The sequence below is a fragment of the Mycobacterium sp. 852002-51152_SCH6134967 genome (assembly GCF_001667105.1).
GTDB classification, from domain to species: domain Bacteria; phylum Actinomycetota; class Actinomycetes; order Mycobacteriales; family Mycobacteriaceae; genus Mycobacterium; species Mycobacterium neumannii_A.
Map to the genome: position 1 here is coordinate 57,672 of NZ_LZIK01000060.1, position 53,861 is coordinate 111,532.

The 53,861-nt window shown below is 67.0% G+C and carries 61 protein-coding genes, 4 tRNA genes and 1 other RNA gene (2 of these 66 cut by a window edge); 38 read left to right on the forward strand and 28 right to left on the reverse strand.

Features of this window, described 5'->3' with window-relative positions; genetic code table 11:
• Window positions 1-432, reverse strand: partial view of a PLP-dependent aminotransferase family protein gene (locus A5790_RS17175; RefSeq protein WP_231987820.1) — the 5' end (the start) only. The gene continues 966 nt to the left of window position 1, outside the view; only the first 432 of its 1,398 coding nucleotides appear in the window; the start codon lies at window positions 430-432; its stop codon lies beyond the left edge, outside the window.
• 43 nt (window positions 433-475) lie between these two features.
• Between A5790_RS17175 and A5790_RS17180 the strand changes: the two genes are divergently transcribed.
• Both A5790_RS17180 and A5790_RS17185 read left to right on the forward strand, forming a co-directional pair.
• Entirely contained in the window at window positions 476-886 is a 411-nt protein-coding gene (locus tag A5790_RS17180; RefSeq protein ID WP_066846750.1) for a hypothetical protein, read from the forward strand.
• A complete protein-coding gene (locus A5790_RS17185) occupies window positions 886-1,797 on the forward strand; it encodes an NAD(P)-dependent oxidoreductase (RefSeq protein ID WP_066846753.1) in 912 nt (303 codons plus the stop codon). The genes A5790_RS17180 and A5790_RS17185 overlap by 1 nt, the downstream gene beginning before the upstream one ends.
• A gap of 15 nt (window positions 1,798-1,812) precedes the next feature.
• Here the strand turns inward: A5790_RS17185 and A5790_RS17190 are convergent, their stop codons facing one another.
• From A5790_RS17190 to A5790_RS17205, 4 genes are all read right to left on the reverse strand, one after another.
• Window positions 1,813-2,313 carry an isoprenylcysteine carboxyl methyltransferase family protein gene (locus tag A5790_RS17190; RefSeq protein WP_066847154.1) on the reverse strand — a complete coding sequence of 167 codons (501 nt, stop codon included), beginning with the start codon at window positions 2,311-2,313 and terminating at the stop codon, window positions 1,813-1,815.
• A gap of 12 nt (window positions 2,314-2,325) precedes the next feature.
• Window positions 2,326-3,426: a type III polyketide synthase gene (locus A5790_RS17195; RefSeq protein WP_197696815.1), complete on the reverse strand. Its 1,101-nt coding sequence runs from the start codon at window positions 3,424-3,426 to the stop codon at window positions 2,326-2,328.
• A gap of 152 nt (window positions 3,427-3,578) precedes the next feature.
• Window positions 3,579-4,394: a crotonase/enoyl-CoA hydratase family protein gene (locus tag A5790_RS17200; RefSeq protein WP_064425871.1), complete on the reverse strand. Its 816-nt coding sequence runs from the start codon at window positions 4,392-4,394 to the stop codon at window positions 3,579-3,581.
• 19 nt (window positions 4,395-4,413) lie between these two features.
• A complete protein-coding gene (locus A5790_RS17205) occupies window positions 4,414-4,848 on the reverse strand; it encodes a hypothetical protein (protein ID WP_066847167.1) in 435 nt (144 codons plus the stop codon).
• 40 nt (window positions 4,849-4,888) lie between these two features.
• Here A5790_RS17205 and A5790_RS17210 point away from each other — a divergent pair, with 40 nt between their 5' ends.
• The gene (locus A5790_RS17210) at window positions 4,889-5,467 is read left to right on the forward strand and encodes a TIGR03086 family metal-binding protein (RefSeq protein WP_066846756.1); all 579 of its coding nucleotides are present in this window, start codon (window positions 4,889-4,891) and stop codon (window positions 5,465-5,467) included.
• A gap of 72 nt (window positions 5,468-5,539) precedes the next feature.
• Here A5790_RS17210 and A5790_RS17215 read toward each other — a convergent pair whose 3' ends face one another.
• Window positions 5,540-6,013 carry a DUF4334 domain-containing protein gene (locus A5790_RS17215; RefSeq protein WP_066846759.1) on the reverse strand — a complete coding sequence of 158 codons (474 nt, stop codon included), beginning with the start codon at window positions 6,011-6,013 and terminating at the stop codon, window positions 5,540-5,542.
• A complete protein-coding gene (locus A5790_RS17220) occupies window positions 6,010-7,065 on the reverse strand; it encodes a pyridoxal phosphate-dependent aminotransferase (RefSeq protein ID WP_066846761.1) in 1,056 nt (351 codons plus the stop codon). Before A5790_RS17220 ends, A5790_RS17215 begins: the two co-directional genes overlap by 4 nt.
• Window positions 7,066-7,148: 83 nt before the next feature.
• Between A5790_RS17220 and A5790_RS17225 the strand changes: the two genes are divergently transcribed.
• The 4 genes from A5790_RS17225 (at window position 7,149) to A5790_RS17240 (ending at window position 8,373) form a co-directional block, all read left to right on the forward strand.
• Window positions 7,149-7,240 (forward strand) — tRNA-Ser (locus tag A5790_RS17225).
• 45 nt (window positions 7,241-7,285) lie between these two features.
• Window positions 7,286-7,358, forward strand: a tRNA-Arg gene (locus tag A5790_RS17230).
• Between the two features lie 105 nt (window positions 7,359-7,463).
• A complete protein-coding gene (locus A5790_RS17235) occupies window positions 7,464-7,967 on the forward strand; it encodes a metallophosphoesterase (RefSeq protein ID WP_066846766.1) in 504 nt (167 codons plus the stop codon).
• Window positions 7,960-8,373, forward strand: a complete 414-nt coding sequence (locus A5790_RS17240) for an MmcQ/YjbR family DNA-binding protein (RefSeq protein ID WP_066846769.1) — start codon at window positions 7,960-7,962, stop codon at window positions 8,371-8,373. The genes A5790_RS17235 and A5790_RS17240 overlap by 8 nt, the downstream gene beginning before the upstream one ends.
• A gap of 7 nt (window positions 8,374-8,380) precedes the next feature.
• Here the strand turns inward: A5790_RS17240 and A5790_RS17245 are convergent, their stop codons facing one another.
• Window positions 8,381-8,929: a cupin domain-containing protein gene (locus A5790_RS17245; protein WP_066846772.1), complete on the reverse strand. Its 549-nt coding sequence runs from the start codon at window positions 8,927-8,929 to the stop codon at window positions 8,381-8,383.
• Between the two features lie 51 nt (window positions 8,930-8,980).
• On the opposite strand from A5790_RS17245, the gene A5790_RS17250 reads away from it, so the two are divergent.
• Window positions 8,981-10,855 (forward strand): alkyl/aryl-sulfatase, encoded by a 1,875-nt coding sequence (locus A5790_RS17250; protein ID WP_066846775.1) that lies wholly within the window; start codon window positions 8,981-8,983, stop codon window positions 10,853-10,855.
• An 82-nt stretch (window positions 10,856-10,937) separates the two neighbouring features.
• Here the strand turns inward: A5790_RS17250 and A5790_RS17255 are convergent, their stop codons facing one another.
• Complete coding sequence (locus A5790_RS17255; RefSeq protein ID WP_066847169.1) at window positions 10,938-11,711, reverse strand: SDR family NAD(P)-dependent oxidoreductase; 774 nt, start codon at window positions 11,709-11,711, stop codon at window positions 10,938-10,940.
• A 17-nt stretch (window positions 11,712-11,728) separates the two neighbouring features.
• Between A5790_RS17255 and A5790_RS17260 the strand changes: the two genes are divergently transcribed.
• Entirely contained in the window at window positions 11,729-12,331 is a 603-nt protein-coding gene (locus A5790_RS17260; protein WP_066846778.1) for a histidine phosphatase family protein, read from the forward strand.
• 10 nt (window positions 12,332-12,341) lie between these two features.
• On the forward strand, window positions 12,342-13,391 hold the full coding sequence (locus A5790_RS17265) for a phosphotransferase family protein (protein WP_066846781.1): 1,050 nt from the start codon (window positions 12,342-12,344) through the stop codon (window positions 13,389-13,391).
• Here A5790_RS17265 and A5790_RS17270 read toward each other — a convergent pair.
• The gene (locus tag A5790_RS17270) at window positions 13,388-13,777 is read right to left on the reverse strand and encodes a lipopolysaccharide assembly LapA domain-containing protein (RefSeq protein ID WP_064394844.1); all 390 of its coding nucleotides are present in this window, start codon (window positions 13,775-13,777) and stop codon (window positions 13,388-13,390) included. The two genes, A5790_RS17265 and A5790_RS17270, sit on opposite strands and share 4 nt — an antisense overlap.
• Before the next feature lie 112 nt (window positions 13,778-13,889).
• Here A5790_RS17270 and A5790_RS17275 point away from each other — a divergent pair, with 112 nt between their 5' ends.
• The 5 genes from A5790_RS17275 to A5790_RS17295 are packed head-to-tail and all read left to right on the forward strand — an operon-like array spanning window position 13,890 to window position 18,029.
• Window positions 13,890-14,843 carry an ABC transporter substrate-binding protein gene (locus A5790_RS17275; protein WP_066847172.1) on the forward strand — a complete coding sequence of 318 codons (954 nt, stop codon included), beginning with the start codon at window positions 13,890-13,892 and terminating at the stop codon, window positions 14,841-14,843.
• On the forward strand, window positions 14,840-15,949 hold the full coding sequence (locus tag A5790_RS17280; protein WP_066846784.1) for an ABC transporter ATP-binding protein: 1,110 nt from the start codon (window positions 14,840-14,842) through the stop codon (window positions 15,947-15,949). Before A5790_RS17275 ends, A5790_RS17280 begins: the two co-directional genes overlap by 4 nt.
• A gap of 3 nt (window positions 15,950-15,952) precedes the next feature.
• Complete coding sequence (locus tag A5790_RS17285) at window positions 15,953-16,627, forward strand: ABC transporter permease (RefSeq protein ID WP_066846787.1); 675 nt, start codon at window positions 15,953-15,955, stop codon at window positions 16,625-16,627.
• 8 nt (window positions 16,628-16,635) lie between these two features.
• Window positions 16,636-17,436, forward strand: a complete 801-nt coding sequence (locus A5790_RS17290; RefSeq protein ID WP_066847175.1) for an ABC transporter permease — start codon at window positions 16,636-16,638, stop codon at window positions 17,434-17,436.
• Window positions 17,437-17,438: 2 nt separating this feature from the next.
• Window positions 17,439-18,029 (forward strand): putative glycolipid-binding domain-containing protein, encoded by a 591-nt coding sequence (locus A5790_RS17295; RefSeq protein ID WP_066846790.1) that lies wholly within the window; start codon window positions 17,439-17,441, stop codon window positions 18,027-18,029.
• Here the strand turns inward: A5790_RS17295 and A5790_RS17300 are convergent.
• Window positions 17,992-18,951, reverse strand: coding sequence for a prephenate dehydrogenase (locus A5790_RS17300; protein WP_197696816.1), 960 nt, complete (start codon window positions 18,949-18,951; stop codon window positions 17,992-17,994). The two genes, A5790_RS17295 and A5790_RS17300, sit on opposite strands and share 38 nt — an antisense overlap.
• Window positions 18,952-19,075: 124 nt before the next feature.
• Here A5790_RS17300 and A5790_RS17305 point away from each other — a divergent pair, with 124 nt between their 5' ends.
• From A5790_RS17305 to A5790_RS17330, 6 genes are all read left to right on the forward strand, one after another.
• Window positions 19,076-19,597: a tRNA adenosine deaminase-associated protein gene (locus A5790_RS17305; RefSeq protein WP_066846795.1), complete on the forward strand. Its 522-nt coding sequence runs from the start codon at window positions 19,076-19,078 to the stop codon at window positions 19,595-19,597.
• Complete coding sequence (locus A5790_RS17310; protein ID WP_156616870.1) at window positions 19,597-20,055, forward strand: nucleoside deaminase; 459 nt, start codon at window positions 19,597-19,599, stop codon at window positions 20,053-20,055. Before A5790_RS17305 ends, A5790_RS17310 begins: the two co-directional genes overlap by 1 nt.
• 136 nt (window positions 20,056-20,191) lie before the next feature.
• A tRNA-Ser gene (locus A5790_RS17315) sits at window positions 20,192-20,282 on the forward strand.
• 84 nt (window positions 20,283-20,366) lie between these two features.
• Window positions 20,367-21,578 carry a PP2C family protein-serine/threonine phosphatase gene (locus A5790_RS17320; RefSeq protein ID WP_156656435.1) on the forward strand — a complete coding sequence of 404 codons (1,212 nt, stop codon included), beginning with the start codon at window positions 20,367-20,369 and terminating at the stop codon, window positions 21,576-21,578.
• A complete protein-coding gene (locus tag A5790_RS17325) occupies window positions 21,575-23,146 on the forward strand; it encodes an ATP-binding protein (protein WP_066846801.1) in 1,572 nt (523 codons plus the stop codon). The genes A5790_RS17320 and A5790_RS17325 overlap by 4 nt, the downstream gene beginning before the upstream one ends.
• Window positions 23,143-23,583: a response regulator gene (locus tag A5790_RS17330; RefSeq protein ID WP_064394836.1), complete on the forward strand. Its 441-nt coding sequence runs from the start codon at window positions 23,143-23,145 to the stop codon at window positions 23,581-23,583. Before A5790_RS17325 ends, A5790_RS17330 begins: the two co-directional genes overlap by 4 nt.
• On the opposite strand, the gene A5790_RS17335 is transcribed toward A5790_RS17330, so the two are convergent.
• Both A5790_RS17335 and A5790_RS17340 read right to left on the reverse strand, forming a co-directional pair.
• Complete coding sequence (locus A5790_RS17335; RefSeq protein WP_369829790.1) at window positions 23,556-24,050, reverse strand: ATP-binding protein; 495 nt, start codon at window positions 24,048-24,050, stop codon at window positions 23,556-23,558. The two genes, A5790_RS17330 and A5790_RS17335, sit on opposite strands and share 28 nt — an antisense overlap.
• Window positions 24,051-24,138: 88 nt before the next feature.
• Window positions 24,139-24,510 (reverse strand): hypothetical protein, encoded by a 372-nt coding sequence (locus A5790_RS17340; RefSeq protein ID WP_066846812.1) that lies wholly within the window; start codon window positions 24,508-24,510, stop codon window positions 24,139-24,141.
• Between the two features lie 57 nt (window positions 24,511-24,567).
• Between A5790_RS17340 and A5790_RS17345 the strand changes: the two genes are divergently transcribed.
• Window positions 24,568-24,906, forward strand: a complete 339-nt coding sequence (locus A5790_RS17345; protein WP_064418474.1) for a DUF732 domain-containing protein — start codon at window positions 24,568-24,570, stop codon at window positions 24,904-24,906.
• 56 nt (window positions 24,907-24,962) lie between these two features.
• Here A5790_RS17345 and A5790_RS17350 read toward each other — a convergent pair whose 3' ends face one another.
• Together A5790_RS17350 and A5790_RS17355 are read right to left on the reverse strand one after the other, a co-directional pair.
• The gene (locus A5790_RS17350; RefSeq protein ID WP_066846813.1) at window positions 24,963-25,427 is read right to left on the reverse strand and encodes a lipoprotein LpqH; all 465 of its coding nucleotides are present in this window, start codon (window positions 25,425-25,427) and stop codon (window positions 24,963-24,965) included.
• Window positions 25,428-25,546: 119 nt separating this feature from the next.
• The gene (locus tag A5790_RS17355) at window positions 25,547-25,996 is read right to left on the reverse strand and encodes a lipoprotein LpqH (protein WP_066846815.1); all 450 of its coding nucleotides are present in this window, start codon (window positions 25,994-25,996) and stop codon (window positions 25,547-25,549) included.
• 17 nt (window positions 25,997-26,013) lie between these two features.
• Between A5790_RS17355 and tgt the strand changes: the two genes are divergently transcribed.
• The 3 genes from tgt (at window position 26,014) to A5790_RS17370 (ending at window position 29,980) form a co-directional block, all read left to right on the forward strand.
• Window positions 26,014-27,291, forward strand: a complete 1,278-nt coding sequence (tgt, locus tag A5790_RS17360) for a tRNA guanosine(34) transglycosylase Tgt (protein ID WP_066846817.1) — start codon at window positions 26,014-26,016, stop codon at window positions 27,289-27,291.
• A gap of 88 nt (window positions 27,292-27,379) precedes the next feature.
• Entirely contained in the window at window positions 27,380-28,585 is a 1,206-nt protein-coding gene (locus tag A5790_RS17365) for a saccharopine dehydrogenase family protein (protein WP_066846820.1), read from the forward strand.
• Between the two features lie 78 nt (window positions 28,586-28,663).
• On the forward strand, window positions 28,664-29,980 hold the full coding sequence (locus tag A5790_RS17370) for an acetyl-CoA hydrolase/transferase family protein (RefSeq protein WP_066846823.1): 1,317 nt from the start codon (window positions 28,664-28,666) through the stop codon (window positions 29,978-29,980).
• A gap of 85 nt (window positions 29,981-30,065) precedes the next feature.
• Here A5790_RS17370 and gluQRS read toward each other — a convergent pair whose 3' ends face one another.
• Window positions 30,066-30,935 (reverse strand): tRNA glutamyl-Q(34) synthetase GluQRS, encoded by an 870-nt coding sequence (gene gluQRS, locus A5790_RS17375; protein ID WP_066846827.1) that lies wholly within the window; start codon window positions 30,933-30,935, stop codon window positions 30,066-30,068.
• Between the two features lie 267 nt (window positions 30,936-31,202).
• Between gluQRS and A5790_RS17380 the strand changes: the two genes are divergently transcribed.
• Window positions 31,203-32,525 (forward strand): MFS transporter, encoded by a 1,323-nt coding sequence (locus A5790_RS17380; RefSeq protein ID WP_231987836.1) that lies wholly within the window; start codon window positions 31,203-31,205, stop codon window positions 32,523-32,525.
• A gap of 1 nt (window position 32,526) precedes the next feature.
• On the opposite strand, the gene A5790_RS17385 is transcribed toward A5790_RS17380, so the two are convergent.
• Window positions 32,527-33,807, reverse strand: coding sequence for an aspartate aminotransferase family protein (locus tag A5790_RS17385; protein ID WP_066846837.1), 1,281 nt, complete (start codon window positions 33,805-33,807; stop codon window positions 32,527-32,529).
• Between the two features lie 57 nt (window positions 33,808-33,864).
• Here A5790_RS17385 and A5790_RS17390 point away from each other — a divergent pair, with 57 nt between their 5' ends.
• Complete coding sequence (locus tag A5790_RS17390) at window positions 33,865-35,325, forward strand: NAD-dependent succinate-semialdehyde dehydrogenase (protein WP_231987822.1); 1,461 nt, start codon at window positions 33,865-33,867, stop codon at window positions 35,323-35,325.
• 3 nt (window positions 35,326-35,328) lie between these two features.
• On the opposite strand, the gene A5790_RS17395 is transcribed toward A5790_RS17390, so the two are convergent.
• From A5790_RS17395 to A5790_RS17405, 3 genes are read right to left on the reverse strand one after another with little or no spacing between them, the layout of a single operon-like run.
• Window positions 35,329-35,988: a GntR family transcriptional regulator gene (locus A5790_RS17395; RefSeq protein WP_066846845.1), complete on the reverse strand. Its 660-nt coding sequence runs from the start codon at window positions 35,986-35,988 to the stop codon at window positions 35,329-35,331.
• On the reverse strand, window positions 35,985-36,704 hold the full coding sequence (locus A5790_RS17400; protein WP_197696818.1) for a maleate cis-trans isomerase: 720 nt from the start codon (window positions 36,702-36,704) through the stop codon (window positions 35,985-35,987). The genes A5790_RS17395 and A5790_RS17400 overlap by 4 nt, the downstream gene beginning before the upstream one ends.
• Window positions 36,705-36,759: 55 nt before the next feature.
• Window positions 36,760-37,497, reverse strand: a complete 738-nt coding sequence (locus A5790_RS17405) for an Asp/Glu racemase (protein WP_197696819.1) — start codon at window positions 37,495-37,497, stop codon at window positions 36,760-36,762.
• Between the two features lie 107 nt (window positions 37,498-37,604).
• On the opposite strand from A5790_RS17405, the gene A5790_RS17410 reads away from it, so the two are divergent.
• From A5790_RS17410 to A5790_RS17420, 3 genes are read left to right on the forward strand one after another with little or no spacing between them, the layout of a single operon-like run.
• Window positions 37,605-38,627 (forward strand): D-2-hydroxyacid dehydrogenase, encoded by a 1,023-nt coding sequence (locus A5790_RS17410; RefSeq protein WP_066847193.1) that lies wholly within the window; start codon window positions 37,605-37,607, stop codon window positions 38,625-38,627.
• A complete protein-coding gene (locus tag A5790_RS17415) occupies window positions 38,624-40,027 on the forward strand; it encodes an amidase (RefSeq protein WP_066846848.1) in 1,404 nt (467 codons plus the stop codon). The genes A5790_RS17410 and A5790_RS17415 overlap by 4 nt, the downstream gene beginning before the upstream one ends.
• Complete coding sequence (locus A5790_RS17420) at window positions 40,024-40,542, forward strand: DUF3830 family protein (protein ID WP_066846851.1); 519 nt, start codon at window positions 40,024-40,026, stop codon at window positions 40,540-40,542. The genes A5790_RS17415 and A5790_RS17420 overlap by 4 nt, the downstream gene beginning before the upstream one ends.
• Before the next feature lie 12 nt (window positions 40,543-40,554).
• On the opposite strand, the gene A5790_RS17425 is transcribed toward A5790_RS17420, so the two are convergent.
• Both A5790_RS17425 and A5790_RS17430 read right to left on the reverse strand, forming a co-directional pair.
• Window positions 40,555-40,980 (reverse strand): hypothetical protein, encoded by a 426-nt coding sequence (locus A5790_RS17425; RefSeq protein WP_066846854.1) that lies wholly within the window; start codon window positions 40,978-40,980, stop codon window positions 40,555-40,557.
• A gap of 57 nt (window positions 40,981-41,037) precedes the next feature.
• Window positions 41,038-42,102: an ATP-dependent DNA ligase gene (locus A5790_RS17430; protein ID WP_066846857.1), complete on the reverse strand. Its 1,065-nt coding sequence runs from the start codon at window positions 42,100-42,102 to the stop codon at window positions 41,038-41,040.
• Window positions 42,103-42,178: 76 nt separating this feature from the next.
• Here A5790_RS17430 and A5790_RS17435 point away from each other — a divergent pair, with 76 nt between their 5' ends.
• The 3 genes from A5790_RS17435 to ligD are packed head-to-tail and all read left to right on the forward strand — an operon-like array spanning window position 42,179 to window position 45,063.
• Window positions 42,179-42,928 carry a DUF899 domain-containing protein gene (locus tag A5790_RS17435; protein WP_231987823.1) on the forward strand — a complete coding sequence of 250 codons (750 nt, stop codon included), beginning with the start codon at window positions 42,179-42,181 and terminating at the stop codon, window positions 42,926-42,928.
• A gap of 37 nt (window positions 42,929-42,965) precedes the next feature.
• Window positions 42,966-44,018: an ATP-dependent DNA ligase gene (locus tag A5790_RS17440; protein WP_066846860.1), complete on the forward strand. Its 1,053-nt coding sequence runs from the start codon at window positions 42,966-42,968 to the stop codon at window positions 44,016-44,018.
• Between the two features lies 1 nt (window position 44,019).
• Window positions 44,020-45,063: a non-homologous end-joining DNA ligase gene (gene ligD, locus A5790_RS17445; RefSeq protein ID WP_066846863.1), complete on the forward strand. Its 1,044-nt coding sequence runs from the start codon at window positions 44,020-44,022 to the stop codon at window positions 45,061-45,063.
• A 125-nt stretch (window positions 45,064-45,188) separates the two neighbouring features.
• Here the strand turns inward: ligD and A5790_RS17450 are convergent, their stop codons facing one another.
• Window positions 45,189-46,136, reverse strand: coding sequence for a sulfotransferase family protein (locus A5790_RS17450; RefSeq protein ID WP_231987824.1), 948 nt, complete (start codon window positions 46,134-46,136; stop codon window positions 45,189-45,191).
• A 473-nt stretch (window positions 46,137-46,609) separates the two neighbouring features.
• Between A5790_RS17450 and A5790_RS17455 the strand changes: the two genes are divergently transcribed.
• Together A5790_RS17455 and A5790_RS17460 are read left to right on the forward strand one after the other, a co-directional pair.
• Window positions 46,610-47,368: a superoxide dismutase family protein gene (locus A5790_RS17455; protein ID WP_197696820.1), complete on the forward strand. Its 759-nt coding sequence runs from the start codon at window positions 46,610-46,612 to the stop codon at window positions 47,366-47,368.
• 62 nt (window positions 47,369-47,430) lie between these two features.
• A complete protein-coding gene (locus A5790_RS17460) occupies window positions 47,431-47,886 on the forward strand; it encodes a hypothetical protein (RefSeq protein WP_066810295.1) in 456 nt (151 codons plus the stop codon).
• Between the two features lie 4 nt (window positions 47,887-47,890).
• Here the strand turns inward: A5790_RS17460 and A5790_RS17465 are convergent, their stop codons facing one another.
• Window positions 47,891-48,958, reverse strand: a complete 1,068-nt coding sequence (locus A5790_RS17465) for a dihydrodipicolinate reductase (RefSeq protein WP_066847202.1) — start codon at window positions 48,956-48,958, stop codon at window positions 47,891-47,893.
• 88 nt (window positions 48,959-49,046) lie between these two features.
• Between A5790_RS17465 and A5790_RS17470 the strand changes: the two genes are divergently transcribed.
• Window positions 49,047-49,700 (forward strand): TetR/AcrR family transcriptional regulator C-terminal domain-containing protein, encoded by a 654-nt coding sequence (locus A5790_RS17470; RefSeq protein WP_066846867.1) that lies wholly within the window; start codon window positions 49,047-49,049, stop codon window positions 49,698-49,700.
• Here the strand turns inward: A5790_RS17470 and A5790_RS17475 are convergent.
• The 3 genes from A5790_RS17475 to A5790_RS17485 form a co-directional block, all read right to left on the reverse strand.
• Complete coding sequence (locus A5790_RS17475) at window positions 49,697-50,713, reverse strand: S1C family serine protease (protein WP_066846872.1); 1,017 nt, start codon at window positions 50,711-50,713, stop codon at window positions 49,697-49,699. The genes A5790_RS17470 and A5790_RS17475 overlap by 4 nt on opposite strands.
• Before the next feature lie 28 nt (window positions 50,714-50,741).
• Complete coding sequence (locus tag A5790_RS17480) at window positions 50,742-51,524, reverse strand: hypothetical protein (protein ID WP_066846874.1); 783 nt, start codon at window positions 51,522-51,524, stop codon at window positions 50,742-50,744.
• 85 nt (window positions 51,525-51,609) lie between these two features.
• Window positions 51,610-51,695 (reverse strand) — tRNA-Ser (locus tag A5790_RS17485).
• 68 nt (window positions 51,696-51,763) lie between these two features.
• On the opposite strand from A5790_RS17485, the gene ffs reads away from it, so the two are divergent.
• Window positions 51,764-51,858: signal recognition particle sRNA small type (gene ffs / locus A5790_RS17490), an RNA gene on the forward strand.
• A 29-nt stretch (window positions 51,859-51,887) separates the two neighbouring features.
• Complete coding sequence (locus tag A5790_RS17495; protein WP_066846876.1) at window positions 51,888-53,168, forward strand: aminotransferase class I/II-fold pyridoxal phosphate-dependent enzyme; 1,281 nt, start codon at window positions 51,888-51,890, stop codon at window positions 53,166-53,168.
• Between the two features lie 61 nt (window positions 53,169-53,229).
• Here A5790_RS17495 and A5790_RS17500 read toward each other — a convergent pair whose 3' ends face one another.
• Window positions 53,230-53,861: the 3' portion of a hypothetical protein gene (locus tag A5790_RS17500; protein WP_066846878.1), read on the reverse strand. The gene runs 238 nt beyond the window's last position; the window shows 632 of its 870 coding nt (coding positions 239-870); its start codon lies beyond the right edge, outside the window — the gene reads right to left on this strand; the stop codon is at window positions 53,230-53,232.

Here is a 53,861-nt window from a genome sequence, read left to right on the forward strand (position 1 = left end):
ACCGAATGCATCCGCGCCGATCTCGGCCAGGCCCTGCTTCAGCGCCCGCAGCCAAGCGTCGCGAGGGAAGCTGTGCAGATCCGGCGACCCCGGCAGGAAGTCGATGTCGTAGCGAGCCGTCGGCCCGGCCTCACCGCGGGAAGGCCGGTCGACGGTGTCCACCGTGGCGACCACGGTGCCCGACCCGTGCCTGCTGTGCAGGAACCCTTCGGCGACGAGTTGACTGTAGGCATCGACCACGAGCCGACGGGACACTCCCAGGTCGGTGGCGAGCAGGCGACTGGACGGCAGGCGGGTGCCCGGCGTGAGGCGGCCCGTCCGGATGGCCGTCCGCAACCCGTCAGCCAGTTGGCGGTGCAGCGGATCGTTGGCGTCGCGGTCGAGTTCCAGCAGCAGCTCCGGACCCGAAGTGGTACCCGATCTCGCTGTCAAAGTGGTGCCTATCTTGAGGCCAGTGGCGAACTAGCGTGACCGTATGACATCGACACCGACGCGCACAAGGGCGGGGTTTGTCGAGGTGACGCTCATCGTCTTCGGGCTCTACGCCTTGTCCGTGGGGCTGTTCATGATGTTCGCCCCCGGCGCGTTCTTCGACACGCTCGGCAACTTCGGTACGCGCAACGACCACTTCATCTTCGACGTCGCCACGTTCGAAGTGCCGCAGGGGCTCATGCTGCTCGCCGCGGTACGGTGGACGCGGTGGCGCACTCCGGCCCTGGCATTCGCGACGCTGCACTGGGCGCTGCACTCGCTCAGCCACATCATCGACCCGCACCACGGTGCGGGTGACTGGATCGGGTGGCTGGAGGCCGGCGGTCTGGTGTTCACCACCGTGATCCTGGCGATCGCGTTGCGCGCCAGCGTCATCGCCGATAGGAGGCCGTGATGCGAGTACTTGTTGCCGGCGCGACGAGCGTGCCCGGTGTCCCGCTGCTGCGTGAACTCCGCGCCCGAGGCCACGAGGTCGTCGGGCTGACGCGGTCGCCGAACAGGACGGGCGCGATCACGGCTGCGGGGGCCAGGCCCGTGGTCGCCGACGTGTTCGACGGCGACGATATCGACAAAGCGGTCGCCGATATCGGTCCGGAGGTGGTGGTTTCGCTGTTGACTACGCTGCCGAAGCGGGGACCGATGCGGGTCAGCGACTTTGAGCCCGCAAGAAAACTGTGGGGGACCGGTGCGGCGAACCTGCTGGCCGCGGCGCAGCGGGCCGGCGTCCGACGCGTCGTCGCCGGATCCGTGATGTTTGCCTACGGCTATCCGACGACCGGTCCGGCGTTGCTGGACGAGAGCGATCCCTACCCCGGACCGGCCCCGCGTGGCGGAGAGGCGATGCTGGCCGCGCTGCGCGGGATGGAGCAGAAGGTCCTGGCTTCACGTAGACACAGTGACACCGAGGGAATCGTGTTGCGCTACGGCGCTTTCTACGGCCCGGGTGTGCCGCACGACGAGTTGTTCGCGCGGATGGCGCGATTCCGCCTGGCGCTGGACATGGGTGGTAACGGCATCGTGTCCTGGATCCACATCGACGACGTCGCGAGGGCCACTGCGGCCGCGCTCGACCACGGACGGGGCGGCGAGATCTACAACATCGTCGACGACCGGCCGCAGTCGTTCAACGGCTACATCCGGGAGCTGGGCGAGAAGCTCGGGCGGCCTCGACAGCTGCGAATCCCGCGTGCGGCGGTCAAACTCGCCGCGCCCTACGGCGTCACCGCGTTCGGGGATACCTGGCTTCCGCTGTCGAACGCCAAGGCCAGGACCGAACTCGGTTGGACCCCGGTTCCCCGCCGCTGACTCCTCGGCCCTGACTCACCCGTACCCGAGCGCGGCGTTCTCGGCCCGGATGCGGACGTTGAGCACCAGGGCGTTGGCGGCGGTGAAGACGACCGCGGTCAGCCACGCCGAGTGGACCAGCGGCAGGGCCGCGACCTCGACCACCACCGCGGTGTAGTTCGGGTGGTGCAGCCACCGATACGGGCCGCGGTGCACGAGCGGCGTTCCCGGGATCACGATGAGCCGGGGGTTCCACCGTCTGCCCAACACCGCGACGCACCACCACCGCAGCGCGGTGCTCGCGCATACGATGGCCACCATCGGCCATCCCAGCAGGGGGATGAACGGTCTGTGCAGGACCGCTACCTCGGTGACACACGACGCGAGCAGCAGCGTGTGCATGCCGACCATCACCGGATAGTGGCCCTGGCCGAATTCCTTGCCGCCGTTGGCAAGAGACCACCGCGTGTTGCGCCGTGACACCACCAACTCGACCAGTCGTTCCAGTCCGATCGCGAGGATGAACAGGTAGTACACCATGTCGGTTCCTCACCACTTCAGCAGGAGCAGCTCGAAGCTGAAGCCCGGACCCATCGCCAGCAACACACCGAACGATCCTGGGGCGGGTGGCGATGCGAGCGTGCGGTGCAGTACATCGAGCACCGACGCCGACGAGAAGTTCCCGTTCTCCCGCATCGAGTTTCGGCTGTGAATGTTGGCTTCCGGCGGCAGGCCGATCGCGTTGTCGATCGCATCCAGCACCTTCGGACCGCCGGGATGGCAGATCCACGCGGCGATGTCGCCCACCTCAAGGCCGTGGTCACCGAGGAACCCAGTGACCTCTTCCTCGAGGTAGTTCGCCGCCATGTGCGGGACCTCACGAGACATCACCAGCCCGAAGCCATTTGAGCTGACATTCCACCCCATGACGTCGACCGTGTCCGGAAACAGCCGGCTCCTGGTCGCAAGCAGCGCGGGCGCGTGCGCGATCGTCGGAGGAATGCGGTCTGCGCCCGAGACCACGACCGCCGCCGCGCCGTCGCCGAACAGGCAGGCACCTATCAGCGCGGGGATCGACGTGTCGTTGCGTTGCAACGTGAGCGAGCACAGTTCGACGGACAGCAGGACCGCGATGTCGGAGGGAAAGCCCCTCAGGTAGTCGTGCACGCGTGACATGCCGGCTGCGCCTGCGACACAACCCAATCCGAACAACGGAATCCGCTTGACGTCTGGTCGCAACCCGATCCGGGATGCCACCCGAGCGTCGACGGTGGGCACAGCGACGCCGGTGCTCGACACGAACACGATGGCGTCGACTTCATCCGGTGCGACGTGTGCCGCCTCGAGCGCGGACCGCACGGCCCGCTCCCCGAGGTCGACAGCCACCTCGATGTAGACGTTGTTCGCCTCGGTGAAGCCCGACAACTTCGGGTAGCGAGACAGCGAAAGCGAGAGACTGCGGCTCTGCACACCACTGCTCTGCGCGAACCGGAGGAACTCCGGGCCGCCGATGCCGGTGAGCATCGAAGCGACGTCACTTTGTACGTAGCGATTCGAGGTGAACGCCACCGCGGTGCCCTCGATTCGGGGTGCACTGATTCGTTGGATCGCGCCGCGATCGAGCGACGCGAAATCTGTTGTATCTGTCATGTCGTGCAGAACGCCGCTGCGGCCAGAAATGGTGCCCAAGGTGACGCATCGCACAGCGATGTCGCTGAAATCTATTGCGCTAGAAGGGATTCAGTACTACCGATTCCTGAAAGTGAGCCGGGAACGCGGTGGGAATGTGCTGGGAATCAACGCTATTCGCCGGTGAACTTCGGCGGGCGCTTCTCGAACATCGCGGTCACCGCCTCACCCAGATCCTTCGATGGCAGAAACGCCGAATTCCACGCGGCCACATAGCGCAAGCTCTCCGACACCCGGGCGATGCGCTGCTGATCGAGCACGTCCTTGATGCCGTGAACCGTCAGCGGCGGGTTGGCGGCAATCTCGGCGGCTGTGGCGTGCGCCGCTGCAAGCGAGGCGTCGGCGTCGTCGTAGACGTCGTTGACCAAACCGATCTTCTCGGCGCGGGCGGCGTCGATGTCCTTGCCCGTCAGCGTCAGTTCGCGAAGGTGCCCGTCGGACAGGATCAGCGGGAGCCGCGCCAGCGAGCCCACGTCGGCGACGATCGCCAGCTTGACCTCGCGGACGGAGAACTTTGCGTCGGCGCTGGCGTAGCGGATGTCCACGGCGCTGATCAGGTCCACGCCGCCGCCGATGCACCAGCCGTGCACCGAGGCGATGGTGGGGGTGCGGCAGTCGGCGACCGCGTTGATCGCGCCCTGCATCTTCGTCAGCGTGGTGTGGAATCCGAGGCGGCCCTTGGCGCCGGCATCGCGGCCGGGCATGGTGGCGCCCATCGCGGCCAGGTCGAGCCCGTAGCTGAAGTTGCGGCCCGAGCCGGTCAGCACGATCGCGCGCACCTCCGGATCGGCGTCGAGCGTGCCGAACACCTCGGGCAACTCGGCCCAGAACGCCGGGCCCATGGCGTTGCCCTTGCCTGGCCCGATCAGCGTCACCCGCGCGACGTGATCGGAGATGTCAACGGTGACGGATTCGTAGGTCTCGCCCATGGGGCAACACGCTAGTTCGTCACGGTGGCGGCTTGCCCAGGAGCACCTCGTTCACGGTGGCGCTGGGCAGGAACTGGCAGGCGGCGTCGACCAGCATCTGGCCGATGCCCTCCCCGTCGGGGCCGAGCGGGTTGCCCTCCTGGTTGAGGATCTCGCGGATCACCGCGACCTGGGTCGCCTCGTCGAGCCCGTTGTACTCCGAGCACTGCATGGACAACGCGTTCGGCGGCGCGGGGACGACCGGGACGTCGGTGTTGCGTGTGGGCAGCGGTATGTCGGGAAGCCCGATGTCGGGCAGCCCCGGAATCGACGGCGACGTCGGCCGCGCCGGGGAAGTCAACGGCGGCCCCGGCTCGGTGGTCATCGCGACGGAGCCCTCCGTGGTGCGCTGGCATCCCGTCGCGACCCCGACGAGAACCAGCGCCACTGTCGCCACTCGCACGTGCGTTTTCATCACGGCAACGATATGCCCATCGGCGACGTAGCGTGGCGTCATGCCCGACGACTTGCGTGCCGGACCCGATTCGCCGCCGACCGACGAACTGCGCAGCGCGGAGAAGTCGTTCGCCGTGTTACAGCACGTGCTGCACGGCGTCGCCGCCGACGATCTGCACAAGCAGACGCCGTGCCGGGAGTTCGACGTCGCAGCGTTGACGGACCACCTGCTGAATTCCATCACCACGCTCGGCGCGATGGCGGGTGCGGAGTTCACCGAGCGCGACCGCGACGCGCCGATCGAGCAGCAGGTGGTGTTCGCGGCGCGCTCAGCGCTGGACGCCTGGCGGCGTCGGGGGCTGGACGGCACCGTGGACTTCGGCGGGAACGACGTGCCGGCTCGGATGATGGTCGGCGTGCTGTCGATCGAGTTTCTGGTGCACGCGTGGGATTACTCGGCGGCGGTCGGGCGCGACGTCAACGCCCCCGAGTCGTTGTCAGATTACGTGCTGGGGCTGGCGCGCAGGATCATCACGCCGGAGGGCCGGGTCAACGCCGGTTTCGACGATCCGATCGACGTGCCCGCCGACGCCGGGGCGCTGACCCGGTTGCTTGCCTACACCGGTCGGCAGGCCTAGCCGTTTCGCGAGACGTACACCAGGGCTGTGGATCCGCTGCCCCTTACGACCCTGGTGTTCATCTCGCGAGCGCTACAGCCGCTCGAGGTAGAAGTACAGGTGCCGGGGTGTACCGGAGCTGGTGTCGAGCGCGCCCTTGCCGTTCATGATGCCGACGACGGCGTTCTCGCCGACGACCTTGAAGTGATCGTGCACGGGCGCGCCGTCGTAGACCATCGAGGCCGTCACCTCGCCGCGGAACTCCTCCATCCACAGGCTGGCCTCACCCTTCATCGCCTCGGTGTTGGAGAACTTGTTGCCGTCGGCGTCCAGGCACACCAGAGGTTTGGCGTCGGTGGCGGAGTGGAAGGTCTTGCCGAACCAGTTGAGCCGCTCCATGAACCCGTTGGCCTTGTGGCCGGTGTGGAATTCGCCGCCCTTCCACTCGCCGATCATGAAGTCGATGGTGGCGGGCGTAAGCGCCGCCCAGAACTCGGCGAGTTCGGCGTCGGAGATGGTGCCGGTGCGCTCCTTGAGCTCGGCGAAGGTCTCGCGGGCGTCGCTCATGGCTGTCCTATCCATTGTCGGGCGAAATCGAGGAACGCGTCGTTCTCGTGGGTCGCGGCGACGGTGACGCGTACTCCGTCGTCGCCGTAGGGCCGCACGATGATGCGGTTGTCCGCCGATGCCTCGGCGAACTGCTGCGCCTGCCCGGGCAAGGGGAGCCAAACGAAGTTGGCCTGCGAGTCGGGCACGGTGTAGCCGGCTGCGCGCAGTTCCGCGGTTACCCGGGCGCGTTCGGCGACGACGGTGTCGGTGCGCTCGAGCAGTTCGTCGGCGGCGTCGAGGGATGCGATCGCGGCGGCCTGCGAGACGCTGGTCGCGGTGAACGGCACGTACACCTTCCCGATCGCGGTGATCAGGTCCGGGTCGCCCACGGCGTAACCGACCCGCAGACCCGCCAGGCCGTAGGCCTTCGAAAACGTTCGTAACACAACGAGGTTGGGATGGGCACGAACCAGACCCAGACTGTCGGGCACCATCGGCTCGCGGATGTACTCGACGTAGGCCTCGTCCAGCGCGATCGCGATGTGCGGCGGGACCGCGGCGACGAAGCGGGCGAGCGCGTCGGGCGCCACGACGGTGCCCGTCGGGTTGTTCGGATTGCACACGAAGATCAGCCGGGTGCGGTCGGTAATCGCGGCCAGCATGGCGTCGAGGTCGTGCGTGTGGTCGGTCAGCGGCACCGGCACGGGTGTGGCCCCCGCCGTTCGCACCTGCAGCGGGTAGATCTCGAAGCTGCGCCAACCGAACAGCACCTCGTCGCCGACGGTCGAGGTGATCTGGATCAACTGCTGACACAGGCTGACCGACCCGCAGCCCACCGAGATGTGCTCGGGGGCGAAGTTGACGTGTTTGGCGAGTCGCTCGCGGAGCTCGACGTAGCCGTTGTCCGGGTAGCGGTTGATGTTCCCGACGGCGTCCGAGATCGCGGCCCGCACGCTCGGAAGCGGCGGATCCACGGTCTCGTTGCTGGCGATCTTGATTGCGCCGGGAACGGTCCTGCCGGGGGTGTAGGCGGGCAGATCAGCCAGTTCGGGACGCAGCCGGACGGTCACTGCACCAGTTTATGGGTCGGCCGAATGCGCTTTGCCTCGCGCGGTAGCCCATGTGTACGCTGTCGGATCGGCGGTAATCGTCGGGAGGCGTGCCAGAGCGGCCGAATGGGGCTCACTGCTAATGAGTTGTCGCCCTCAAAGGCGACCGGAGGTTCAAATCCTCTCGCCTCCGCCACGGCTGACCCGTCAGCCGCACAACTGAACATTGAAGAAAGACCATGCGCCCGTAGCTCAACGGATAGAGCATCTGACTACGGATCAGAAGGTTAGGGGTTCGAATCCCTTCGGGCGCGCTTTTTCTCTGCCGCCGACTCTGAAGCTGTGTTCGAGCTTCAGGCCGGATATCGCGCACAGCCTCAGTTTCGGCGGCGTTGTCGGCCGCCACTAGATTGGCAGCCATGCGGCTGTTGTTGATCGCCGATACTCACGTCCCCAAGCGCGCCAAGGACCTGCCCACGCGGGTGTGGGACGAAGTGACGAAGGCAGACGTCGTCGTACATGCAGGCGACTGGGTGGAGCCGTCGCTGCTGGATGCGCTCGAGGCCCGGGCCAAGCGGCTCGTCGCGTGCTGGGGCAACAACGACGGCGCCGAACTGCGCCGCCGACTGCCCGAACGAGCCGATGTCACACTCGGCGGCCTGCGCTTCACCGTCGTCCACGAAACCGGTGCGGCTACCGGCCGCGAGGCGCGCATGGCCAAGGCCTACCCGGACACCGACGTGCTGATATTCGGCCACAGTCACATCCCGTGGGATACGACGACGAAAACCGGTCTGCGACTGCTGAACCCGGGTTCGCCGACCGACCGGCGGCGCCAGCCCCATTGCACCTACATGACGGCCACCGTGCGCAACGGCTCGCTCACCAACGTCATCCTGCACGCCTTGGAACGCCGTGCGTGACCGGCCGGCGCGGGTCGCCGACGTCCATGCGATCGCCGCTTCGATGCCGCACGTCAAGCGCATCGAGGGCCCCAAGGGCAACCCGATTTACCAGGTTGGCGGCAAGTCGTTCGTGTTCTTCCGCACTCCTCAGCCCGACGCCGAGGATCCGGAGACCGGCGAACGCTACGCCGACGTGATCATGATCTGGGTGGAATCGGAGATGGACAAGCTGGCGCTCGTCCAAGATCCCGACTCGCCGTTCTTCACCACCGACCGCTTCGAGGGCCATCCCTCGGTTCTGGTGCGCGCGAGCAGGTTACGGGAGATCGGGAAGGTCGAACTGACCGAACTAGTCCAGGACGCGTGGCTCTCGCGCGCTTCGAAACGCCGGGCCGATCGGTGGTTGGCCGAGCACCAGGGCTGACGGGAAGCTACTTCGGCGGGACGTTCGCGTGCTCGGCGCCGCAGATGAACACGGCCATCCGGGCCGGTGTGTCGCCGGGGTTCTTCCAGCGGTGCCGCGTCCCGTTCTGCACGACGGTATCGCCCGCTTGCAGGGTCACTTCGGCACCGTCGTCGAGTTCGAGCACGACGGTGCCCTCGAGCACCACCTCGAAGTCGACGGTGTCCGTGGTGTGCATGCCCGGGTCCGTGTAGTCCATGTAGCCGAGCATTCCCGGCAGCTTGTCCTCCATCTCGGCCATCGCCTCGTCGATGTCGAGGGCCTCCGGGGCTTGGGCGCCGTGCGACGGCGGCAGCGTCAGCATCGCGAACCGAAAACCACCGATAGGCGGAAAGTAGTTGTGCCACTGGGGCATCGAACCGTCGTCGGGGAAGCGGCACGTCTGGTCGCTACCCCACAGCAGATGGTTCTCGAAGCCCGGCATCAACTTCGTCTGAATCGGTGCGACGCTGTCGTCGCTGACGAAGACGGACTTTCCGGACGAATCGTGACCGGTCACCACTCGGCGTACTTGCATGGGGTCAGTGAACCAGCCCCGCGCCGACGTGGGGATGAATATCGTGTCGCCATGCAGCAGAAACCCCCCACCGGCGTCATCGAGTCCGCACACCGCGAGCACCTCACGGCCCTGCCGTTCGATGACACCGCGGACTTCGACAACGCCAACCGCGGGTTCATCGCGGCTTTGGATCCCTGTGTGATCAAGGCGGCCGACGGCCGGGTGGTCTGGGACAACGACACGTACTCGTTCCTTGATGCGGACGCGCCGCCGTCGGTGCATCCCAGCTTGTGGCGGCAGAGCCGGTTATGCGCCAAACAGGGCCTCTACGAAGTGGTCGAGGGCATCTACCAGGTGCGCGGATTCGACCTGTCCAACATCACCTTCGTCGAGGGCGACGCCGGTGTGATCGTCATCGACCCGTTGATCTCCACGGAGACCGCCGCGGCGGCGCTGGCGCTCTACCGCGAACACCGCGGGGATCGAGCCGTCACAGCGGTTATCTATACCCACAGCCACGTCGACCATTTCGGCGGCGTCCTGGGCGTCACCTCACAGGCCGACGTGGACGCGGGCCGCGTCGCGATCATCGCGCCCGAGCACTTCACCGAGCACGCCGTGCAGGAGAACGTGTACGCGGGCACCGCGATGAGCCGTAGAGCCAGCTACATGTACGGCGCACTGCTGACGCGCGGACCGCAGGGGCAGGTGGGATGCGGGCTGGGACAGGTGACGTCGACGGGTGAAGTGGCGCTGATCGTTCCGACGGTCGACATCCGTCAGACCGGCGAGACCCACACCGTCGACGGCGTCGAGATCGAGTTCCAGATGGCGCCGGGCACCGAGGCGCCCGCCGAGATGCACTTCTACTTCCCGAAGTTCCGCGCGCTGTGCATGGCCGAGAACGCCACCCACAACCTGCACAACTTGCTGACACTGCGCGGCGCGCTGGTGCGTGACCCGCACGGATGGGCCGGCTACCTGACCGAGGCAATCGACACGTTCACCGACCGCACCGACGTCGTGTTCGCGTCACATCACTGGCCGACCTGGGGCCGGGACAACATCGTCGAATATCTGTCGCTGCAACGGGATCTGTACGCGTACTTACACGACCAGACGCTGCGCCAACTCAACCAGGGGTTCACCGGCATCGAGATCGCCGAGGACTTCGCGCTGCCGCCTGCGTTGCAGAACGCGTGGCACGCACACGGCTACTACGGCTCGGTCAGCCACAACGTCAAGGCGGTCTATCAGCGCTACATGGGCTGGTTCGACGGCAACCCGGGACGGCTGTGGGCGCATCCGCCGGAAGCCGCAGGCCCTCGCTACGTCGAGGCGATGGGTGGCCTGGACAGCGTGGTTGACGTCGCGCGCAAGGCCTTCGAGCAGGGCGACTACCGTTGGGCAGCAACGCTCTTGGACCATGCGATGTTCACCGACGAGCATCACGGCGCCGCTCGCGAACTCTACGCCGACACACTCGAACAGTTGGCCTACGGCGCGGAGAACGCGGTGTGGCGCAACTTCTTTCTCTCCGGAGCGACCGAACTTCGCGACGGCAACTTCGGCACCCCGACCCAGACCACGTCGACCTCGATGGTCGCGCAACTGACCCCCGAGCAGATCTTCGATGCGCTCGCGATCAGCGTGAACGGCCCGCGGGCATGGGATCTCGACATCGCCGTCGACGTCACCTTCCTCGACACCGACACCAATTACCGGTTGACGCTGCGCAACGGCGTGCTGGTGCACCGCAAGGTGGCCGCCAACCAATCGGCCCACGCCACCGTCAAAGTGGCCACCAAGCTGCGGCTGCTGGCGCTCGCGGCCGGTGACGACAGCTCACCGGGCTTGGACATCTCCGGCGACACCGGCGCCCTGCAGTCGCTGATCGGTGTGCTGGACCGGCCCGACCCGGCCTTCAACATCGTCACGCCCTAGCCGCATCCCCCGCCGAGTGTGGGGTCGATGCACGCTTGCCGGCCTCAGGGCGTGCGGGTAACCCACGTTCGGCGGAAGACGGTCAAGGCATGCCGCCATCGACGCGGATGATCGAACCCGATGTGTAGCTCGACGCGTCCGACATCAGATACAGTGCGGCACCGACGATCTCGGGTGGCTCACCCAGCCGCTGCAACGCGAAGTGCTGCGCGCCCTTCTGAGTAGCGGGGATATCCCAGGCCTTGCTGATGTCGGTGAGGAACGGGCCCGGCATCAGCGTGTTGACCCGCACCGTCGGGCCGTACGCCAGCGCCAGACCCTCGGTCAGCGCATTGAGCCCCGCCTTGGCCGCCGAGTAGGGGAGCTGCTCGGGGCGGGGCCGGCGCGAACCGCTCGAACTCACGTTGATGATCGAGCCGCCGCCATCGGCGACCATGCGCTCACCGACCAGCGTCGACAACCGGAACGGGCCCTTCAGGTTCAAATTGATCACCGAGTCGAACAGCTTCTCCGTAACCGAGGGAAGCGACTCGTAGAGCGGCGACATCCCCGCGTTGTTGACGAGCACATCGACCTTGCCGAACCGTGCGTAGGCCGCGTCGACCAATCCGTCGAGCTCATCCCAGCGCCCGACGTGCACCTGGTAGGGCAGCGCGGCGCGGCCGGTCGCCGAGGCGATCTCTTCGGCCGTCGCCACACACGAGTCGTACTTGCGGCTGGCGATCACCACGTCGGCGCCGCACCGCGCAGCGGCGAAAGCCATCTCCTTGCCAAGCCCCCGGCTTCCGCCGGTGACCAGCACGACGCGGTCGGAGAGGTCGAAGAGCTCGGTCGCGAAATCCTTGTCGGCACTCATGGCCATATGGTGGCACGGTGCAGTTGCTCATCATTCGACATGCGTTGCCGCTTCGCAGCGAGCCGGGCCAGGGCTCTGACCCCGACCTGTCCGAGGAAGGCATCGAACAGGCAAAACGCCTGCCCGACGCGTTGGCGCGCTTCCCCATCTCACGGTTGGTCAGCAGTCCGCAGAAGCGGGCGATCCAGACCGCCGAGCCGGTCGCCGAGGCGCTCGGCCTGTCGATCGACATCGACGACCGGCTCGCCGAGTACGACCGCGACCTCTCGCACTACACGCCGGTCGAGGAGATCTCCGAGGAGGACATGCGTCGCCTCGCCAACGGTGAGCTGCCCAGCGGCGTCGATCAGTCGGCGTTCATCGCCCGGGTCAAGGCCGGGGTCGACGACATCGTCAAGGCCGCCGACCGGGAGGACACCGTCGCGCTGTTCAGCCACGGCGGCGTCATCAACGCCCTGGTGCACGACGTCATGAGCACCGAGCGCCTGCTGTGCGTGCAGGTCGACTACGCCGGCATCACCCGGGTGTTGTGGTCGTCGTCGCGCGAGACGTTCTTCGTCGCGGGAATCAACTCCACCGAGCACGTATGGGACCTGCTGCCCAGAAATCAACAGTGGTAGACATTTTCCAATGACCGCTGAGCCGCACCCGTCCAAGCCCGCCCGACTCGAAGGGCTCGACCTCCACGCACTCGACCGTCATCTGCGTTCGGAGGGCATCGCCCGCTCCGGTGACCTGCGCGCCGAGTTGATCTCCGGCGGCCGGTCCAACCTGACTTTCCTGGTGTTCGACGACCAGTCGAAGTGGGTGCTGCGCAGACCGCCGCTGCACGGTTTGACGCCGTCGGCACACGATATGGCCCGCGAGTACAAGGTGATCTCGGCGTTGCAGGACACCGCCGTGCCCGTCCCTCGCGCGGTGACCATGCGCAACGACGACTCGGTGCTCGGCGCACCGTTCCAGATGGTCGACTACGTTGAAGGGCGAGTCATCCGGCACACATCCGAACTCGAGACCCTCGGCGACAAGTCCGACATCGAGGCCTGTGTCGACGCGTTGATCAAGGTGCTCGCCGACCTGCACGCCCTGGACCCCGAGGAGGTCGGTCTCGGCGACTTCGGCAAGCCCACCGGATACCTCGAGCGCCAGGTGAAGCGCTGGGGTGGGCAGTGGGAGCTGGTGCGCCGAGAGGACGACGAACGCGACGACGACGTCAAGCGGCTGCACACCGCACTCGGAGAGACGATCCCGGCGCAGAGCCGCAGCGCGATCGTGCACGGCGACTACCGCATCGACAACACGATGCTCGACGCCACCGACGGCAGCAAGGTGCTCGCGGTGCTCGACTGGGAGATGTCGACCCTGGGCGATCCGATCAGCGATGCCGCCCTGATGTGCGTGTACCGCCACCCCATGTTCAACCTCGTGCACGCCGACGCCGCGTGGGCGTCACCGCTGATCCCGTCGGCAGACCAACTCGCGCAACGGTATTCGGTGGCATCTGGTCAGCCGCTGGACCATTGGGAGTTCTACATGGGCCTTGCGTACTTCAAGCTCGCGATCATCGCGGCCGGCATCGCCTACCGCGGCAGGGTGGGCGGCGCGCCTGCCGACTTCGTCACGATGGTCGACGACGCGGTCGCTCCGTTGATCGACGCCGGACTCGAGTCGTTGCGCTAACGGAGCGCGGCTTTGTAGTTCTTCTTGGCGGCGCGACGCAGTTGCACCATGCGTGCTGCCCCCGCCAACGCCGTGATCAGGCCGCCACACACCGCGGCGAACAGAATCGCCACACCCCTCGGCATGAACCAGTTCCAACCGAGGAAGGCGAACTCGGTCGATTCAGTGTTCTGCGCGATGAATATCAGCAGCAGGATGAGGATGAGGAAGCCTGCGATCACTGCCGACCAGAGCGCGGCCGCGCGGGTGAAATGGACCTTCTTGACCGACGGTGCGGTGCGATCGGCGATCTCGCCGTCCGTCGGCGGAACCGGCGGCCCGGGATTGGGTGGACCGTAGGGCTCCGGTTCGTTCTGCGCTGACGGACCGTACGGATCGGTGCTCATGGGTCCAAGTTTGCCCCTTCCCGGCCCCGACAAACGGCATTTGACGTCGACGGTCGAATCGTGGGCCGGACAAACCGCGCGTAGCTGCGGCGATGCCGATACTGTCGAAATCATGACCTCGATGCCGCGACGCCGGCGCCTGCCGTTCGCCGTGGCGGTGATGGTTCTCGCGCTCCTGATGAGCACGGCCTGTGGCAGCTCGAACCCGCTCGGCGGCGGCGAGATCTCCGGTGACCTCAAGACGATCGCGGTGGGGTCCGCGGACTTCACGGAGTCCAAGATCATCGCCGAGATCTACGCCCAGGCGCTGGAGGCCAACGGCTTCACCGTGCGACGGCAGTTCGGGATCGGCAGCCGCGAGACCTACATCCCCGCCGTGCAGGACCACTCGATCGACCTGATCGGTGAGTACACAGGCAACCTCCTGCAGTACTTCGACGAGGACACCACCGCCACCACCCCCGACGGCGTCCTGCTCGAACTGCTCAAGGTGCTGCCCGGTGACCTGTCGATCCTGTATCCATCTCCGGCCGAGGACAAGGACACCCTGGCGGTGACCGAGGCGACCGCGCAGCGGTGGAACCTCAAGACCATCGGCGACCTCGCCGAGCACTCGCCGGAAGTGAAAGTCGGTGGGCCATCGGAGTTTCAGACGCGGGTCACCGGCCTGGTGGGACTCAAGGAACGGTATGGGCTCGACATCGCACCGGCGAACTTCGTCGCCATCAGCGACGGTGGCGGGCCGGCGACCGTGCAGGCGCTCACCAGCGGGGCGATCACCGCCGCCAACATCTTCAGCACGTCGCCGGCGATCGAGAAGAACAATCTCGTCGTGCTCGAAGACCCCGAGAACGTGTTCCTCGCGGCCAATGTCGTGCCGCTGGTTGCGTCGCAGAAGATGTCCACCGAACTCAAGACGGTGCTCGACGCGGTCAGTGCGAAGCTGACCACCGAGGCTTTGATCGGGCTCAACACCTCGGTCGAGGGAAACCGCGGCATCGACCCCGACGAAGCGGCGCAGAAGTGGATCGCGGAGAACGGATTCGACAAACCGGTGCAGAAGTGATCGAGTTCTCCAACGTCACCAAGCGTTACCCGGACGGCACCGTCGCGGTCGACGACCTCACCCTCGAGGTGCCCGAGGGAACGTTGACGGTCTTCGTCGGCCCGTCGGGCTGCGGCAAGACCACGTCCATGCGGATGATCAACCGGATGATCGAGCCCACCTCGGGCACCCTGACCGTCGACGGACGCGACGTCACAAAGGCGGACCCGGTCAAGCTGAGGCTCGGTATCGGCTATGTGATTCAGAGCGCGGGCCTCATGCCCCACCTACGAGTGGTCGACAACGTCGCCACCGTCCCGGTGTTGCAGGGTGAATCACGGCGCAGCGCACGGCGATCCGCACTCGAGGTGATGGAACGGGTGGGTCTGGACGTCAAGCTCGCCGACCGCTATCCGGCGCAACTGTCCGGTGGTCAACAACAGCGTGTCGGGGTGGCGCGCGCGCTGGCCGGCGACCCGCCGATCATGCTGATGGACGAACCGTTCAGCGCCGTCGACCCCGTCGTGCGAGAGGAGCTGCAGGCCGAGATCGCCCGTCTGCAAAGCGAACTGCGCAAGACCATCGTCTTCGTCACCCACGACATCGACGAGGCGGTCAAGCTCGGCGATCGCGTCGCCGTGTTCGGCCGTGGCGGGGTGCTGCAGCAGTACGGTGAGCCGTCGTTCGTCCTGTCCAATCCGGCCAACGAGGAGGTGGCCGCGTTCGTCGGCGCCGACCGTGGATACCGCGGCCTGCAGTTCTTCCACGCGTCGGGCCTGCCGCTGCACGACATCGGTCACGTCGACGAAGGCGATGTCGAAGCGCTGGAGTTGGGGCCCGGCGATTGGAGGCTGGTCACCAAGGACGACCGGAAACCGTTCGCCTGGATCAATGCCGACGGGGTGGCCCTGCGCCGCAGCGGAAAGTCGCTCTACGACAGCACGATCGCCGGTGGTTCACTCTTTCGGCCCGACGGGACGCTGCGCAACGCGCTCGACGCCGCGCTGTCGTCGCCGAGCGGGATGGGGGTCGCCGTCGATGACGACGGCCGGCTGATCGGCGGGGTGAGGGCCGATGACGTGCTGGGCGAACTCGACAAGCAACGCCGGGTCCCGGAGCTGGGCTAGCGGATGCGCTATCTGCTCACGCACCTCGACGACATGTGGGCACTGACGGTGATCCATCTGCGCCTTTCGCTGATTCCGATCGTGCTCGGCCTGATCATCGCCGTACCGGTGGGTGCTGCGATCCAGCGCACCACCACGGCGCGGCGCCTGACCACGATCACCGCCAGCATCGTCTTCACCATCCCGTCGCTGGCGCTGTTCGTCGTCCTGCCCCTGATCATCCCCACACGCATCCTCGACGAGGCGAACGTGATCGTGGCGCTGACGCTCTACACCGTGGCCCTGCTGGTGCGGGCGGTGCCGGAGGCGCTGGACGCGGTGTCGCCGACGGTGCGCGACGCAGCGACGGCGGTCGGATACCGGCCCCTGACGCGGATGGTGAAAGTCGAACTGCCGCTGGCGGTTCCGGTCCTGATCGCCAGTTTGCGCGTGGTCGCCGTCACCAACATCTCGATGGTCGCGGTCGGATCAGTGATCGGCATCGGCGGGCTGGGCACCTGGTTCACCGAGGGCTACCAGGCGAACAAGAGCGATCAGATCATCGCCGGCATCATCGCGATCTTCGTGCTCGCGATCGTCATCGACACCCTGATCATGCTGGTCGGTAAGGCGCTCACACCGTGGACGCGCGCGACCCGCGGGGTGCCGGTGTGGCGCAGGCTCAAGGCGGCGTCGTGACGGGTCCGATGGGGTTTTTGCAGGAGGCGCTGTCCTACCTGTTCACCGCGGCCAACTGGAGTGGGCCCGCCGGGTTGCTCGCCCGCACCGTCGAACACCTCGAGTACACGGTGCTCGCACTGTTCTTCTCGGCGCTGATCGCCATTCCGGTCGGCATGCTGATCGGGCACACCGGTCGCGGAACCTTCATCGTCGTCACCGGTGTCAACGCACTGCGCGCGCTGCCGACGCTGGGTGTGTTGCTGCTCGGTGTGCTGCTGTGGGGACTCGGGCTGGTACCGCCGACCGTTGCGCTGATGCTGCTGGGCATTCCGCCGCTGCTGGCGGGCACCTATGCAGGCATCGCCAACGTGGACCCCACCGTCGTCGACGCCGCCCGCTCCATGGGCATGACCGAACGACGCATCCTGCTGCGCGTCGAGACGCCGATCGCGATGCCGTTGATCCTGGGCGGGCTGCGGACCGCCACGCTGCAGATCGTGGCCACCGCGACCGTCGCCGCATACGCCAGTCTCGGCGGGCTGGGCCGCTACCTGATCGACGGCATCAAGGTGCGCGAGTTCCATCTGGCCTTGGTCGGCGCGCTGATGGTGACGGCGCTGGCGTTGTTGCTCGATGCCGCGCTCGCGTTCGCGGTGTGGGCCTCGGTGCCGGGAACCGGGCGACTGCGAAGTCGGCGGCGCATGCCCCAGCCGTTTCTCGGCGACGAAGTCGTTCTCGAATCCCGTCCCCGCGCAACATCACAGCGCGGCCCAAAAAGCAAAGACCCAGCACGTTACGAACGAGGGGACGGTTCGCATACGGTATAGGGGTGAGTGAAGCAGGCGGCTCCGAGAAGACATGGCCGGCGATCCTGACGTGGCGGGCGCACGACGTCCCTCGAATGGAATCGGTCCGGGTGCATGTGTCGGGCAACCGCATCAAGGCCTACGGCAGGATCGTGGCCGCCGCTACACCCTTTCACCCGGCGTTCTCCGCTTCCTACGACTTGGTGACGGACGAGGCCGGCGGTACCAAACGGCTGTCCATGACCGTCACACTCGCCGAGCGCGAGCGGCAACTCTCGATCGCCCGCGACGAAGAGAACATGTGGCTGGTTCAGCAGCACACCGGGGAGACCCGTCGCGCCGCGTACGACGGCGCGCTGGACGTCGACGTCATCTTCAGCCCGTTCTTCAACGCCCTGCCGATTCGACGTACCGGGCTGTATCAGCGGACCGATTCCATCAGCTGCCCGGTGGTGTACGTGCGACTGCCGGAACTGTCGGTGGAGACGGCGGTGATCAGCTACAGCAGCGCCGAAGACGGAATCAAGCTGCACTCGCCCGTCGCCGACACCACGATCAGCGTCGACTCGGACGGGTTCATCCTCGACTATCCAGGGTTGGCAGAGCGGATCTGATCACCCCGCCTGCGCGGCCCGCCGCGGCCAGTTCCTCGCGCCACTGCTCTTCGCCGACGACGATCGTGACGATCCCCGGCCTGTCGAAGCTGTCATAGCGAATCCGGGCGGCGTGCCCGGATTCGACGAGTTCGGTCAGCGGTCTGCGCGCGGCGAGCGCGTCGCGGGCGTCGGTGAGCAGTTCCAGCGTGCGGTCCAACACCGGCAGCAGTTCGTCGGCGTTGGCCTCGCACATCGCCCGCACCAGATCCGGCGCGGTGGCGGCCACGCGGGTGCCGTCGCGGAACGAACCGGCCGCCAGCGCGAACGCCAGCGGCACCTCACCGGCGGTGGCGGCGAGTGCCTCGGCCAGCAGGTGGGGCAGATGAGAGATCGTCGCGGCGGCCGCGTCGTGTTCATCGGAGCGGGCGGGGACGACGACCGCGCCGCAGTCCAGCGCCAGGTCCATCACCAGCGTCCAGATATGCGGGTCGACGTGATCGTCGACGCAGACGACCCACGGCGCTTCGACGAACAACCGGGCGTCGCCCGCTGCCCAACCCGAGTGCGCGGTGCCCGCCATCGGGTGCCCGCCGACGAATCGCTCGAGCAGACCATATGTCTGGACCTCTTGCAGCACAGCGGTTTTCACGCTTGTCACATCGGTCAGCGGACAGTCCGGGGCGGTGTCGCGAATGTGGCCCAGCATCTGGCCCAGGGCGGGCACCGGCACCGCCAACACGATCAGCGCGTTGTCGGCCGCCGCCCGCTTCAGCACGGCGTCAAGGTCCTCGCCTGCGTCGAACCCGTCGGCGGTCGCGGCCTGGACGCCTTCCAGAGACCGGTTGTAACCGAACACCTCGCGTCCGGCGGCCGCAGCTGCGCGCATGACCGAGCCACCGATCAGCCCGAGGCCGAGCACGCAAACCGGGGTGTTGGTCACCCGTCAAGGTTGGCATATCGAGCGCCGTCGACCACGTCGGGATCGGCGTCGATACTGGAAAAGGGGGGTGTGGACGCGTTAAGGACATGGAAAAGGGCATGGTCGACGACTACCGTAGGCCGACATGGGAGCACAGCGTGCACAGGCGCGGGAGCAGTCCACGGACACTCCCGACGGCTTCGGCGTTGCTGTCGTCCGTGAGGACGGCAAGTGGCGATGCGCGCCGATGCGCGAAGCGGCCCTGACCAGCCTCACCGACGCCGAGCGGGAACTACGCGAAATCCGCAGCGCGGGAGCGGTGTTCGGGCTGCTGGACATCGACGACGAGTTCTTCGTCATCGTGCGCCCCGCCCCCTCTGGCGCGCGGCTGTTCCTGTCGGATGCCACCGCCGCCCTGGACTACGACATCGCCGCCGAAGCCTTGGAGATGCTCGACGCCGACATCGAGCCCGAGGAGCTCGAGGAGGCCGAACCGTTCGAGGAGGGCGACCTGGGTCTGCTCTCGGACATCGGCCTGCCCGAGGCCGTGCTCGGCGTCATCCTCGACGAGTCCGACCTCTACGCCGACGAACAGCTGGGCCGGATCGCGCGCGAGATGGGCTTCGCCGACAAGTTGTCGGCAGTACTCGACCGTATGGGCCGGTGATCGCGCAGCCCGACGACGAGGCACTGATCCGCGCCGCCCTCGAAGCTGCACGTAGCGCCGGTCCGCGCGACGTGCCGATCGGGGCGGTCGTCGTCTCAGCCGACGGCACCGAGTTGGCGCGCGCCGCCAATGAGCGCGAAGCCCTCGGCGATCCCACCGCGCACGCCGAGATCCTCGCGATCCGGGCCGCCGCGGCGGTGCTCGGCGACGGCTGGCGGTTGGAGGGCACCACGCTGGCGGTCACCGTCGAACCCTGCACGATGTGCGCGGGCGCGCTGGTGATGGCGCGCGTGGCGCGGGTCGTGTTCGGCGCCTGGGAGCCCAAGACCGGGGCCGTCGGGTCGCTGTGGGATGTGGTGCGCGACCGGCGGCTGACCCACCGACCACAGGTGCGCGGCGGCGTGCTGGCCGACGAATGCGCGGCGCCGCTGGAGGCGTTCTTCTCCCGGCAGCGTTGACGCCTGTGTCTCGCGAGACGTACACCAGGGTCGCGGTCGGCCCGTGGTTCACGACCCTGGTGTAGCTCTCGCGAACAGAAACAACTGCCCGACAGTGATTGGAGTAGACCGGTGTGCGCCCGGTAAGCTGCCACACGGTGGCGTGTCCGAGCGGCCTAAGGAGCACGCCTCGAAAGCGTGTGACGGGTAACCCCCGTCCGAGGGTTCAAATCCCTCCGCCACCGCCACAACGATTCAGGCACTATTGTCAGAATCCGTCACTGAAGCAGAGGTCGAGGCGACCGCGGTGACCAACCCGAGAGAATTGGTATATGCGCGCGCTTCATGACCAGGACCCCTGGGCCTCGGCCGGGGGTGGTGCTGGGCTGCGCCCGTTCTCGGTGCTGCTCGTCGAGGACGACCGCGGCGACGCCATCCTGGTCGAGGAGTTGATCGCCGACGCCGACTCCAACATCAACGTCGTGTGGGCGCCGTCCATGGAGGATGCCGAACAGCATCTGGAGGATTCCCGCCCGGACTGCGTGCTGCTGGATCTGAACCTTCCGGACGCCGACGGCATCAAGGCCCTCGACCGCGTCGCCAGGCGCGACATCACCATGCCGATCGTCGTGTTGACCGGTCTCAACGACGAGCACTTCGGCATCTCGGCCGTCGCTGCCGGCGCCCAGGACTACCTCGTCAAGGGTCGCGTCGAACCGGAGACGCTGCGCCGCGCCCTGCTCTACGCCGTGGAACGCAAACGCGCCGAGCTGACGTCGGTGGAACTGCACGCCAGCGAGCTGCGCGCGATGGAGAACGCCCGCCTCGAGCGTGGCCTGCTGCCGTCCCCGCTGCTCCTCGATCAACCCGGAATCGACATCGTCGCCGAGTACCGCCCCAGTCGTCAGCACGCACTGCTCGGCGGCGACTTCTACGACTTCGTGCAGACCCCCGACCGCACCCTGCACGTCATGGTCGGTGACGTGGCCGGCCACGGACCCGACGAGGCCGCGCTGGGCGTGGCGTTGAGGATCGGCTGGCGCGCACTGACGTTCGCCGGCTTGCGCGGCAACGAACGCATGCGCCAGTTGGAACGGATTTTGAGCACCGAACGCCCGGGGTCGAGCATCTTTGCGACGGTGCTCAGCGTTGCGATGTCCACCGACAACCTCAGCTTCAACGTCGTGTCCGCCGGTCATCCCGGCATGCTGCTGCACGGGGACAACACCGTGGAGTGGCTGGAACCGGAGGTCGGCCCGGCGCTCGGCCTGTACGGACTCGAGTGGCCGCTGAACCTTTTTGAACTGCCCCCAGGGTACGGCTTGGTGCTGTTGACCGATGGCTTGTTCGAGGGTCGCTCCGGTCGCGGAACCGAACGCCTCGGCGAGGCGGGCCTGCTCGAAGTCGCCAGGGGCTACGCGCACCTGCCCGGTCGCGAGTTCGTCACCGCCCTGATCGACGACGTGGAGCGCCGCGCGCAGTCGGTGGGCGGTATCAGCGACGACATCGCGGTGGTGCGGGTGGAGCGGACGATCACCGGATGAGGGGTCGCCTCACCGTCCAGGGGTGGCAGAACCTCGTGCTGTCCCTGATGGGCGTGGTGGTCATCGCCGGCGCGATCGTGGGTGCGCTGCTGTTGAACCGGACCGACGAGGTCTCGCGCGAGCTGAACCTCGGTATCCAACCCGCCCGGGTGGCGGCGTATCAGTTGCAGGCGGCCCTTCGCGACCAGGAGACCGCTGTGCGCGGTTACGCGATCGCCGCCGATCTCCAATTCCTCGACCCCTACTTCGAGGGTCAGCAGGTCGAAAATGAGGCGGCGCGGCAGATCCGCGACGGAATCGGCCACCGGGAGAAGCTCATCGGCGACCTGGAAGCGATCGAGAAGGCCGCGGCCGAGTGGCGCTCGACGTACGCGGACCCGCTGATTGCCTCGGTGACACCCGGGATGCCGAAGGTTCTGGACGCCGCCACCGCCGAGCGGGGCAAACAAGGGTTCGACGCCCTGCGCGTGCTCTTCAACACCCAGAACCGCGACCTGTCACAGGCCCGTCAGGATGCGGTCGACGAGCTCGCCGCCGTGCAGACCTGGCGAGACACCCTGTTGATCGCGATCCTCGTGGCGTTCTTCGTCGCCGGCATCGTGCTGGCGGTCCTGGTGCGCAAGGCCGTCACCCGCCCCCTCGAGCAGCTCGCCGCCTCGTGCCGCAGGATCACCGAGGGGAACTTCGACGAGAAGATCGCGGTGCGCGGCCCGCGTGACATTCAGGCGATCGCTGCGGATGTGGAGGACATGCGCCAACGCATCGTCGACGAGCTGGCCGCCTCACGGTCGGCCAAAGAGCAACTCGGCGACCAAGCCCTGGAACTGCAACGGTCTAACGCCGAACTCGAACAGTTCGCCTATGTGGCTTCACACGACCTGCAGGAGCCGCTACGCAAGGTGGCCTCGTTCTGCCAGCTGATCGAGAAGCGCTACGGCGACAAGCTCGACGAGCGCGGCGTCGAGTACATCCGCTTCGCCGTCGACGGCGCCAAACGCATGCAGGTGCTGATCAACGACCTGCTCACCTTCTCCCGCGTCGGCAGGCTCGGCTCGACCGAAGCCGACGTCGACCTCGATGCCGTGCTGGCCGACGCGATCGACAACGTGTCGGCCTCGATCGAGGAATCCGGTGCGGAGGTGGTGCGCACCGGAGAGCCGCTGCCTACCGTCAAGGGCGACCCGACGCTGTTGACGATGCTGTGGCAGAACCTGATCGGCAATGCGGTGAAGTTCCGCCGGCCCGACGCCGCGCCGCGGATCGTCATCGACTGCACCGTCGGCGAGGGCACCCGCGAGGGCGCGTGGCTTTTCACCGTCACCGACAACGGGATCGGCATTCCCGAGGAGTTCGCCGAGAAGGTCTTCGTGATCTTCCAGCGCCTGCACGGCCGTGAGGTCTACACCGGAACGGGTATCGGCCTGGCGCTGTGCAAGAAGATCGTCGAGCACCACGGCGGTAACATCTGGATCGACACCGGCCACACCGAGGGCACCAGGTTCCGCTTCACCATTCCCTGCGTCGTCGACGAGCCCGTCGCGGCCGAAATGGAAGGATCAACTGTATGACACTGGACGGCCGGGCGATCGACGTGCTGCTCGTCGAGGACGACCCGGGTGACGAGCTGATCACCCGAGAAGCATTCGAGCACAACAAGATCAAGAACACCTTGCACGTCGCGCACGACGGCGAGGAGGGACTCGACTTCCTCTACCGCCGAGGCAAGTACGCCGACGCGCCGCGGCCCGACCTGATCCTGCTCGACCTGAACCTGCCGAAATACGACGGCAGGCAGTTGCTCGAGCAGATCAAGTCCGACGCCGAGCTCAGCCATATCCCCGTGGTGGTGCTCACCACATCATCGGCGGAGGAAGACATCCTGCGCAGCTACAAACTGCACGCCAACGCGTATGTCACCAAGCCCGTCGATCTCGATCAGTTCATGAACGCCGTCCGCCAGATCGACGAGTTCTTCGTTCAGGTGGTTCGACTGCCCAATTCCTGACCGCCGCGTTCGTCGTCGGTCACGTCGAAGTCGATGCGCACGGTCGTGCCCGACGTCGATTTCATGACCTCCACACCGTTGCCGACCGCGCGGATGATCGGAAGGCCGCGCCCGCGGGTCGTCGGCTCCGTGCTCGGGGTCCGCCACTGCCCGTGATCTGAAACACAGACCACGATCCGCGCGTCCTCGACAGTCGCCTCGACCACCATCTCTCCCTCGGGGGAGTCCTGGTAAGCATGCTCGACGCAGTTGGTGGCGGCCTCGTTGACCGCGAGCACGATGTCGGCGCTCACGTCGTCGGGCACGCCGATCGGTTCCATCCACCCGACCAAACTGCGGCGAATCTGTGCCAGTCGATCCGCGGTGGCCGGAACCTCGATCCTCAGAGGGTCTGCCGGCCGCAGACGCACATCGATTACCACGCCCGTGGTTGTACCCCGCTTGCCCCGATTCCTCACGTATGTCACGCATACGCTTGGGTCTCAAAACAATAGCGAGGCGCAGATCACACACGAGGACGACGAAAGGCGAGCGCGCCGCGCGCACCGATGGCCGTCAGCCGTAGAAGATCACCTGATAGTCGGGTGTCCACGCACCCTGTTTGCAGCTCAGCGGGATGCCGTCGGGGGTCTGGGCCACTCCGGTCGCATCCCCACACGGCAGACGGTTGGTGCGGATGCCGACCAGCGGTGGCGACGAGACCCAGGTGCTGCGCGAGTTGCACGCCAGCGTGTTGCCCGAGGCGTCGATCCCGAAGTTGTAGCGGGTGTTCTGCACGCAGTGCGTACCCTCCACCGCGCTCCGGTCGACGTAGGGAACACAGTCGGCGCCGTCGCAGTAGCCGGGGGACGCCGGCGCATTCGCGGCGGTCATCAGCGGTGCGGCGACGAATCCGCACGCGAGCGCAGCTGCAGCCATGAGCCTCATAGGTGGCTAGCCTAAGTGCCCCGCATCGACGGTGGACACGGAATAGGCTCTTAAGCCATGAAGCCGGTGATGGTTACCCTGGTCGCCGCCGCGGGCGCGGCTGCGTTGATCTCCGCTCCGACGGCCAACGCCGATGCGGTCGCGTATCTGGTCAACGTGCACGTGCGTCCGGGATACAACTTCCCCAACGCCGACGCCGCCATCGGCTACGGCAGGACGATCTGCGACCGGGTGGCGGGCAAGATGAGCTACGGCCAGCTGGTGGACCAGGTGACCGCCGACTTCCACACGACCGACAAGTATCAGGGCGCCTACCTGATCAACCAGGCGGTCAACGAGCTGTGCCCGGCGCAGATCTGGCAGTTGCGCCAATCGGCCGCCGGCTACACCGGATGAAAAGCGGCGGCGCCCCTTGTCGGGACGCCGCCTTCTCTCACGCTCGATGATCTGCCCTACGGGCAGGTGACTTCGATCTCGAAGGGCTTGTTGACCGGCTGCAACGGGTTGGCCATGTCGACGCCCGTGGCGGTGCCGCTGATCTTGTACGTCTTGCCGTCCTTCTCGGCCTTGGCCTCGCCCTGGCCGGCTCCACTCTGGTAGCCCAGCGTCACGCCGTTGACGTTGCCCAGGCCGACCGACTGCACCGTCGGTTCGTCGCCGGAGCTGACGACGGCGCCGATGCCGGTAGTGGCGTCGCCGATCGCGATGTTGGTGTTCCCGCCCATGTCGCTGCACACGACGGTGCCCTGGACGGCCTGATCCTGACCGTCGATCGTGACGGTGGTCTTGCCCTCGGCCGAAGCGGCGGTCGATGTCTCACCCGAGGTTTCAGACTTCTTCTCACCCGAGGAACAGCCGGATAGACCTGCGATGACGATCGCCGCGCTGCCGACGGCGACCAGTAACCCACGCTTCACCCTGTTCTCCTTTATGTGTGTGACCCGTCAAGATCGGATCATCCGAAAGCAGTATGGGTTCGCGGGAAACCGGCCGACAGCGTTTCTGGCAAAAATCGATCATCCGCTCCAGCGCCTGCTCAGCAGGACACCTGGATGCTGAAAGTGCCGTCGGCCCGGAAGCTGGGGTTGTCGGTGTCGAAGCCGTCGGCTTCACCGGAGATGTCGTAGGTCCGGCCCGTCATGGAAACCTCGGCAGTCTCGGACGCGCCCACCCCGGCCGTGTAGCTGCCGGTGAATCCGCCGATGTTGTTGATCCTGACCGACTCGACGGTCAGGGCTTCCTGGTTCGACACCATCGCGGTGAGTCCGGACGTCTCGTCGCCCGTGGTGATGGTGGTGAGGTATCCCGTCGTGTCGCACTGCACCGCGTCGGTCGTACCCTCGTCGTTGCCGTTGACCGAGACCTGCGCCGTGCCCGCGACCAGTTCGCCCTTCGGCGGTGTGTAATCGTCGGGACTGCTCGAACATGCGGCCGACATCAGCACGATCGCCGCGGCACAGCACGTCGGCATCCACCGATTTCTCACAGTGCAGAATCTACGGCGTGGCCGTGCCGAAATCTCCCGCTCCGAAAGAGTCGTCGGCCCCGTTCTTCAGCGTGACGGCGCAACTGCCCGGCCGGGCCGGCCGCACCGGCGTCATCCGCACCCCGCACGGTGAGATCCGCACCCCGGCGTTCATTCCCGTCGGCACGCAGGCGACCGTCAAGGCGGTGCTGCCCGAAGCCATGAAAGAACTTGGTGCGCAGGCTCTTCTGGCGAACGCCTATCACCTGTACCTGCAGCCCGGCCCGGACATCGTCGATGAAGCCGGGGGATTGTCGGCGTTCATGAACTGGCCGGGCCCGACGTTCACCGACAGCGGCGGCTTTCAGGTGTTGTCGCTAGGCGCGGGCTTTCGCAAAGTGCTGGCGATGGACGCCGAGCGCGTCCAGGCCGACGACATCATCGCCGAAGGCAAGGAGCGACTGGCCAACGTCGACGATGACGGGGTGACGTTCCGGTCGCATCTGGACGGGTCCACCCACCGGTTCACCCCCGAGGTGTCGATCCGGATCCAACATCAGCTCGGCGCGGACATCATCTTCGCTTTCGACGAGCTGACCACGCTGGTCAACACCCGCGGATACCAGGAGCGGTCGGTGCAGCGGACGCATGACTGGGCGGTGCGCTGTCTGGCCGAGCACCGGCGGCAGCACGAGGCGCGTCCGGACAAGCCCGGGCAGGCGTTGTTCGGGGTCGTGCAGGGCGCCCAGTACGAGGACCTGCGCAGACAGGCCACCCGCGGTCTGGTCACGATCGGCGCACAGGCCGGGCCCGCCGAGGGCCTCGAATTCGACGGCTACGGCATCGGCGGCGCCCTGGAAAAACAGAACCTCGCCACGATTGTCGGATGGGTGGTCGACGAACTACCCGCCGACAAGCCCCGCCACCTGCTGGGCATCAGCGAGCCCGACGATCTGTTCGACGCGATCGCCGCGGGCGCCGACACGTTCGACTGTGTGTCTCCGTCGCGGGTCGCCCGCAACGCCGCCGTGTACTCGACAACCGGCCGCTTCAACATCACCAACGCTCGGTTCCGCCGGGACCTCACCCCCATCGACGCCGACTGCGACTGCTATACCTGCGCCCACTACACCAAGGCCTACATCCACCACCTGTTCAAGGCCAAGGAGATCCTGTCGGCGACGCTGTGCACCATCCACAACGAGCGGTTCGTGGTGCGGCTGGTCGACCGCATCCGCGCGGCCATCGAAACGGGTGACTTCGACGAGCTGCGCGCCGACGTGCTCGGCCGGTATTACGCGACCCGAACGCGCTGACACTTCTGGCGCGAACGTGGGTTACCCGCACGCTGTCGGGCGTCGGAGCGTGCATCAACGCCACACTCGGCGGGATAGCGTCCAGCGCATGCGCATTCTGCTGATCGGCGCCGGCGGTGTGGGCGCGGCGTTCTGCTCGATCGCGACGCGGCGCGACTTCTTCGACACGCTCGTGGTCGCCGACTACGACGAGGACCGGGCCAAGCACGCCGCCGACGCGGCGGGCGATGCGCGGTTCGTCTCCGCGCGGGTCGACGCCACCTCCGCCGACGCCGTCGCCGACCTGGTCCGCACCCACGGGATCACCCATGTGATGAACGCGGTCGACCCGCGATTCGTGATGCCGATCTTCGACGGCGCGCTGACCGGCGGCGCCGACTACCTCGACATGGCGATGAGCCTGTCGCGGCGCCACCCCGAGCAGCCCTACGCGCTCACCGGGGTCAAGCTGGGCGACGAGCAGTTCGCCGCCGAGGAGCGCTGGCGCGACGCCGGTCGGCTGGCGTTGGTGGGCATCGGTGTCGAGCCCGGGCTGTCGGATGTGTTCGCGCGCTACGCCGCTGATCACCTGTTCGCCGAGATCGACGAACTCGGTACCCGCGACGGGTCGAACCTCACCGTCGACGGTTACGACTTCGCCCCGTCGTTCTCGATCTGGACCACCATCGAGGAGTGCCTCAACCCGCCGGTGATCTGGGAGGCCGACAGGGGGTGGTTCACCACCGAACCCTTCAGCGAGCCAGAGGTTTTCGACTTTCCCGACGGCATCGGTCCGGTCGAGTGCGTGAACGTCGAGCACGAGGAGGTGCTGTTGATGCCGCGCTGGGTCAAATGCAAACGCGCAACGTTCAAGTACGGGCTCGGAAACGAATTCATCGACGTCCTCAAAACGCTGCACAAGCTCGGGCTCGACCGCACCGAGAAGGTGACGGTCGGCGGCGTCGAGGTGAGCCCCCGCGACGTGGTGGCCGCATGCCTGCCCAATCCCGCCGCCCTTGGGCCGAAGATGCGTGGAAAGACCTGCGCCGGGCTGTGGGTGACGGGAACCGGCAAGGACGGTAACCCCCGCTCGACCTACCTGTACCACGTCGTCGACAACGAATGGTCGATGACCGAATACGGACATCAGTGCGTGGTCTGGCAGACGGCGATCAATCCGGTTGTCGCGCTTGAGCTTCTGGCCAACGGCACCTGGAGCGGCAGCGGTGTTCTCGGCCCTGAGGCCTTCGATGCGGTGCCGTTCCTGGATCTGTTGACGGCCTACGGCTCACCGTGGGGCCAGCACGAGTTGTAGCGCGAACGTGGGTTACCCGCACGCGTCGAGGCCGGTGGGCGTGTGTCGATCCCACACTCGGCGCGGTAGGTTCTCGCCATGCCGATCGAGCTCACCGCCGAGCAGGCCGCCGCGCGACTTGCGACCGACGACACCTTGGGCATACCGCTCGGTCCGGGCCAACCGCCGGCGTTCCTGCGCGCGCTGGGTGAACGCGACGACTGGACGAACCTTTGTGTCTACGGTGCACTGCTCGCCGTCGGCACCGAACTGTTCACCCGCCCCGGCGTGCGCTATCTGTCGGGTTTCTACGGTCCGCTCGAACGCGCCCTGCGGGACTCGGGCGCCGATGTCGAGTTCGCGCCGGCCGACTTTCGCCGCTTCGGCCCGCTGCTCGAACGCCAGTCTCCGCGTGTGATGACGACCGTCGCCACACCGCCGGACGCCGACGGCTGGTGCTCGCTGGCCCTGCACGCCGGCGGTACGGTCAACGAATTGCACCGCGCCGGAGCCGATCCCGATCGCATACTGATCGTCGAGGCATCCGAGGCCTACCCGCGCACGTTCGGACTCGGCGACGAGCACCGGCATGCGCTGCACGTCGACGAGATCGACATCCTCGTGCACTCGGCCGACGCGCCGCTCGCACTTCCGGGCGCGGCCCCCACCGAGGCCGATGTCGCGATCGCGCGGCACGCCGTCGCCTTCATCCGGCCCGGCGCGACGTTGCAGACCGGAATCGGTTCGATCCCTAGCCAGATCGCGGCGCTGCTGGCCGAGGGCGACGGCGGCGAATACGGTTTGCACAGCGAGATGTTCACCGACGGCTGTATGCAACTGCATCGTGCGGGAAAGGTCACCAACACCGGCAAGGGCATCTACGACGGTGTGAGCGTGACGACGTTCGCGTTCGGCTCGGCGGATCTGTACACCTGGCTCGACGGCAATCACGACGTCGCGTTCCTGCCGGTGGAGATCGTCAACGCACCCGAGGTGATCGCCGCCAACCACGAGATGGTGTCCATCAACGGCGCGCTCGCGATCGACATCGGCGGCCAGGTCGTCGCCGACACCATCGACGGCAACCAGTTCAGCGGTGTCGGCGGCGCAGAGGATTTCGTCGCAGGCGCCGGTCTCGAGTTGTCCGACCGCTCGCTGATCTGTCTGCCCTCGACGTATGAGAAGAACGGGAAACTGCATTCGCGGATCGTGCCGTGGTTCGGGCCTGGCGCGGTGATCACCACGCCGCGACACCATGTCGACGTGATCGTCACCGAGTACGGCGCCGCGGAGCTGGAGGGCGCGACCGTCCGCGAACGCGGTGAGGCGCTCGCCGCGATCGCGCATCCGCAGTTCCGCGACGGCCTTCTCGCGGCAGCCGAACGTGCGTCCAAGGGATGCTCGCCTGTCGTCTGATGCCCTTCCCCCCTCCCGCGAGCGACCGTGTCTGTCCCCGACACGCCGCACGGCGGCGTACCAAAAGCGGTCGCTCGCACAGGATCTAGTCGGGCCGATAGATCCACGGTGTGCGCGGAAGCGCGGCCGGATCGAACTCGGCGAGCATGCCCTCGACGTCGCGAGCTCGCCAGCCCAGCGACTCGCTGATCTGGGCGAGCGCCCGCGGTACGCCGATCTCGGCCAGCGTCACCGCCCCGTCGCGTTTGGCCAACCGGGCGCCGTCCTCGTTGAGCACCAGTGCAACGTGGGCGTACACCGGTTCGGCGTAACCGAGCATCCGCGCCAGGTACGCCTGCCGAGGTGACGAGGGCAGCAGGTCGTCCCCCCGCACCACCTGGTCGACACCCTGGGCCGCGTCGTCGACCACGACCGCGAGGTTGTAGGCCGGCACCCCGTCACCGCGGCGCACCACGAAGTCGTCGACGATGCCGGTGTAGGCGCCGTGCAGCACGTCGTGGACGGTGTGCACGATCGCGTCGGTGCGCAACCGCAGCGCGGGCGGGCGCCTTGTCTCGGCGCGTCGCGTCGCGCGCTGGGCGTCGGTGAGGTCGCGGCATGTGCCCGGGTAGGCCCCCTGCGGCGCATGCGGCGCGCGCGGAGCCTGCGCGATATCCCTTCGGCTGCAATAGCATTCGTAGAGCAGGCCGCGGCCTTCCAATCCTGCGATCGCGTCGTCGTAACGCGAGCGGTGTTCGGACTGCCACTCCAGGACGTCCCACGTCAACCCGATCGCCGCCAAATCGGAAAGTTGGCGCCGCCCTACGTCGTCGAACGTGCGGTCGTCGAGGTCGTCGACGCGCATGACGAAGCGACGGCCGGTCGAGCGGGCGAACAACCACGCCAGGATCGCGGTGCGCAGGTTTCCGATGTGCAGGTCCGCCGAGGGGCTCGGGGCGAACCTGCCGGCGGTCATGATCGCAATCTAACCGGCGGGCGTCCGCCGCTGGGGTGTGTCACCCTCGGACTCCCTTCACGCCGGTCATCTTTCGTGCAAAGCGGGTATCCCCCGCCGTGCGCTGGTAGTTTGCCTGTGCACCGAGAAACACGGCCCATCGCCGGCGCTCGCCGTGCAGGCGTCCCAGGGTCGTGCCCGACGGACGCTAGGAGGCCGCACGTGGACCCCGATGGTTCCACCAGCCCGCAGGACGAAACCGACAAGGACGCACCCTCCTCGGGTGAAGTGAAGAAAGCGATCGCGGCCTCGGCCGTCGGCAACTACACCGAATGGTTCGACTACGGGCTCTACGCCTATGGGGTCTCCTACATCTCGACGGCCATCTTCCCGGGTGACGGGGCGACCGCGACGCTGTTGGCACTGATGACGTTCGCCGTGTCCTTCCTGGTCCGTCCGCTCGGCGGTTTCGTCTGGGGACCACTGGGCGACCGCCTCGGGCGGCGTCGCATCCTGGCCATCACGATCCTGGTGATGGCCGGCGCGACGCTGTGCGTGGGTCTTGTGCCGACCTACGCCACGATCGGGATCTGGGCGCCGGTGCTGATGGTGATCCTGCGGATGATCCAGGGCTTCTCGACGGGCGGAGAGTACGGCGGCGCCGCCACGTTCATGGCCGAATACGCTCCGGCCCGCCGTCGCGGCGTGATGGGCAGCTTCCTCGAGTTCGGCACCCTGGCCGGCTTCTCGACGGGCGCGCTGCTGATGCTCGGGTTCTCGCTGATCCTGTCCGACGACCCGATGAATGTGTGGGGGTGGCGGCTGCCGTTCCTGATCGCCGCTCCCCTCGGTCTGATCGGGTTGTACCTGCGCACCCGGCTCGACGAGACGCCGGTGTTCAAGGAACTGGAGCAAACTGGCAGACAGGAACAAAACATCGGCGCCGAATTCAAGGACCTCCTCGCCCAGTACGGGGGACCGATCCTGCGCCTCGGCGGTCTGGTAGTGGCGCTCAATGTCGTCAACTACACGCTGCTCACCTACATGCCCACCTATCTCGAGCAGTCGATCGGCCTGTCCACCGACATGTCGTTGGTCGTGCCGATCATCGGGATGCTGTCGATGATGATCTTCCTGCCTTTCGCGGGCCTGGCGTCGGACCGGTTCGGGCGCAAGCCCGTCTGGTGGATCTCCTTGATCGGGTTGTTCATCGCGGGCATTCCGATGTTCATGCTGATGTCGACCGGGGTGATCGGCGCCGTCATCGGCTTTGCCGTGTTGGGGTTGCTCTACGTCCCGCAGTTGGCGACCATCTCGGCGACGTTCCCGGCGATGTTCCCGACACAGGTGCGCTACGCCGGTTTCGCGATCGCCTACAACGTGTCGACGGCGCTCTTCGGCGGCACGGCCCCGGCGGTCAACGATTGGTTGATCGGTGTGACGGGCGACAACCTCGTGCCTGCGTACTACATGATGGGTGCCTGCATTGTCGGCGCGATCGCCCTGACAAAGCTTCCCGAGACGGCGCGATGCCCGATCAACGGCACCGAGATACCCGGCACGCCGGAAGCGCCGCCGCAACTGGACTACGAGCTCGAGCCCAGTCGCTGAGTCACAGGACGGCGTTGACCGCGTCGGACCAGACGCCCGCCGCCTCGTCGATCTGCCCGGCGGTCACGACGAGCGCGGGGATGAACCTGACGACCTGTCCCCAGGCGCCGCAGGTCAACAGCAGCAGGCCGCGCCTAGCGGCCTCCTGCTGCACGGCCAGTGCCGTCGCACCGTCGGGTCTTCCTGCGGCGTCCCGGAATTCGGCACCGAGCATCAGCCCGAGACCGCGCACGTCGGTGATCGCGTCGAACTTGTCGCCAACCGTTTGCAAGGCCTCACGCAACTGCGCTCCGCGTTCGGCGGCGTTGTCGACCAGTCGCTCGTCGGCGATCACGTCGAGCGTTGCCACGGCCGCCGCGCACGCCACCGCGTTGGCGCCGTAGGTACCGCCTTGGGAACCCGGCCACGCCCGCTCCATCAACGCCGCCGGCGCCGCGATGCCCGACAGCGGGAAGCCCGACGCGAGGCCCTTCGCGGTGATCAGGATGTCCGCACGCACTTGAGAATCGCCGAAGAAGTGCTGACTGCCCCAGAACCGGCCGGTGCGCCCGAAGCCGGTCTGCACCTCGTCGACGACCAGCAGGATGCCGTGAGCGTCGGCGCGCTCGCGCAACCCGGCGAAGAAGCGCTCATTGGCGGGCACGTAGCCGCCCTCGCCGAGCACGGGTTCGACGAAGAACGCGGCGGTATCGGCGGGTGCGCTGATCGTCTGCAGCAGGTAATCCAGTTGTGCCAGAGCGAAATCGGTGGCCTGCTCGACCGGCCAGCCGAAGTGGCCGGGGTCCGGAAACGGCGCAACGTGAACTCCGGCCATCAACGGCGCGAAGCCGGAGCGGAACTTGGTGCCGGAGGTGGTCATCGAGGCCGCCGCGACGGTGCGACCGTGGAACCCGCCGTGGAAGACGATCACGTTCGGCCGGCCGGTGGCCTGACGGGACAGTCGCAGCGCGGCTTCCACCGCCTCGCTTCCGGAGTTGGCGAAGAACAACCGGTCGAGCCCGGTCGGCAGCACCTCTCCCAGCCGTTCCACCAAGGTGAGCAGCGGGCGGTGCATGACCGTCGTGTACTGCCCGTGGATCAGCGTGGCGACCTGGCGCTGGGCGGCCTCCACCACCCGCGGATGACAATGTCCGGTGCTGGTCACCCCGATGCCGGCGGTGAAGTCGAGGTAGGAGCGGTCGTGTTCGTCGTAGAGCAGCACCCCTTCGCCGCGGGCGGCGACGACGCCGGTCGCCTGTCGAAGGATTGAGGAGAGCTGCGGGGCTTCGGAGGCCGAGTTCATGCCATGATCGTCAGCGGTGCACTGTAGATTGTCAACAATCCGACGCAGGGAGGCGTGGTGGATCGCGAACGGCACGTGATCGAGACGGTGGACAAGCGACTGTTCGTCGACGGCAAGCGGATCGATGCGAGCGGAGGGCGCACCTTCGACGTCGTGGACCCGGCGACGGGGCACACGCTGTGCGCGGTCGCCGACGCCACGCCCGCCGATGCGCGTGCGGCACTTGATGCGGCGGTCGCGGCCCAGCGCGAGTTCGCGGCGACCCCGCCGCGGGCCCGCGCCGACATGTTGATGGCCGCCTTCGAGTTACTGCACGCCCGCGTCGACGACCTGGCGTTGTTGATGACGCTGGAGATGGGCAAACCCCTTGCCGAGGCTCGAGGTGAAATCACCTACGCCGCCGAATTTTTCCGCCACTTCGCCGAAGAGGCCACCCGGATCGACGGCGGCTATCAGACCGCGCCATCGGGTGGTGCGCGTTTCCTGATCGCCCGTCAGCCCGTCGGGCCCTGTCTGCTGATCACCCCGTGGAACTTCCCGATGGCGATGGGTACCCGCAAGCTGGGACCGGCGATCGCCGCCGGTTGCACCAGTGTGATCAAACCGGCACACCAGACCCCGCTCACGATGTTGGCGCTGATGGGCATCCTCGACGAAGCGGGTGTGCCTGCCGGCGCCGTCAACTGCATCACCGCGATGGACGCGAACGCGGTGACCGAACCGCTGATCCGCTCGGGGCTGGCGCGCAAGCTGTCGTTCACCGGGTCGACGAGGGTGGGCCGGATTCTGCTCGAGCAGTGCGCAGAGAAGGTGTTGCGGACTTCGATGGAACTCGGTGGCAACGCACCGTTCATCGTGTTCGCCGACGCCGATCTCGACGAGGCGGTCGACGGGGCGATGGCGGCCAAGATGCGCAACATGGGAGAAGCGTGCACGGCGGCGAACCGAATCTTCGTGCACGCGTCGGTGATCGACGAGTTCGGGCGTCGGTTGGCCGAGCGGATGGCGGCGCTGCGCGTGGGCCGGGGCACCGAGGAGGGGGTCAACGTCGGCCCGCTGGTCGACGACGCCGCACTGCACAAGGTGCAGGACCTGGTCGACGACGCGGTGGGCCGCGGTGCCCGTGTGTTGACCGGCGGCACAGCGGTTTCGGGTGACGGCTACTTCTACTCGCCGACCGTGCTGACCGGCGTCCCGCGCGACGCGAGGATGTCAGGCGAGGAGATCTTCGGCCCGGTCGCGCCGCTGACGCCGTTCGAAACCGAGGACGACGTCGTTGCCGCCGCCAACGACACCGAATACGGCTTGGTGGCTTACGTTTTCACCAACGATCTGCGCCGGGCGCTGCGGGTCGCCGAGGCGTTGGAGACCGGCATGGTCGGCCTGAATCAGGGCGTGGTGTCCAACCCCGCCGCTCCGTTCGGCGGCGTCAAGCAGTCCGGCCTGGGCCGCGAAGGCGGTTCGGTGGGCATCGACGAGTTCCTGGAGACCAAGTACGTCGGCATCGCCCTGGCGTGAGGCTCAAATGCCGCGCGAGACCCGCACGACCAGCCGGTCGACCGCATCCTCCATGTGCGCGATCAGCAGCTTGTCGGACAGCTGCACGTCGCCGGCCCGGATAGCGCTGGCCAGCGCATGGTGCTCGGCAATCCGATCGTTGGGGTTGTCGTAGGTGTCCGCCAGCGCGTGCACACACATTCGCGTCTCCACGAGATACGTCTGGTGCATCCGCGACAGCCGCTCGCTGCCCGCGAGTTCGACAAGGCGCTCGTGGAACCGTATGTCGGCCTCGCTGCCCTCCTCGACGTCGGCGGCCGCGGCCATCTCCTCGACGATCGCCAGCAGCTCGTCGCCGGCAGACGCGTAGTCGCCCTGCAGGATTCGGCGGGTCGCGGCGCGTTCGATCGCCTCGCGCGCGAGGTACATGTCGGAGGCCACCTCGGGCGTCATGTCGATCACGAATACCCCGCGGTTGCGGATGGCGATCAGCAGACCCTCCTGCGTCAACCGCTGCATCCCCTCGCGCAGCGGTCCGCGGCTGACGCCGAGCTTGCGGGCCAGGTCGGCTTCGATCAGCTGGGTGCCCGGGGCGAGCTCACCGTGCGCGATGGCCTGCCGCAGCTTGTCGGCGACGATGCTCGGCGTCGATTCCTGCTCCACCGGCGCCAGGAACTCGGTCACAGCCGCTCCTCGAACAGCCGGCCCAGGCCCGCGATCGCAGGCACTGCACCGGCGAGTTGCAGGCCCTTCCACACCGTCACCTGATTGGCGGTCAGCACTGGTTTGCCGACCGCGGCCTCGAGGCGGTCGATGATCGCCAGCGTGTGCATCGCGGTGTCGGGAACCAACACCGCTTGCGCGTCCGGGTGATCGGCAGCGGTGACCATCTGTCCCACCCGCTGCGGCTCCAGCGTGCCGACTTCGGCGGCGGTGATGATGCCGTGGCTGCCCATCGCCACCACCTCGATGCCGTCGGCGGCCAGGAACCGCACGAAGTGCTCGGCGACGTCGTGCGGGTACGACGCTGCGATCGCGACGCGCTCGATGCCGAGGTGGCGCAGCGCGTCGACGAACGCGATCGAGGTGGACGACGCCGGAACACCCGCAGCGGCAGCGACTTTCGCGGCTTGTTGGCGGGCCCCCTCGGGGCCGAACACGAAGCTGCCCGACGTGCACGCCCACATCACCGCCTGCGGGCGTGCGCCGGCGAGCTGGCGCACACCATCGGCCAGGCGCTCGTCGCCTCCGAGATCCAGCAACGCGTCGACGCGGTGGGCGTCCTCACCGACGGAGGTGATGGCCACGGGCAGGCGCAGCGCACCGTCGACCCTGCCCTCGAGCGCGGGGAAGTCGTCCTCGGCGCTATGCCCCGGATAGAGCAGTCCTACGGTCGCCATGACGCCCTTTCGATCGGCAGATTGTCGACAATGTTAGCAACCGGCACATCGGCAACTACGCCTCGAACAGGCGCTGACCCGCTCCCACGCCCTTGCGCCCGGCCATGCGCAGCGCCGCCCACATCGTCACCTGGTTGGCCGTGACCACCGGTTTCTGCAATTCGGCCTCGAGATCGGCGATCAGGTCGTAGGTCGGCAGGTTCGTGCAACTGATGACGATGGCCTCGGCGTCCGCGACGTCGGTGGCGCGGACCAAGTCGGCGGTCCGCGCATACGGCACCGACCAGATCTGCGAGGTCAGACCCAGTCCCGAAGTGGCCACGACCTCGATACCGGCCTCCATCAGATAGCTCGTCAACCCGATCGTCAGGTCCGAGGTGTACGGGGTGACGGTCGCGACACGCCCGGCGCCGAGGTGTCGCAGCGCCTCGAGCATCGAGCCGCTGGTGGTCACCGCGGCTGGGGCGCCGGCTGCCCGCATCGCCGCGACCAGCGCGGCTTCTCCGGCCATCCCCTTGACAAAGCTGCCCGCGGTGCACGCGTACGCGGTGACGATCGGAGAGACCGCCAGCACGTTCGCCGCGCCCGCGATCACGTGTTCGGGGTCGGAGATGTGCACCGCCATGTCGACGGTCACCGGCAGGGGGGCGTATCTGAGCCGGGTCACGTACAGGCTGACGTCGTCGGGCACCCAACGCCAGAGTTCCCGGTCGAGCGCGAAATCATATGGTGTTACGACGCCTATGCCTACCTGCTGCAATGGTGGGGGCGGCACCAATTCCCCGATCCTCATTTGCACAGTGTGAGGCCAGATGACCAAACCAGCAACAGATTGTTGACAATCCTACGGCGTGTCCCTAGCCTCGGGTCGTGTCAGGCCCCCGCGAGATCGTGCAAAATATGCCGTCGTCGCAGGTCAGAAGTGATTCCACCCGACCAGTCGTCGCTGTCCTGTGCAAGAAGCCCACTGACCGCCCACCGGGCCTCGACGAACTCGATGTCCACTTGCGCTACTGCACCGCCGACGACCTCGCCGACGCGGTTCGCGGCGCCCGCGCGCTGCTGCTCTGGGACTTCTTCTCGACCGCGGTGCGCGACGCGTGGCACGACGCCGGCGAGCTGGAGTGGATCCACGTCACCGCGGCGGGCGTCGACACGCTGCTGTTCGACGAACTGCGCGCCTCCGACGTGGTGGTGACCAACGCCCGCGGCGTGTTCGACCGCCCGATCGCCGAGTACGTGCTCGGCGCGGTGCTCGCCCACGCCAAGGACAGCCGCACCAGCTTCGCCCTGCAGCGCGAGCACCGATGGCAACACCGCGAGACCCGTGCCATCGCGCGGGCCCGCGCGCTCGTCGTCGGCACCGGAAGCATCGGGCGCGAGATCGCGCGGCTCCTGCGCGCGGTGGGCATGCAGGTGCGCGGGGCGGGCCGCGTCGCAACGACGGACGACCCCGACTTCGGTGTCGTGGTGGCCAGTGCGAGCTTGGCCGACGAGGTCGGCTGGTGCGATCACCTGGTGCTCGCCGCGCCGCTGACGAACGCGACGCGCGGCATGGTGGACGCCTCGGTGCTGTCGGCGATGAAGCCCGACGCCCATCTTGTCAACATCGGCCGCGGTCCGTTGGTGGCGGAGTCGGCGTTGCTTTCGGCGTTGCGCGACAACCGGATTGGTGGTGCGACGCTGGACGTGTTCGACACCGAACCGCTGCCGCCCGACCATCCGCTGTGGGACGCTCCTAACGTGACGATCACCGCACACATGGCCGGGGACGTGGTGGGTTGGCGCGAAGCCCTGGCCGAGCAATTCGTGGACAACGCGCAGCGCTGGCTGGCCGGCGAGCCATTAATGAACGTGGTGGACAAAAAACTCGGCTACGTACCGGGCGGAGCCGCAAGCGCGGCGACGCGGGGCCCGCGATGATCCCGACCGCCGCCGAACTGGTCCAGGGCTACCGCGCCAAAACCGTCTCTCCGGTCGAGGCCACGCAGGAGGCGTTGGCCGCGATCGACGCGTACGACGGCGCGGTCAACGCCTTCGTGCTCGTCGACCCCGAGGGGGCGTTGGCCGCGGCACGGGCCTCGGAGGCACGCTGGCACGCCGGGCAGCCGCTCGGGCCCGGGGACGGCGTGCCGACGTCGATCAAGGACGCGCTGTGGACCAGGGGATGGCCGACGCTTCGGGGTAGCTGGCTCATCGACGAGCCGGGACCGTGGAACGAGGACGCGCCCTGCACGGCGCGACTTCGGGAGACCGGAGCCGTCCTGCTCGGCAAGACCACGACACCGGAGTACTCGTGGAAAGGCGTCACCGACTCGCCCCGATACGGTGTGACCGGCAATCCGTGGGATCCCACCAAGACGGCGGGCGGTTCGAGCGGCGGCAGCGCCGCGGCGGTCGGCCTCGGCATGGGGGTGTGGTCGGTCGGCACCGATGCGGGGGGATCGGTGCGGATTCCGGCGGCGTTCACCGGAACCGTCGCGCTCAAGCCGACCTACGGCCTGATACCCCACTATCCGCCGAGCCCGTTCGGCACGCTGGCGCACCCGGGCCCGATGACGCGGACGGTCGTCGACACCGCCGCGCTGATGGATGTGATCACCGGATTCGATGCCCGGGACTGGTCGGCGATGCCGACGCCACGTGAGTCGTTCCTGACCGGGCTCGACGACGGCGTCGCGGGCCTGCGGGTGGCGTTCTCGCCGCGGCTCGGCTACGTGCGCAACGATCCGGAGGTCGAAGCCGCCGTGCGGGCCGCGGCGGCGGTGCTGGCCGATGCGGGTGCCCGGGTCGAGGAGGTCGACCCCGGGTTCCGCGACCCGATCGAGGCCTTCCACGTGCTGTGGTTCGCCGGCGCGGCAAAGGTGTTGGAGGCGTACGGCGAAGCGGTCGACGACCGGGTGGATGCGGGGTTGCGCCGGATAGCTGCGGTGGGTGCGTCGTTCTCGGCGTCGGACTACCTCGACGCGACGGCCGTGCGCATGCAACTGGGACAGACGATGGGCCGGTTCCACGAAACCTACGACGTGCTGGTCACGCCGACGCTTCCGCTGCCTGCGTTCAGCATCGGTCGCGACGTGCCCGATGGCTGGCGGTCTCACTACTGGGCGAGTTGGACGCCATACACCTACCCGTTCAACATGACTCAGCAACCGGCGTTGAGCGTGCCGTGCGGATTCACTGCGGCGGGCCTGCCGATCGGGTTGCAGATCGTCGGCCCCCGGCACGCGGATGCGGTGGTGCTGCGGGTGGGCCGCGCCCACGAGATGGCCACCGACTGGCACCGGCGCACGCCGGCGTTGACGACACAAGGAGTTCGATGAGCAGGCTGATCACCGTGTCCCTCGACAAGCGCGGCGTCAGCTGCGTTGCCCGCATGCTCGACGACGCGGCGCCACGCACCTGCGCGGCGGTGTGGGACGCCTTATCTGACGGGCGCGTGCTTTCGTCACAGGTGTTCCACGGCAAGTATGCCCGCAACGAGATCTACACGCTGCTACCGGGATTCGCGGCCAAGGACCCGGGCAGGGAGAACACCACAGTCACGCCGATCCCCGGTGACCTGTGCTGGTTCTCCTTCGACTCCGATCAACTGGGCAACCCCGCCTACGGCTACGAGAACACCACCGGCACCGGCACCACCGGCGCGATCGTCGACCTGGCGCTGTTCTACGGCCGCAACAACCTGCTGATCAACGGCGACCAGGGCTGGGTCCCGGGCAACGTGTTCGGAGCGGTCATCGAAGGGCTCGACGAGATGGCCGAGGCCTGCCAGGACCTGTGGATGGGTGGCGTGCGCGGCGAAACCCTCAGTTTCCAACGCGCGGCGCAGGATTGACGCGCCGACTGGCTAGATCGGTTGAAGGCTGATCGGTTGTTCGCTCTGACCGGGATTGGGGTCGTTGCACGTCCCGGATTTCCAGCTGTAGCGAAGGTTGCCCGCCAAGGTCGCCGGATCGAACTCATAGGTCACATCGGCCGGGCCGGTGCTGCCGTCGGCGCACGGACGTGCGTTGAAGACGTCGTGGCGTTCGACGGTCCACGGGCCGTCGCCCTGCCTGCTGATCTGCGCGATCAGCCCGGTTGAGCTCGAAATCGTTCCACCGCAGTAACCTTCGGAGTTGCACTGCGTGGTGATCGACCACGTATTCGAGGTCGCCCCGTTGACCAGCCGGTACTCACCTTCGAGCCGCCCGTCCGCCCATGCCGGTCCCGCCGATCCGATCGCGGCACCGATGAGCATCGCCGCCGCCGCCGTCGCGCGTGTGATCGCCATCCAGGCAGCATCACACGTTAGGCGCACGGGCATCGCCGAGATGGCGAAAGTTTCCGGTCAGTCGAGGCCGGGGACGATGTCGCCCAGCAAGAAGGTGACCGGCTGCTCGAGTTGGTCGTACGTGCACGACCGTGGATCGCGGTCGGGGCGCCAGCGGTTGAACTGCGCGGTGTGGCGGAACCGTTCACCTTCCATGTGGTCGTAGCGCACCTCGACCACCCGCTCGGGCCGCAGCGGTACGAACGAGAGGTCCTTGCCGGCATTCCAGCGTGATCCCTCGTTGCGGCGTGGGGTCCGCTCACCGACCATGTGCGCCGCCCAATTCCACGGATGGTTGTCGAACGTGGTTACCAGCGGCTGCAATTCGGTGAAGAGTTCGCGACGGCGGGCCATCGGGAACGCGCCGATCACGCCGACGGACGCCAACATGCCGTCGTCCTTGTACAGCCCGAGAAGCAGCGACCCGATGGCATCGTCACCGGACTTGTGGAGGCGGTAGCCGGCGACGACGCAGTCCGCGGTCCGTTGATGCTTGATCTTGAACATCACGCGCTTGTCCGGTTGATAGGTCAGCGACAACGGCTTCGCGATGACGCCGTCGAGGCCGGCACCCTCGAACTCGTCGAACCAGCGTTGCGCCGTCGCGAGGTCCGTCGTCACCGGAGTGACGTGGAATTTCGGTCCGGCGTCGGCGAGAGCGTCCACGAGCGCGGCGCGGCGTTCGCCGAAAGGCCGCTGCGTGTAATCGATGTCGTCGAGTGCGAGCAGGTCGAAGGCGATGAAGGACGCAGGCGTCTTCTCGGCCAGCATCCGGACCCGTGAGTCGGCGGGGTGGATGCGCTGCTGCAGCGCTTCGAAGTCGAGCCCACCGCCGGAGGCGACGATGATCTCGCCGTCGATGACGCACCGTTCGGGTAGCTCAGCTGTGGCGGCCTTCACCAGTTCGGGAAAGTAGCGGGTCAGCGGCCGCTCGTTGCGGCTGCCGAGTTCCACCTCGTCGCCGTCGCGAAAGCAGATCGACCGGAAGCCGTCCCATTTCGGTTCGTACGACGCGTCCGGCGGGATCGACACCACCGATTTCGCCAGCATCGGCGACACCGGCGGCATCACGGGCAGCTCCATGACGCCATTGTCGCAATCCATGACCTGACGATGACATTGCCGAGTACGGGCGGTCTACATGGGTATGGACCCCGATATGGCGAAGCAGGAAGGCCCGGCTATCCCGGCACCATCGATGGAGCAGTCCGATATCGCGGTGCCCGACATCGTCTCGCACGACGAATGGCAGGCGGCCCGTCAAGGTCTGCTGGCCGAAGAGAAGGCGTTGATGAAGGAGCGGGACCGGCTCGCCGCACAGCGCCGGCGGATGCCCATGACTGAGGTGCGCGCGGACTACCGCTTCGCGGGAACCGACGGCGAAGTCGACCTCTTGGGCTTGTTCGCCGGACGGCGGCAGCTGATCGTATACCGCTTCTTCTACGCCCCCGATGTCGAGAACTGGCCCGATGGCGCATGCTCGGGCTGCTCGCTGTTCGCAGACACCGTGGTGCACCCGGCGCACCTCGCCGCACGTGACACCACCCTGGTGTTTGTCACGGCCGCTCCGCTGGAGCGCATCGCCGAGCTCAAAGCGCGGATGGGCTGGCAACGGCTCTCGTTCTTCACTCTCGTCGGAGACGAATTCTCTCGGGACTTCGGCGTCGAGGAGTTGTTCGGCCTCAACGTCTTCATCCGCGACGGCGACCGTGCCTACCGCACGTACTTCGTCAACGGACGCGGCATCGAGGAGATAGGGCCGGTCTGGTCGTTCCTGGACATCACGCCTCTTGGACGACAAGAACACTGGCAGGATGTCCCGCCCGGGCGACCGCAGGGTCCCCCGTACGACTGGTGGCGCCTCCACGATGCCTACGGTCGGATAGCAGCGCGGCGGCCCGCCAATTAATCCGCCAACACCCGTGGATCTCGCCGTGGACGCAATAATGGGCCAGGTGGACCTCCCCGTGCTGCCGCCGCTGGAGCCGATGCTTGCCAAGGCCCAGGCGAAGGTCCCGCCCGAAGCCGGGATGTGGTCGTACGAGCCGAAGTGGGACGGTTTCCGTGCCCTGGTCTTCCGCGACGGTGACAAGGTCGTATTGCTGTCCCGTAGCGGTAAGGACCTTGGCCGGTATTTCCCCGACGTCGTCGAGGCCGTCCGTGACGAGCTGGCACCGCGGTGTGTGCTGGACGGCGAGATCGTCGTCCCCCGCGAGTTCGGTGGCCGCACCCGCCTCGATTGGGAGTCGCTGAGCCAGCGCATCCACCCCGCCGCCAGCCGCATCAAAATGCTGTCGGAGCAGACGCCCGCCCACTTCATCGGCTTCGACGCGCTGGCCGCCGGTGATGAGTCGCTGATGAAGCAACCCTTCCGGGTTCGCCGCGAAGCACTGCGCGACGCGGTGAACGAGAAGCAGTGGTGTCACGTCACCCGCACCACCGAAGACCCCGAACTCGGCGCGCAGTGGCTCGAGGAGTTCGAGGGGGCCGGCCTCGATGGCGTGATCGTCAAACGGCTCGACGGGCCCTATCTACCGGGCAAGCGGGAGATGGTGAAGGTCAAACACGCCCGTGACGCCGATTGTGTGGCGATGGGTTATCGCATCCACAAGAGCGGCGAGGGTATCGGCTCCATCCTGCTCGGCCTGTACCGCGACGACGGAGAACTGCAGATGGTCGGTGGCGCAGCGGCTTTCACGGCCAAGGACCGGATCAAGCTGTTGGCCGAGCTGGAGCCACTTCGTGAGGGCGACGAGATGCGCGAAGGCGACCCAAGCCGCTGGAACTCGGCCGCCGACAAGCGCTGGGTCCCCATCCGGCCGGAGAAGGTCTGCGAGGTCGCCTACGACCAGATGGAAGGAAACGGCGGGGCCGCCCAACGCTTCCGGCACGCGGTGAAGTTCCGGCGCTGGCGGCCCGACCGCGACCCGAAGAGCTGCACCTTCGACCAGCTCGACGTTCCGCTCACCTTCGATCTCTACGACGTACTGGAGTCCTGAGATGCCCAAAGCCGCAGAGGAAGTCGACGTCGACGGCACGAAGGTGCGGCTGACCAACCGCGACAAGGTGTACTTCCCGAAGCTGGGCAAGGACGGCACCAAGGGCAAGCTCTTCGACTACTACCTGTCTGTCGCCGAACCGATGGTCGCGCTGCTGCGCGACCGGCCAGTGCACCTGCAACGCTTTCCCGACGGCATCGACGGCGAGGAGATCTACCAGAAGCGGGTACCGCAAAAGCATCCCGACTACCTCGAAACCTGCACCGTCACCTTTCCATCCGGGCGCACCGCCGACGCGTTGAAGGTCACCCACGCGTCGGCGATCGCATGGGCGGCCCAGATGGGCTCGATCACCCTGCACCCGTGGCAGGTGAGGTGCCCCGACACCGAGCATCCCGACGAACTGCGCATCGACTTGGACCCGCAGCCGGGAACGGGGTTCGCCGACGCCAGCTCCGTCGCGGTCGATGTGCTCAAACCGCTGCTCGACGAGTTGGGTTTGATCGGTTATCCGAAGACGTCGGGCGGGCGCGGTGTGCATGTCTTCCTCCGGATCAAGACCGATTGGGACTTCATCGACGTCCGTCGTGCGGGAATCGCGCTGGCCCGCGAGGTCGAACGCCGGGCGCCCGACGCGGTGACCACCTCGTGGTGGAAGGAAGAGCGAGGTAAGCGCATCTTCATCGACTACAACCAGAATGCGAGGGACCGAACGTTCGCTTCGCCGTACTCGGCGCGCAAGACCCCCGTCGCCACCGTGTCCACTCCATTGACCTGGGACGAGCTTCGCGACGCCGACCCCGACGACTACACGATCTCATCCGTGCCCGATTTCGTTGCGGGACGGCCGGATCCGTGGGCCGACATCGATCGCAAGCCGCAGTCGATCAAGAAGCTGCTGGACATGGTCAAGGCCGACGAGGAGCGCGGGCTGGGCGATCTGCCGTACCCGCCGAGTTACCCGAAGATGCCGGGGGAACCGCCGCGCGTGCAGCCCAGCAAGATGGTCGCGGCCAACTGGGACGACGACGGAAATAGGGTGTAGATCGCCACTGCGAACCCCGTGTACTCGCAGCCATGCGTGCCGCCTGCATAGTGGGCGGCGTTCAGCACCCGATTACAAACCCTTCTGTGCCCCAATGTTGTCCGCGTGATGTCTGGGGCGCTTCTTCAGTTCCGGACCTTGTGCAGCAGCGCAGCCACCTTGCGTCCGAGGTCCATGACAGTTGGAGGGAAGAACCGCTGCACCGCTGTGATGCGCCGCGCATCGGCCAAAGCGGTCCGCATGTCATGCTCGCATACCCGGTACGCCTCGAACACTTCATCGAGAGTTTCATGGTCGACGGGTTCGTCAAGGGCGGCGGCGCACAACACCTCATAAACGGTGTTGATCCAATCGGTACCGAACAACCTCGGCATCTGTCCGTTGGCAGGCCGAGAAGTGAGGAATTCGTCCACGGCACTGTTGGCATCCAGATCGATCTGCAACTTGTGCGCGACACGCTTCACTTCGCGGCGCCAGTCTTTGAGTAGGTTGTGATAGTCCACGAACACTCGCGGCATACCGCGGGTGTTGCGTTCCGCGAGCAGGGTGTTCTTCAACCACAACGCCGCGGCCAATTCCGCAGACGGTCTGATGTCTACATTACGGATCGAGGCGATGACTGGTTGGGGATGACGAATCGGGATCACCGCCACTGGGGTGTAGCCGGCCTTTGTGGCCCCTTCCTCCCACACCTTCGTCAGGGTGATAATTTGCGGGTCCTTGATCACCGGCAGAGGTTGTGGCTGTATTGATTTCAAGTAACGGCGAACAGAGTTGACGGCCCACGCGGAAGCGGCAATCTCGTCGGGGGCGGGATCGTGGAACGCGATACGGTGGTGCCGCAGGATGCGTTCGTTGGTGTTGAGGACGCGCCGCGACTCCCAGTAGCCATTCGGATTGTGTTTGTCGGGCGGCACTAGGTCGGAGGGCAGCGTGGCCCCACACAGCGAGAGCACTCGAGTGACGGCGGAAGTTCCGGATCGGGCCATGCCCAGCACGAGCACGGCGGTACGGTCATTCACCAGGGATTCCCCCTCAAAGCGTTCTCTCTTCCTACTTTCGGCGCAGTCCACCCCTTGACGATAGTTGCGTTGTGAAGGATATGCGGCGGGCACGCCGATGCTGAGTCCAAGGCGACGGAAGCGTCAATAACCTTTCCCGCCAACGTGGTTGAGGACGCCTTATCGAACGAGGCAGCGATCCGCTCGGCGGCTGTCCACCTGAACGTCCTCCGCCTGGTTTGCAGAGTGCCACTCGACTTTCAACAGAGGCGCTGAGACCAGCCAGCGCGGTGCCGCAGGCGTTCCCGGCAGCAACTCTCCGATCAACAACTTCGACTTTGATGTCGCGGCACAACTGACCACCCGGGCGACCACTGACCTGTACCGGCAGATTCACGATCTCGTCGCAGGTGTGCAGGAGATTGCACCGCCGGCAACCTGGTTCAGGTCGACCGCCGCCGCCAAACCTGCGGGTGAGAAGAGGACGACCCGATGAGGGCTGAATTCGCGGTTTGTGTGGCGCGTCACACGGGTACGGGGTGTTCATGATCAAACAAGTCAGTGTTGCCTTGGGTGTCCTCGCGGTTGCGGTCGGCTGTGCCAATCAAGCGTCCGACGATTCAGCCACCACCACGACGACGACCACGGACTCGGCCAGCGCCCAGGGGTTGACCACCCAGATCAATACGGTCGACGGCAGGCACGTCGCCGATGCCAGCATCGACTTCTCCGACGGGTACGCCACGGTGACCGTCGAAACCGTCGAGGACGGCATCCTGTCGCCGGGCTTCCACAGCATGCACATCCACCAAATCGGTGTCTGCGAGGCCGGTGACGGGTTTGCATCCGCGGGCGAGCACTTCCAGGCGCCCGGCCACACGGGCATGCCCGCCAGCGGCGATCTACCGCCCCTGCTGGTGCGGTCCAACGGTGCGGGCAAGCTCGTCGCGACCAGCGACGCGTTCACCGAGGAGCAACTCACGACCCCACAGGGGTCCTCGATCGTGCTGCACGAGAGCGCAATCATGGAGGACCCGGCCGCCGCCGATCGGCGGATCGCGTGCGGTGTCCTCAGCCCGGGAACCGCCGGAACCACTTCCGTCGAGACGCAGACGACCGTCGTCACCACGACCGCGGTTGCGCCTCCACCGCCGACCACCACGGTCACGGAAACACCGGCCACGACCACGCCGCCGGCCGAGTCTCCGGCCACCACGACGCCGCCGACCGAGACGAACACCGTCACCGTGACCGAGACCCCCTCACCGACAACCACCACGGTGGCACCACCGCCCGGGGGCTGACACGACTCGCTCGGCACGCCGAAATACCGCCGATCGGCCCCTGAACCGGGTCTGCTGTTCGCATGCGCGTTTCGACGACCGTTCGTAGATGGCTGGCGGGCCTGGCACTGTTCGCCCTCGTGGGCAGTGGTGTCGGAGTGGCAGCGGTGATGGTCCTCGGATCGGTCAAGGAGGCCAAGCAGACACAAGCTGCCTCAGCGCAGCGTGCGACACAGGCCCCGCCGCCTAAGGTCCCGACGCCGTTCGAGTTCACGATCAACGTCGTCGTCACCGACCAGCACTGCGCACCCGGAGCGCCCGGATGCTTCTACAAGTATTCGATCGAGCCGAAATACATTGGCATGCATCCTCTCCCGAAGACCCCGTTCACCGTCTTCTACGAGGTGGTCGGCGGTAACGCACCGCAGAAGGGTGAGTTCACCGTGGAGAACGGGCAGGCCCAGATTCTGCAGGACGTCGTCCTGGAAGGTCCGCCGTCGGCCCAGCTCAAGGCGAACGTCCTGCAGGTAGACGGCTGAGCCGTTACCGCCGCGGCCCGACCCCGCGCGCCTGCGGCAGGGGCAGGTCGTTGTACGTGGCGATGCCGGGAGGCGCCGCCACGACCGCGGGAATCGCGTGGATCGGGGGCATCGCGGTCATGATGTGACCGAGCACGAAGAAGTCCTCGATCGACTTGGCGTTCTCGATCATGTCCTGCGGGGGCAGGAAGCCGACCTGCATGGTGACCGTCGGCCGGCCGTCGATCGTGATCTTCCAGCCCTCGGCGTCCATCTGCCAGTCCGGATCCAGCGTCTGGCCCTTCTTCCACCGGACGTTGATGTCGACCACCGTCTTGCCGTCGACGATTCCCTGCCAACTGGCGTACACCCCCGCGACGTGGCCCGCTGGGATCGTCCATGACGCCATCACCAGATCCTCTGTGGTCTGGGCGTATTCGGACACACACTTGATCTCGTCGAGCTCGACACCGATCGAGTCGGCGACCAGCCGGACCGCCTCGGCGAACACCGCGGTGCCTTTGGAGGCCATCGGCTGCAGGTTCGGATCGTCGATCGCGGTACCGAAGCCGACAGGCCGCTCGGTGTCGGGGGAGTCGTAAAGCGTGGTGTCGGCGGACTCGGCGATGGTGATCTTGTCGACCCGGTCGCAGCCCGTTGCGGCCACGATGGCGAGCAGTTCCGCGAAGCCGGGGCTGATCCCGGACCCGAAGAGTGTCGAACCGCCGCGCTTGCATGCCTCTTCGAGCCTGTCGCGTTCGTCACCGAGGTTATGTCCGGTGATGAAGGATGCCGACGACACGACGTTGACGCCGGCTTCGAGGATGCGGACCAGTTCGTCGACGTCGATCCACATCGGGTTGTAGACCACGACGTCGGGCTTCAAGGCGAGCAGGGCGTCGACGTCGTTGGTGGCCTTCACGCCGAGGGACGCGATGCCGGCGAGTTCTCCGGCATCCTGGCCGGCCTTGTCCTGCGACCACGCATAGAGGCCGACGAGTTCATAGTTCGGGTTCGTGGCGATCGCCTGGACCGAGCTCTTGCCGACGTTGCCGGTGGTCCACTGCACGACGCGATAGGGAGTGTTTGGCACCCGCACAGCATAGGAAAGCCCGGCGCTTCGCGCGGATGTTTTTACCGAGCGGCGAAAAATTGCCTCGTGAGGCCCTAGTCTGATCGTGATGAGCGGCCGGACGAGGGGTCGCCCACCCCGGATCAGCCGCGACCAGATCGTCGCGGCGGCCAGGGACGCGGCGAGTGCGGACTTGACGATGCAGGCGGTCGCTGATGCTCTCGGAGTCAGCCGCAAGGCCCTGCACTACTACGTCGGCGATCGGGAGGGCCTGCTGACGCTGGTGGTGACCGACCTGTTCGAACGCGAGCTCACCAGCGTCGAGTTGCCGGACGGCGATGACTGGCGGGCGATTCTGCGCGCCTACACCGTCGCGTTTCGCAACGGGCTGACGCAGGTCGGCGCGGCCACGGACTTCACCCGGTTACGGGGTATCGGCGCCGTCGCGGCGTTGGCGCTCGCCGACCGAGTGCTCGACGCCCTGCTCACCGCCGGCTTCACGCCCGACACCGCCCGGTACGGGTTGACCGCGGCGTCGAACATCGCGCAGTCGGCGGCCCACAGCAGCGCGGCGCAGACGCCGTCGGGGATGCACCGGCACCGTGCCGAGACGTCGGCGGCCCTGGAGTGGGAACCGGAAGACACCTATCCGGCGCTGCGCGCCGTGCTCGCCTCGGCCGAATCCCAGCGCCACGACGCCGAGCACCAGTTCGACTTCGAACTCGAGGTGCTCATCGCCGGCCTAGAACGACTCCTCGATTAGAGGGGCGTCAGGGTGGCTTTGGCGGTCCGTTCCAGCCCGCCGCGATCGACCCAGGTCAGGTCGACCACGTCGCCGGGATAGTGGCGGTCCAGCACGTAGGTCAGTGTCGTCGCCGAATCCAACGGGACGCCGTCGAGCACGACGAGCACGTCGCCGGGGGCGAGACCCGCCCGGTCGGCGGGCCCACCGCGCAGCACGTCGGCGATCTGCACGCCCGGGCCGCGTTGCGCCGAACGCACCCCGACCCCGAGCAGCACCGGCGGGCCGATGTGCACGTCGGCAGATGGTGCGCGGGACCGGATCTGGTTGGCGATCGGCAATGCGTCGTTGATCGGAATCGCGAAGCCCTCGCCGCCCGGGCCGAACCGGAAGTTCACCGAAGCCGCGGTGGTGATGCCGACGACCTGACCGGCACCGTTGACCACCGGGCCGCCCGAGTCGCCCGCGACGACCGGTGCGGCGAACTCGAAGAGACCCGCGAGTTCGTCCTTGCTGCCGGTCAGTGAGTCCTCGGCGTTCACGGTCCGGCCGAATGCGGTGATCGTGCCGACCTCGCGGGTCAGCGGTCCGTTCGTCCCGTTGGCGTTGCCGAGCGCGACGACGGGCTCACCGGCCGCCAGGAGCGCGGAATCACCGATCGGGGCGACCGGCAGGCCGATCCCGCCGATCAGCTGCAACACCGCGATGTCACGCTTGCGGTTGTAGCCGAGCAGCTCAGCCGGGTAGGACCGGCCTCCGACGCTCGCGGTGATCCGGTCCGCGCCCGACACGACGTGGAAGTTGGTCAGGACCAGGCCGTTGGGATCGATCACGAATCCGGCGCCGTTTCCGTATGCGCCCTGATAGTCGATCTCGGTGTCGATCCGGACCACGGACGGTTCGACCTGAGCGGCGGCCGCGACAGGGTCACCGGGGGCGGCCGCAGCCGGAAACACCGGCGCCACCACGGCCAACGCCATGGCCAATGCGATCAGCAGCGTCGTGAATGGACGCCGAAAGGGGATTTTGCCCATAGGCCCATATTGCCCGATGCCGAGACGACTAATCGTCTATCGCGACGCCCCCGCGCAAGCGCCGACGGCGACGACGTGCGGGTTCGGGTCTGCGATTGCGCAGTTTGCCGTCGTCGGATTCGGCTTCTTCGGCGGTCTCGGCCCCGGATTCCTCGGCAGCGGACTCGGATTCGTCGGCCTTCGCCTCGACCTCGGCGTCTTCGGCGGCCTCGACCTCCTCAGCGTCGTCCTTCTCGGGGGACTCGTCAGCCACCTCGGCCTTGTCTCCCGCGTCGTCGACGGCCTCGGGCCGGTCTTCGGCCTGGTCCTCTGGCTCGTCCTTCGCGCCCTTGCGGCGAGAGCGGCGCTGCTTCGGCTCCTTGACCTTCAGCGGTTTCGGCGGAGGCGGCGGCATCTCGGCGACTGAAGCGAGGTAGAAGGCGAACACGCCGAGCAGCCCGATTGCCGCGGCGGCGCCGTAGATGCCGAAGAGCCACCTACCTGCGCTGTCGAGTGACAGCCAGATCTCGCTGACGGCCGCGCCGATGATCAACACGCCGGCCAGCACATGCAGCGCGATCGACACGGTCCGCAGCCTCAGCGCCATCTGGGGTGTGCCGAATTCCGGCCGCCGAGTCCGCAGCAGGGTGAACACCACCGGCAGCGCGGCGAGCCCGATCAACGCGCCGCACACGATGCGCATCACGGTGCCGAAAGTGTGCGGAATCTCACCGGAGAGCTCATACCAGCGCGGCAGGACGAAGAAGAAGTACAGAACACCGGCTACGACGCTGAACAACGCGTGCCAGGTCACCGCGAGAGTGCGGCTCATTCTCCTCCTAGACGATTGTTTGGCCCCGGGGTGCGACCGGGCCTGACCGTCGAAACCGCCGACACGCCGCACCCCGGGCCGAGTGCGGAGGATGCGGGATTTGAACCCGCGAGGGCTATTAACCCAACCCGCGTTCCAGGCGAGCGCCATAGGCCACTAGGCGAATCCTCCGCGGGCCATGGTAGCCGACCTCAGACCAGAGCCGATCCGGATGCGACCGGCTCGGGTATTAGACTCGCCGTGGACCCCGCGCGGCGTCCATCCTGTGAACTCCCCCAGGGCCGGAAGGCAGCAAGGGTCAATGGGCTCTGGCGGGTGCGCGGGGTCCCCTTCTTTTCCCGCACTTCAGTCGAAAGGCGTTCGGTGTCATTTCTGTCGCTCGGCCGGGACGAACTCGCCGCAGAACACGAGCAGCAGAAGCGCAACTACGCCGAACTGCAGGCCAAGGGGCTCAAACTCGACCTGACCCGGGGTAAGCCTTCCGCGGCACAGCTGGACCTGTCCAACAAACTGCTCAAGCTGCCTGGTTCCGACGACTTCCGCGACGGCGACGGCACCGACGTCCGCAACTACGGCGGTGTGCACGGGCTGCCCGAACTGCGCGCGATCTTCGGCGAACTGCTCGGCATCCCGGTGCAGAACCTGATCGCCGGCAACAACGCCAGCCTCGAGCTGATGCACGACGTCGTCGTGTTCTCGATGCTGCACGGCGGCCCGGACTCGGCGCGGCCGTGGTCCCAGGAGCCCGTCCTGAAGTTTCTGTGCCCGGCGCCCGGCTACGACCGGCACTTCGCGATCACGGAAAGCCTTGGCATCGAGATGATCACCGTGCCGATGCTCGAGGACGGACCCGACGTCGACCTCATCGAGGAACTCGTCGCAGCCGATCCCGCCATCAAGGGAATGTGGTGCGTGCCGGTGTACTCGAACCCCACCGGGGTGTCCTTCTCCTGGGAGACGGTGCGTCGGTTGGTCCAGATGCGAACGGCGGCAAACGATTTCCGCTTGATGTGGGACAACGCCTACGCGGTGCACACCTTGACCCACGACTTCGTCCGCAACGTCGACGTGCTCGGGTTGGCCGAGGCCGCGGGCAACGGGAATCGCCCGCTGGTGTTCGCGTCGACGTCGAAGATCACCTTCGCGGGCGCCGGGGTCAGCTTCCTGGGCGCCTCGCTGGGCAACATCACCTGGTACCTGCAGCACGCAGGCAAGAAGTCGATCGGGCCGGACAAGGTCAACCAGCTGCGCCATCTGCGATTCTTCCGCGACGCCGACGGAGTGCGCCTGCAGATGCAGCGCCACCGGGAGCTGCTGGCCCCGAAGTTCGCCGCGGTGTTGGAGATTCTGTCCGAGCGTTTCGGCGATTCGAAGATCGCGTCGTGGACCGAACCCAAGGGCGGGTACTTCATCAGCCTCGACGTCCTGCCGGGGACGGCCAAGCGCACCGTGGCGCTCGCCAAGGATGCGGGCATCGCGGTGACGGAGGCGGGCGCCACGTTCCCGTATCGAAAAGACCCGGAAGACAAGAACATCCGCATCGCGCCGACCATGCCGCCCGAGCCCGAGCTGCGGGCGGCGATCGACGGGCTGGCCACCTGCGCACTCCTCTCGGCGACCGAGTCGTTGCTGAACGGCTCCTAGTCGGCCTCCGGGGCCCGTTTGTGCATCTGACGACGGAATTCGCCGAAAAGCGTCGTCAGATTCACAACCGACACCCACGCGAGCGCAACACGCTTTCGACTCTGGCCACGTAGGTGGTGCGCCGGTAGCGCAGCAGGTCTCGGCTGACCCGGATGATCGACCAGCCGAGCTCGGTCAGGGCGAACTGGTTGTCGATGTCGCGCTGCCTCACCCTCGGATCGGTCCAGTGTTGCGGGCCGTCGTATTCGATACCGACCTGGAAGTCCTCATACGCCATGTCGAGCCGGGCGAGGAACTGCCTGTACCCGTCGAATACGCGAACCTGCGTCTGCGGCGGCGGAAGCCCCGCGTCGATCAGCGCCAGCCGGGCCACCGTCTCCTGTGGGGATTCCGCACCGGCGTCCATCAGCGGGAGTACGCGCCTCAGCCGAGGAAGGCCGCGGGCGCCCGCATGCGCGGCAATCACCGCCTCCACGTCGACGTGTTTGAGGCCGGTGGTGTTGGCGAGAGCGTCGAGACGCTGCACCGCGACGGTCCGGTCTTCGAGATGGCGACCGAGGTCGAACGCCGTGCGAGCCGCAGTTGTCACACGCATCGCAGACATGGTCAGGAGTTCGTTCGGCAGTACGCGTTCTGTCCGGACGACGAGTTTGGTTGGCGCCCTGCGGTTGTCGTGGATGAGTTCAGCGGGCT

Excerpts from the sequence above, each read along its gene's own strand:
- A5790_RS17180 (WP_066846750.1), top strand. The coding sequence starts at position 476 with ATGACATCGACACCGACGCGCACAAGGGCGGGGTTTGTCGAGGTGACG.
- A5790_RS17185 (WP_066846753.1), top strand. The coding sequence starts at position 886 with ATGCGAGTACTTGTTGCCGGCGCGACGAGCGTGCCCGGTGTCCCGCTG.
- A5790_RS17195 (WP_197696815.1), bottom strand. The coding sequence starts at position 3,426 with ATGACAGATACAACAGATTTCGCGTCGCTCGATCGCGGCGCGATCCAA.
- A5790_RS17200 (WP_064425871.1), bottom strand. The coding sequence starts at position 4,394 with ATGGGCGAGACCTACGAATCCGTCACCGTTGACATCTCCGATCACGTC.
- A5790_RS17205 (WP_066847167.1), bottom strand. The coding sequence starts at position 4,848 with ATGAAAACGCACGTGCGAGTGGCGACAGTGGCGCTGGTTCTCGTCGGG.
- A5790_RS17210 (WP_066846756.1), top strand. The coding sequence starts at position 4,889 with ATGCCCGACGACTTGCGTGCCGGACCCGATTCGCCGCCGACCGACGAA.
- A5790_RS17215 (WP_066846759.1), bottom strand. The coding sequence starts at position 6,013 with ATGAGCGACGCCCGCGAGACCTTCGCCGAGCTCAAGGAGCGCACCGGC.
- A5790_RS17235 (WP_066846766.1), top strand. The coding sequence starts at position 7,464 with ATGCGGCTGTTGTTGATCGCCGATACTCACGTCCCCAAGCGCGCCAAG.
- A5790_RS17245 (WP_066846772.1), bottom strand. The coding sequence starts at position 8,929 with ATGCAAGTACGCCGAGTGGTGACCGGTCACGATTCGTCCGGAAAGTCC.
- A5790_RS17250 (WP_066846775.1), top strand. The coding sequence starts at position 8,981 with ATGCAGCAGAAACCCCCCACCGGCGTCATCGAGTCCGCACACCGCGAG.
- A5790_RS17255 (WP_066847169.1), bottom strand. The coding sequence starts at position 11,711 with ATGAGTGCCGACAAGGATTTCGCGACCGAGCTCTTCGACCTCTCCGAC.
- A5790_RS17265 (WP_066846781.1), top strand. The coding sequence starts at position 12,342 with ATGACCGCTGAGCCGCACCCGTCCAAGCCCGCCCGACTCGAAGGGCTC.
- A5790_RS17270 (WP_064394844.1), bottom strand. The coding sequence starts at position 13,777 with ATGAGCACCGATCCGTACGGTCCGTCAGCGCAGAACGAACCGGAGCCC.
- A5790_RS17275 (WP_066847172.1), top strand. The coding sequence starts at position 13,890 with ATGACCTCGATGCCGCGACGCCGGCGCCTGCCGTTCGCCGTGGCGGTG.
- A5790_RS17285 (WP_066846787.1), top strand. The coding sequence starts at position 15,953 with ATGCGCTATCTGCTCACGCACCTCGACGACATGTGGGCACTGACGGTG.
- A5790_RS17290 (WP_066847175.1), top strand. The coding sequence starts at position 16,636 with ATGGGGTTTTTGCAGGAGGCGCTGTCCTACCTGTTCACCGCGGCCAAC.
- A5790_RS17305 (WP_066846795.1), top strand. The coding sequence starts at position 19,076 with ATGGGAGCACAGCGTGCACAGGCGCGGGAGCAGTCCACGGACACTCCC.
- A5790_RS17320 (WP_156656435.1), top strand. The coding sequence starts at position 20,367 with ATGCGCGCGCTTCATGACCAGGACCCCTGGGCCTCGGCCGGGGGTGGT.
- A5790_RS17325 (WP_066846801.1), top strand. The coding sequence starts at position 21,575 with ATGAGGGGTCGCCTCACCGTCCAGGGGTGGCAGAACCTCGTGCTGTCC.
- A5790_RS17330 (WP_064394836.1), top strand. The coding sequence starts at position 23,143 with ATGACACTGGACGGCCGGGCGATCGACGTGCTGCTCGTCGAGGACGAC.
- A5790_RS17340 (WP_066846812.1), bottom strand. The coding sequence starts at position 24,510 with ATGAGGCTCATGGCTGCAGCTGCGCTCGCGTGCGGATTCGTCGCCGCA.
- A5790_RS17345 (WP_064418474.1), top strand. The coding sequence starts at position 24,568 with ATGAAGCCGGTGATGGTTACCCTGGTCGCCGCCGCGGGCGCGGCTGCG.
- A5790_RS17365 (WP_066846820.1), top strand. The coding sequence starts at position 27,380 with ATGCGCATTCTGCTGATCGGCGCCGGCGGTGTGGGCGCGGCGTTCTGC.
- A5790_RS17370 (WP_066846823.1), top strand. The coding sequence starts at position 28,664 with ATGCCGATCGAGCTCACCGCCGAGCAGGCCGCCGCGCGACTTGCGACC.
- gluQRS (WP_066846827.1), bottom strand. The coding sequence starts at position 30,935 with ATGACCGCCGGCAGGTTCGCCCCGAGCCCCTCGGCGGACCTGCACATC.
- A5790_RS17385 (WP_066846837.1), bottom strand. The coding sequence starts at position 33,807 with ATGAACTCGGCCTCCGAAGCCCCGCAGCTCTCCTCAATCCTTCGACAG.
- A5790_RS17400 (WP_197696818.1), bottom strand. The coding sequence starts at position 36,704 with ATGGCGACCGTAGGACTGCTCTATCCGGGGCATAGCGCCGAGGACGAC.
- A5790_RS17405 (WP_197696819.1), bottom strand. The coding sequence starts at position 37,497 with ATGAGGATCGGGGAATTGGTGCCGCCCCCACCATTGCAGCAGGTAGGC.
- A5790_RS17410 (WP_066847193.1), top strand. The coding sequence starts at position 37,605 with ATGCCGTCGTCGCAGGTCAGAAGTGATTCCACCCGACCAGTCGTCGCT.
- A5790_RS17415 (WP_066846848.1), top strand. The coding sequence starts at position 38,624 with ATGATCCCGACCGCCGCCGAACTGGTCCAGGGCTACCGCGCCAAAACC.
- A5790_RS17420 (WP_066846851.1), top strand. The coding sequence starts at position 40,024 with ATGAGCAGGCTGATCACCGTGTCCCTCGACAAGCGCGGCGTCAGCTGC.
- A5790_RS17425 (WP_066846854.1), bottom strand. The coding sequence starts at position 40,980 with ATGGCGATCACACGCGCGACGGCGGCGGCGGCGATGCTCATCGGTGCC.
- A5790_RS17430 (WP_066846857.1), bottom strand. The coding sequence starts at position 42,102 with ATGGAGCTGCCCGTGATGCCGCCGGTGTCGCCGATGCTGGCGAAATCG.
- A5790_RS17435 (WP_231987823.1), top strand. The coding sequence starts at position 42,179 with ATGGCGAAGCAGGAAGGCCCGGCTATCCCGGCACCATCGATGGAGCAG.
- A5790_RS17440 (WP_066846860.1), top strand. The coding sequence starts at position 42,966 with ATGGGCCAGGTGGACCTCCCCGTGCTGCCGCCGCTGGAGCCGATGCTT.
- ligD (WP_066846863.1), top strand. The coding sequence starts at position 44,020 with ATGCCCAAAGCCGCAGAGGAAGTCGACGTCGACGGCACGAAGGTGCGG.
- A5790_RS17455 (WP_197696820.1), top strand. The coding sequence starts at position 46,610 with ATGATCAAACAAGTCAGTGTTGCCTTGGGTGTCCTCGCGGTTGCGGTC.
- A5790_RS17460 (WP_066810295.1), top strand. The coding sequence starts at position 47,431 with ATGCGCGTTTCGACGACCGTTCGTAGATGGCTGGCGGGCCTGGCACTG.
- A5790_RS17470 (WP_066846867.1), top strand. The coding sequence starts at position 49,047 with ATGAGCGGCCGGACGAGGGGTCGCCCACCCCGGATCAGCCGCGACCAG.
- A5790_RS17475 (WP_066846872.1), bottom strand. The coding sequence starts at position 50,713 with ATGGGCAAAATCCCCTTTCGGCGTCCATTCACGACGCTGCTGATCGCA.
- A5790_RS17480 (WP_066846874.1), bottom strand. The coding sequence starts at position 51,524 with ATGAGCCGCACTCTCGCGGTGACCTGGCACGCGTTGTTCAGCGTCGTA.